At 64.3% G+C, this 56467-nt stretch carries 53 protein-coding genes (1 of these 53 only partly in view); 41 read left to right on the top strand and 12 right to left on the bottom strand.

What is annotated here, in order from left to right; genetic code table 11:
* Window positions 1-671, bottom strand: partial view of an ion transporter gene (locus THSYN_RS31715; RefSeq protein ID WP_100923066.1) — the 5' portion only. The gene continues 184 nt to the left of window position 1, outside the view; only the first 671 of its 855 coding nucleotides appear in the window; the start codon lies at window positions 669-671; its stop codon lies beyond the left edge, outside the window.
* Between the two features lie 381 nt (window positions 672-1052).
* On the opposite strand from THSYN_RS31715, the gene THSYN_RS31710 reads away from it, so the two are divergent.
* Entirely contained in the window at window positions 1053-1778 is a 726-nt protein-coding gene (locus tag THSYN_RS31710; RefSeq protein ID WP_100923065.1) for a Uma2 family endonuclease, read from the top strand.
* A 519-nt stretch (window positions 1779-2297) separates the two neighbouring features.
* Here THSYN_RS31710 and ppsR read toward each other — a convergent pair.
* Window positions 2298-3707 (bottom strand): transcriptional regulator PpsR, encoded by a 1410-nt coding sequence (gene ppsR, locus THSYN_RS31705; RefSeq protein WP_100923064.1) that lies wholly within the window; start codon window positions 3705-3707, stop codon window positions 2298-2300.
* Window positions 3708-4131: 424 nt separating this feature from the next.
* On the opposite strand from ppsR, the gene bchF reads away from it, so the two are divergent.
* The 18 genes from bchF (at window position 4132) to THSYN_RS37090 (ending at window position 23163) form a co-directional block, all read left to right on the top strand.
* Window positions 4132-4638, top strand: a complete 507-nt coding sequence (gene bchF / locus THSYN_RS31700) for a 2-vinyl bacteriochlorophyllide hydratase (protein ID WP_100923063.1) — start codon at window positions 4132-4134, stop codon at window positions 4636-4638.
* Window positions 4635-5918, top strand: coding sequence for a ferredoxin:protochlorophyllide reductase (ATP-dependent) subunit N (locus tag THSYN_RS31695; RefSeq protein WP_236849057.1), 1284 nt, complete (start codon window positions 4635-4637; stop codon window positions 5916-5918). The genes bchF and THSYN_RS31695 overlap by 4 nt, the downstream gene beginning before the upstream one ends.
* Before the next feature lie 2 nt (window positions 5919-5920).
* The gene (bchB, locus tag THSYN_RS31690; RefSeq protein ID WP_100923062.1) at window positions 5921-7531 is read left to right on the top strand and encodes a ferredoxin:protochlorophyllide reductase (ATP-dependent) subunit B; all 1611 of its coding nucleotides are present in this window, start codon (window positions 5921-5923) and stop codon (window positions 7529-7531) included.
* Window positions 7506-11243, top strand: coding sequence for a magnesium chelatase subunit H (locus THSYN_RS31685; RefSeq protein ID WP_100923061.1), 3738 nt, complete (start codon window positions 7506-7508; stop codon window positions 11241-11243). The genes bchB and THSYN_RS31685 overlap by 26 nt, the downstream gene beginning before the upstream one ends.
* Before the next feature lie 87 nt (window positions 11244-11330).
* Complete coding sequence (gene bchL, locus THSYN_RS31680) at window positions 11331-12242, top strand: ferredoxin:protochlorophyllide reductase (ATP-dependent) iron-sulfur ATP-binding protein (RefSeq protein WP_100923060.1); 912 nt, start codon at window positions 11331-11333, stop codon at window positions 12240-12242.
* Window positions 12242-12979 carry a magnesium protoporphyrin IX methyltransferase gene (gene bchM / locus THSYN_RS31675; RefSeq protein ID WP_100923059.1) on the top strand — a complete coding sequence of 246 codons (738 nt, stop codon included), beginning with the start codon at window positions 12242-12244 and terminating at the stop codon, window positions 12977-12979. The genes bchL and bchM overlap by 1 nt, the downstream gene beginning before the upstream one ends.
* The gene (locus THSYN_RS31670; protein WP_100923058.1) at window positions 12976-14409 is read left to right on the top strand and encodes a BCD family MFS transporter; all 1434 of its coding nucleotides are present in this window, start codon (window positions 12976-12978) and stop codon (window positions 14407-14409) included. Before bchM ends, THSYN_RS31670 begins: the two co-directional genes overlap by 4 nt.
* A 23-nt stretch (window positions 14410-14432) precedes the next feature.
* Window positions 14433-15197 carry a photosynthetic reaction center subunit H gene (gene puhA / locus THSYN_RS31665; RefSeq protein ID WP_100923057.1) on the top strand — a complete coding sequence of 255 codons (765 nt, stop codon included), beginning with the start codon at window positions 14433-14435 and terminating at the stop codon, window positions 15195-15197.
* An 8-nt stretch (window positions 15198-15205) separates the two neighbouring features.
* Window positions 15206-15820: a photosynthetic complex putative assembly protein PuhB gene (gene puhB / locus THSYN_RS31660; protein WP_100923056.1), complete on the top strand. Its 615-nt coding sequence runs from the start codon at window positions 15206-15208 to the stop codon at window positions 15818-15820.
* Window positions 15821-15898: 78 nt separating this feature from the next.
* On the top strand, window positions 15899-16399 hold the full coding sequence (gene puhC / locus THSYN_RS31655; protein WP_100923055.1) for a photosynthetic complex assembly protein PuhC: 501 nt from the start codon (window positions 15899-15901) through the stop codon (window positions 16397-16399).
* Window positions 16400-16439: 40 nt separating this feature from the next.
* Entirely contained in the window at window positions 16440-17282 is an 843-nt protein-coding gene (gene puhE / locus THSYN_RS31650; protein ID WP_100923054.1) for a putative photosynthetic complex assembly protein PuhE, read from the top strand.
* Between the two features lie 275 nt (window positions 17283-17557).
* A complete protein-coding gene (bchE, locus tag THSYN_RS31645) occupies window positions 17558-19219 on the top strand; it encodes a magnesium-protoporphyrin IX monomethyl ester anaerobic oxidative cyclase (RefSeq protein WP_100923053.1) in 1662 nt (553 codons plus the stop codon).
* A 13-nt stretch (window positions 19220-19232) separates the two neighbouring features.
* The gene (gene hemN / locus THSYN_RS31640; RefSeq protein ID WP_100923052.1) at window positions 19233-20591 is read left to right on the top strand and encodes an oxygen-independent coproporphyrinogen III oxidase; all 1359 of its coding nucleotides are present in this window, start codon (window positions 19233-19235) and stop codon (window positions 20589-20591) included.
* A gap of 199 nt (window positions 20592-20790) precedes the next feature.
* The gene (gene bchJ, locus THSYN_RS31635; RefSeq protein WP_100923051.1) at window positions 20791-21426 is read left to right on the top strand and encodes a bacteriochlorophyll 4-vinyl reductase; all 636 of its coding nucleotides are present in this window, start codon (window positions 20791-20793) and stop codon (window positions 21424-21426) included.
* A gap of 270 nt (window positions 21427-21696) precedes the next feature.
* On the top strand, window positions 21697-21924 hold the full coding sequence (locus THSYN_RS31630) for a DUF433 domain-containing protein (RefSeq protein WP_100923050.1): 228 nt from the start codon (window positions 21697-21699) through the stop codon (window positions 21922-21924).
* A 213-nt stretch (window positions 21925-22137) separates the two neighbouring features.
* Window positions 22138-22407: a hypothetical protein gene (locus THSYN_RS34620; protein WP_157818082.1), complete on the top strand. Its 270-nt coding sequence runs from the start codon at window positions 22138-22140 to the stop codon at window positions 22405-22407.
* A gap of 167 nt (window positions 22408-22574) precedes the next feature.
* A complete protein-coding gene (locus THSYN_RS31620) occupies window positions 22575-22922 on the top strand; it encodes a DUF433 domain-containing protein (RefSeq protein ID WP_100923048.1) in 348 nt (115 codons plus the stop codon).
* On the top strand, window positions 22834-23163 hold the full coding sequence (locus THSYN_RS37090) for a DUF5615 family PIN-like protein (RefSeq protein WP_335582535.1): 330 nt from the start codon (window positions 22834-22836) through the stop codon (window positions 23161-23163). Before THSYN_RS31620 ends, THSYN_RS37090 begins: the two co-directional genes overlap by 89 nt.
* A 125-nt stretch (window positions 23164-23288) precedes the next feature.
* Here the strand turns inward: THSYN_RS37090 and THSYN_RS31610 are convergent, their stop codons facing one another.
* Both THSYN_RS31610 and THSYN_RS31605 read right to left on the bottom strand, forming a co-directional pair.
* On the bottom strand, window positions 23289-23498 hold the full coding sequence (locus tag THSYN_RS31610; protein WP_100923047.1) for a hypothetical protein: 210 nt from the start codon (window positions 23496-23498) through the stop codon (window positions 23289-23291).
* Window positions 23499-23546: 48 nt separating this feature from the next.
* Window positions 23547-24911 (bottom strand): integron integrase, encoded by a 1365-nt coding sequence (locus tag THSYN_RS31605; protein WP_269467352.1) that lies wholly within the window; start codon window positions 24909-24911, stop codon window positions 23547-23549.
* 178 nt (window positions 24912-25089) lie between these two features.
* Between THSYN_RS31605 and THSYN_RS34615 the strand changes: the two genes are divergently transcribed.
* The 13 genes from THSYN_RS34615 to THSYN_RS34585 all read left to right on the top strand — a co-directional run bounded on the left by THSYN_RS34615 (window position 25090) and on the right by THSYN_RS34585 (window position 35692).
* Window positions 25090-25746, top strand: a complete 657-nt coding sequence (locus THSYN_RS34615; RefSeq protein WP_157818081.1) for a hypothetical protein — start codon at window positions 25090-25092, stop codon at window positions 25744-25746.
* Between the two features lie 343 nt (window positions 25747-26089).
* Window positions 26090-26938 (top strand): tyrosine-type recombinase/integrase, encoded by an 849-nt coding sequence (locus THSYN_RS31600; protein WP_100917453.1) that lies wholly within the window; start codon window positions 26090-26092, stop codon window positions 26936-26938.
* Window positions 26931-28088: an IS91 family transposase gene (locus THSYN_RS31595; protein WP_100917452.1), complete on the top strand. Its 1158-nt coding sequence runs from the start codon at window positions 26931-26933 to the stop codon at window positions 28086-28088. Before THSYN_RS31600 ends, THSYN_RS31595 begins: the two co-directional genes overlap by 8 nt.
* A 656-nt stretch (window positions 28089-28744) precedes the next feature.
* Window positions 28745-29140 carry a hypothetical protein gene (locus tag THSYN_RS34610; RefSeq protein WP_157639661.1) on the top strand — a complete coding sequence of 132 codons (396 nt, stop codon included), beginning with the start codon at window positions 28745-28747 and terminating at the stop codon, window positions 29138-29140.
* 86 nt (window positions 29141-29226) lie between these two features.
* Window positions 29227-29799: a hypothetical protein gene (locus THSYN_RS34605; RefSeq protein WP_157639659.1), complete on the top strand. Its 573-nt coding sequence runs from the start codon at window positions 29227-29229 to the stop codon at window positions 29797-29799.
* 245 nt (window positions 29800-30044) lie between these two features.
* Window positions 30045-30647: a hypothetical protein gene (locus THSYN_RS34600; protein ID WP_157818080.1), complete on the top strand. Its 603-nt coding sequence runs from the start codon at window positions 30045-30047 to the stop codon at window positions 30645-30647.
* Between the two features lie 170 nt (window positions 30648-30817).
* Window positions 30818-31084, top strand: a complete 267-nt coding sequence (locus tag THSYN_RS34595) for a hypothetical protein (protein ID WP_157818079.1) — start codon at window positions 30818-30820, stop codon at window positions 31082-31084.
* Window positions 31085-31412: 328 nt separating this feature from the next.
* A complete protein-coding gene (locus tag THSYN_RS31590; RefSeq protein WP_100923045.1) occupies window positions 31413-31934 on the top strand; it encodes a DarT ssDNA thymidine ADP-ribosyltransferase family protein in 522 nt (173 codons plus the stop codon).
* Entirely contained in the window at window positions 31927-32619 is a 693-nt protein-coding gene (locus tag THSYN_RS31585) for a DarT1-associated NADAR antitoxin family protein (protein WP_100923044.1), read from the top strand. Before THSYN_RS31590 ends, THSYN_RS31585 begins: the two co-directional genes overlap by 8 nt.
* Window positions 32620-33031: 412 nt before the next feature.
* A complete protein-coding gene (locus THSYN_RS31580; protein ID WP_236849056.1) occupies window positions 33032-34243 on the top strand; it encodes an IS110 family RNA-guided transposase in 1212 nt (403 codons plus the stop codon).
* Between the two features lie 247 nt (window positions 34244-34490).
* Window positions 34491-34709, top strand: a complete 219-nt coding sequence (locus THSYN_RS31575) for a DUF433 domain-containing protein (RefSeq protein ID WP_100923043.1) — start codon at window positions 34491-34493, stop codon at window positions 34707-34709.
* On the top strand, window positions 34693-35031 hold the full coding sequence (locus tag THSYN_RS37085) for a DUF5615 family PIN-like protein (RefSeq protein ID WP_100923042.1): 339 nt from the start codon (window positions 34693-34695) through the stop codon (window positions 35029-35031). Before THSYN_RS31575 ends, THSYN_RS37085 begins: the two co-directional genes overlap by 17 nt.
* 148 nt (window positions 35032-35179) lie before the next feature.
* On the top strand, window positions 35180-35692 hold the full coding sequence (locus THSYN_RS34585) for a PEP-CTERM sorting domain-containing protein (protein WP_157818077.1): 513 nt from the start codon (window positions 35180-35182) through the stop codon (window positions 35690-35692).
* A gap of 193 nt (window positions 35693-35885) precedes the next feature.
* Here the strand turns inward: THSYN_RS34585 and THSYN_RS31565 are convergent, their stop codons facing one another.
* A complete protein-coding gene (locus tag THSYN_RS31565; RefSeq protein ID WP_100923041.1) occupies window positions 35886-36335 on the bottom strand; it encodes a group II intron maturase-specific domain-containing protein in 450 nt (149 codons plus the stop codon).
* 654 nt (window positions 36336-36989) lie between these two features.
* On the opposite strand from THSYN_RS31565, the gene THSYN_RS31560 reads away from it, so the two are divergent.
* The 3 genes from THSYN_RS31560 (at window position 36990) to THSYN_RS31550 (ending at window position 38700) form a co-directional block, all read left to right on the top strand.
* Entirely contained in the window at window positions 36990-37226 is a 237-nt protein-coding gene (locus THSYN_RS31560; protein ID WP_100923040.1) for a hypothetical protein, read from the top strand.
* 7 nt (window positions 37227-37233) lie between these two features.
* Window positions 37234-37470 carry a hypothetical protein gene (locus THSYN_RS31555; protein WP_100923039.1) on the top strand — a complete coding sequence of 79 codons (237 nt, stop codon included), beginning with the start codon at window positions 37234-37236 and terminating at the stop codon, window positions 37468-37470.
* A 699-nt stretch (window positions 37471-38169) separates the two neighbouring features.
* On the top strand, window positions 38170-38700 hold the full coding sequence (locus THSYN_RS31550; protein WP_157818076.1) for a hypothetical protein: 531 nt from the start codon (window positions 38170-38172) through the stop codon (window positions 38698-38700).
* Window positions 38701-39493: 793 nt separating this feature from the next.
* Here THSYN_RS31550 and THSYN_RS31540 read toward each other — a convergent pair.
* The gene (locus THSYN_RS31540; RefSeq protein ID WP_100923036.1) at window positions 39494-40222 is read right to left on the bottom strand and encodes an ABC transporter ATP-binding protein; all 729 of its coding nucleotides are present in this window, start codon (window positions 40220-40222) and stop codon (window positions 39494-39496) included.
* Window positions 40222-42270, bottom strand: coding sequence for a vWA domain-containing protein (locus THSYN_RS31535; protein WP_100923035.1), 2049 nt, complete (start codon window positions 42268-42270; stop codon window positions 40222-40224). The genes THSYN_RS31540 and THSYN_RS31535 overlap by 1 nt, the downstream gene beginning before the upstream one ends.
* 126 nt (window positions 42271-42396) lie before the next feature.
* On the opposite strand from THSYN_RS31535, the gene THSYN_RS31530 reads away from it, so the two are divergent.
* Window positions 42397-42870, top strand: a complete 474-nt coding sequence (locus THSYN_RS31530; RefSeq protein WP_100923034.1) for an HdeD family acid-resistance protein — start codon at window positions 42397-42399, stop codon at window positions 42868-42870.
* Between the two features lie 256 nt (window positions 42871-43126).
* Here THSYN_RS31530 and THSYN_RS31525 read toward each other — a convergent pair whose 3' ends face one another.
* The 3 genes from THSYN_RS31525 to THSYN_RS31510 form a co-directional block, all read right to left on the bottom strand.
* Window positions 43127-45748, bottom strand: coding sequence for a plasma-membrane proton-efflux P-type ATPase (locus THSYN_RS31525; RefSeq protein WP_100923033.1), 2622 nt, complete (start codon window positions 45746-45748; stop codon window positions 43127-43129).
* A gap of 1368 nt (window positions 45749-47116) precedes the next feature.
* Window positions 47117-49450, bottom strand: coding sequence for a fatty acid cis/trans isomerase (locus THSYN_RS31515; RefSeq protein ID WP_100923031.1), 2334 nt, complete (start codon window positions 49448-49450; stop codon window positions 47117-47119).
* Window positions 49451-49537: 87 nt separating this feature from the next.
* Window positions 49538-50161, bottom strand: coding sequence for an HdeD family acid-resistance protein (locus THSYN_RS31510; RefSeq protein ID WP_100923030.1), 624 nt, complete (start codon window positions 50159-50161; stop codon window positions 49538-49540).
* Window positions 50162-50913: 752 nt separating this feature from the next.
* On the opposite strand from THSYN_RS31510, the gene THSYN_RS31505 reads away from it, so the two are divergent.
* Entirely contained in the window at window positions 50914-51150 is a 237-nt protein-coding gene (locus tag THSYN_RS31505) for a hypothetical protein (RefSeq protein ID WP_100923029.1), read from the top strand.
* Between the two features lie 223 nt (window positions 51151-51373).
* Here THSYN_RS31505 and THSYN_RS31500 read toward each other — a convergent pair whose 3' ends face one another.
* Window positions 51374-51916, bottom strand: coding sequence for a gamma carbonic anhydrase family protein (locus THSYN_RS31500; protein ID WP_100923028.1), 543 nt, complete (start codon window positions 51914-51916; stop codon window positions 51374-51376).
* Window positions 51917-52285: 369 nt separating this feature from the next.
* On the opposite strand from THSYN_RS31500, the gene THSYN_RS31495 reads away from it, so the two are divergent.
* The 4 genes from THSYN_RS31495 to THSYN_RS31480 all read left to right on the top strand — a co-directional run bounded on the left by THSYN_RS31495 (window position 52286) and on the right by THSYN_RS31480 (window position 54508).
* Window positions 52286-52486 carry a hypothetical protein gene (locus THSYN_RS31495; protein WP_100923027.1) on the top strand — a complete coding sequence of 67 codons (201 nt, stop codon included), beginning with the start codon at window positions 52286-52288 and terminating at the stop codon, window positions 52484-52486.
* A gap of 57 nt (window positions 52487-52543) precedes the next feature.
* Window positions 52544-53407 carry a PPK2 family polyphosphate kinase gene (locus tag THSYN_RS31490; protein ID WP_100923026.1) on the top strand — a complete coding sequence of 288 codons (864 nt, stop codon included), beginning with the start codon at window positions 52544-52546 and terminating at the stop codon, window positions 53405-53407.
* 104 nt (window positions 53408-53511) lie between these two features.
* Entirely contained in the window at window positions 53512-54006 is a 495-nt protein-coding gene (locus THSYN_RS31485) for a glycoside hydrolase family protein (protein WP_100923025.1), read from the top strand.
* A 13-nt stretch (window positions 54007-54019) separates the two neighbouring features.
* A complete protein-coding gene (locus THSYN_RS31480) occupies window positions 54020-54508 on the top strand; it encodes a hypothetical protein (protein WP_157818075.1) in 489 nt (162 codons plus the stop codon).
* A gap of 110 nt (window positions 54509-54618) precedes the next feature.
* Here the strand turns inward: THSYN_RS31480 and THSYN_RS31475 are convergent, their stop codons facing one another.
* Window positions 54619-55851, bottom strand: coding sequence for an ArsB/NhaD family transporter (locus THSYN_RS31475; protein WP_100923023.1), 1233 nt, complete (start codon window positions 55849-55851; stop codon window positions 54619-54621).
* Between the last annotated feature and the right edge of the window lie 616 nt (window positions 55852-56467).

The following is a 56467-nucleotide window of genomic DNA, read 5'->3' as shown; positions in this document are numbered from 1 at the left end:
ATCATCACCGAGGCGATCAATTTTCCAAGGTCCGTGTGGGGCGTCAGGTCCCCATAGCCCACCGTGGTCATGGTCACGATGGCCCAATACACGGCGGTCGGGATGCTGGTATAGCCGTGCTCGGGGCCCTCGACCACGTACATGGTGGTCCCGAGCAGCAGCACTGCCATCAAAACCACCGAGAGAAAGATCAGAATCTTGCGCGCACTGCCGCGCAGTGCCCGTCCCAAGGCACGGTACTCGGTAATGTAGGCACCGAGCTTCAGAATCCGAAAGACACGCAGCAGCCGCAGGACGCGTATCCCCTGGAATGCCACTGCATGGGGAAACAGCAGCACCAGGTAGCTGGGCAGAAACGCGAGCAGGTCGACGATGCCGAAAAAGCTGCGCGCATAGCGGGCCGGTTGCCGAACGCACCACAGGCGGGCGGCATATTCCACCGTGAACAAGAGAGTGAAAAACCACTCCAGCGCCTCGAGCAGGTCACCATAGCGCGCGGCGATGCGCTCGACACTGTCCATGATCACCACCGACACGCTGACCAGGATCGCGACGAGCAGGGCCAGGTCGAACGCCCGGCCGGCGCGCGTGTCGGCCTCGAAGATGATCGTGTGCAGCCGCAGGCGCAACCCCGCCTCCGGCCTTCCGTATCTCTGCTTTGCGGAACTCACCGATCAGTTCTCCACCTTTCGCGGTTGCGGCTTGGACGAAATCCTCGGCATTGCGCAAGACCCTCGCGGCGGGACGGGGCATTCGCCTCGTCCCGGACGTTCATTCCGCCGCGGATGTTTGCCGCGAGTCCCCAGGTCCGGAGAAAACGTCATGGACGGGGCGAATGCCCCGTCCAGCCCGGGCCGCCGGAGCTTAACACAGGCCCGTCGGCCCGGAAAAAACGTCCTGAACGGGGCGAATGCACCGTCGGGCTCGGGTCCGCTGCGCGAACCAACGAATTCGCCTCCTCCCCGGCCCACCGCACACGTCTCGCGGCCCTACCGCGCTCGGATTCAATTCGCTATGCTTCCACTTTGACCTACAAGAGGACGACCCGCCCCATGAATCCTCTCGCCCACTTCGATCCCGACGACCCCTATCCCGAAAGCGACGGCCAGCCGATGGCGGACAATACCGAGCAGTATGACTGGATGGTCAAGATCAAGGAGAACCTGGAGATCCTGTTCGCTCAAGACCCGCAGGTCTTCGTCGCCGCCGACCTGCTGTGGTACCCGGTCCCCGACCGGCGCGTAGCGGGGCCGGTGGCGCCGGACGTGATGGTCGCAATCGGTCGGCCGAAGGGGCGGCGCGGCTGCTACAAACAGTGGGAGGAGGGTGGGATCGCCCCGCAGGTGGTCTTCGAGATCCTCTCGCCCTCCAACAGCGCCAAGGAGATGGCCGATAAGCTCGGCTTCTACGACGGGTTCGGGGTGGAGGAATACTATGTCTACGATCCGCCCGGCAACCTCCTGGAGGTCTGGCTGCGCCAGGACGGTCGGTTGCGCCGGATGGCACACATCAAGGGCTGGACCAGCCCACGGCTGGGTATCCGCTTCGCCTCGAACGGCGAGGGCCTGGAGATCTTCCATCCTCAAGGGCAGCGGTTCTTGAGTTCAGTCGAGCTTGCTGAGCGCATGCGGCAGGAGGCCGCACGGGCAGACCGGGAGCGGGCGCAGGCCGAGGATGAGCGCGTGCGGGCCGACCAGGAGCGGGCGCGGGCCGAGCAGGAGCGCGAGCGCGCAGATCGCCTGGCGGAGCGGCTCCGCGCTTTGGGCATCGAGCCTTAAGGGGGTATCCCGACTGCCGGTTCGTCAAACACTCAACCACCGTACCCAATGAGTATCAAGCCAGGAAAACGAGATAAGAAATGCCTCGTCCTGATTCAGGGCGAGGAATTGTTTGCGCTGAAAGAGGTTGCCTGCCACAGTTGCAATTTCCGGGCACTGCAAGCCGTGCGCTGGCCTCTCGCGGCGGGACGGGGCATTCGCCCCGTCCCGAACGTTTATAGTTGTCCGCAATAAGCTCTACAGGCGAGAAAACGCGACAGCACTTTAACATCAATGTCTTAGCTGCCGCGCGATGAGCTTTCGGCACTGCTGTGTGCTGCTACCAGCATAGAAATCAGAGCAGCGAAAGCAGCGGCAAAAACCGAGACTGTTTTTCGTCTCATCGAGCCCTCGCGAAACCGGTAAAATTTAATCTTTCGCTGTGTTGCTTATTCTTCCAATTCACTTTGTACTTGATGAATTAGGGCCATTGTTTCTCGGCAGAACGCTAGCACTTCCGCCCGATGGCCATACCGCGACTTACTCCGTCTCCGCTACCACCTCCCCCCCAATCCCATATCGCGCAAGTTTGACATAGAGACTCTGCCGACTCAGCCCCAGCAACTCCGCCGCCGAGGCGCGATTGCCGCCGGTGAGTTTCAAGGCGGCCTCGATGCACAGGCGCTCGATGAGGTCGGTGGATTCGCGCACCAGGTCTTTAAGCGGGGCGCTGCCGACCCGGTCGGTGAATTGGGCGACCCACACCGGCAGGCCGGCGGAGGTCTGCTCGCCGCTGCCCAGCCGCCGGCCGACGTCGCGGATGAAGAAGCCGAAGCAGGGCAAGGGCCCCTGTTCGATGGCGGCGCCCGAGATCTCGACATCGGCGGTGGTGCCGTATTGACCGCGCAGGGTGGTCTTGAAGAGCCGCAGGGTGCCGTGCTGGCGCAGTGTGCTCAAGAGGACGTTGAGGTCGATCCCGGCGCGGCCCAGCCAGCGGTCGAGTGATTGGCCGCGCAGCAGGTGCTCATTGGCCAGTTCGACCTGATTCAAAAAGGCGCGATTGGCGGCGAGGATGCGGCCCTCGGCGTCGGTGATCAGGATGGAGTCGGGCGCCGCCGCGACGGCCTTGAGCAGTTTGGCCTCGTTGTCGGGGAGCGCGGCGGCCCCGGGGTCGGTCGGCAGCGGGCAGATCCGGACCACGAACAGGGTCGTGTCGTCCTGGCGCAACAGGGAGGCGGAGACGACGATCTCCCCGGCCGCGTCGCGGCGGCGCACGCTCACGCTGTCCACCTTGCCGCTGGCGAAGACGCTGCCGAGCAGGGCCTCGATGGCGCGGGCGCTCTCGGGGTCGAAGCCCTCGGGGAAGGGCCGCCCGACCACCCGGCTGGCGCTGTCGCCCAGCAGCAGGGCCGCCGCGGGATTCGCCTCCACCACTCGGCGCAGGCCCGCATCGACGATCAGCACCGCCTCGGAGACGCTCTGGAACAGCAGGCGGTAGCGGGTCTCCATCTGGCGGAAGCGCCAGTAGTCGCGTTCCAGGGCCTGCTGGGCGTCGACCAATTGCTGCTGGAGCGAGGCCACCGCCTGCAGCTCCCGCCCGACGGCCAGGATCTGCCCGTGCTTGCCGAAGCGGATGGCGCGATACTGGACCGGCACCTCGCGGCCCGGGCGCCCCAACTGGCTGACCTGGCGCCACTCCCCCGGCCACTCGGCGCGGGCCTCGCGCAGGATGGCCGCGACCCGCGGACGGCTGTCGCTGGTGACGGTGTCCAGCCAGGGGCGGCCCCGCAGGTCGCCGCCCAGTTCTTGCGACAGGGCCTCGTTACCGATGGCGCAGTCGAGGATGGTGCCCTTGGCGTCGAGCACCAGTGAGATATCGCCGACGGTGCGCAGCAGGTCGACCGCGACCTTGCCGTCGATGCGCTCGGCCAGGGCGCCCGGGGCGTTCACAGCCGACCCGCCCGCCCGGCCTCAGGGCGGCACACGGGACGCGCACCGGACGCAACCGGGCCCAAGCGGGACCGCACGAAGCCGGCGAGGGCAACCGGGGGGACAGAGCGCATCACAGTGACTACCCTCGCGCAGACTTGAGATAAGATGACCGGGTCGCACCCGCAGGACCAGTGCCGAAAGGTCCGCATCGGCTCTTAAGGGTATCCCAAGTCTGTCTACTCGGCCGGGAATGTCAAGTTTCCACTACGTCAACTTGCATTGACACTCGCCCACCACAAGGCTAGATTGTGCGCCGTGGCAACGGCTTCGGCCCCGACCGCGCCCCCGTCCCCGGACCCGCCGACCAAACTGCGGTCACGGCCGGTCCGCGCGGCGTAGTTCGCCAAGAAACCAATCATTTGATTTCAGGTACCGCCAGAGCATGCCCCTTTACACGCCGGAGGAGCGCAAGCGCCGCGATGCATCCCCCTGGACCCTGGTCCAGGGCATCCTCGCCCCCCTCCAATTCATTGTATTTCTGATCAGCCTGGGGCTGGTCCTGCGCTATCTCGCCACCGGCGAGGGGGCCCAGGCCGCGACCATCTCCATCGTCGTCAAGACCCTGGTCCTGTACCTGATCATGATCACCGGGTCGATCTGGGAGAAGGTGGTCTTCGGCCGTTACCTGTTCGCCCCCGCCTTTTTCTGGGAAGACGTGTTCAGCATGCTGGTGCTGGCCCTGCACACGGCCTACCTGGTCGCGCTGGCCTTCGACCTGCTGTCCGTCCGCGACCTGATGTGGCTGGCCCTGGCCGCCTATGCGACCTATGTGATCAACGCCACCCAGTTCCTGCTCAAGCTGCGGGCGGCGCGCCTCCAACAGGCCCGCGAATCCGCCGCGGCCCCAGGCGGCCCCGCGCCCATCGGGCAGGCGGAGACGGCCCTGTGAGCGGCGCCGTGCCCACGTCGCCCGGCGCCCGCGGCGCCGCCTTACCGCAGATCCTGCGCGAGTCCGGCCAGTGCGAGGTCTTCTGCGGGCTCAGCAGCATCGTCTGGCTGCACCGCAAGATGCACGACACCTTCTTCCTGGTGGTCGGCTCACGCACCTGCGCCCACCTGCTCCAGTCCGCCGCCGGGGTGATGATCTTCGCCGAGCCGCGCTTCGCGACCGCCATCCTCCAGGAACGCGACCTGGCCGGTATCGCCGACTGTCATGACGAACTGGATCTGGTCGTCAACCGCCTCCTGGAGCGTCGGGCGGACATCCGCACCCTGTTCCTGGTCGGTTCCTGCCCCTCGGAGGTCATCAAGCTCGACCTGCACAAGGCGGCCGAGCGGCTGACCAGTGCCCAGCGGGGGCGGGTCAAGGTGCTCGCCTTCAGCGGCAGCGGCCTGGAGACCACCTTCACCCAGGGCGAGGACCAGTGCGTCGCCGCCCTGCTGCCGGAATTGCCGCGCCTCAAGGCCGGGGAGCGCAACCTGCTGGTGCTCGGGACCCTGGCGGATGTCGTCGAGGACCAGTTCAACCGCCTGTTCGACGCACTCGGCATCGGTCCGGTGCAGTTCCTCCCGGGCACCGACACCCAGTCCTTCCCGCCCCTTGGGGAGGGAACCAGCGTCCTGTTCGCCCAGCCCTTTTTCAACGAGACCGCGGGGCTGCTGGCGGCCCGCGGGGCGCACCTGCTGAGCGCCCCCTTCCCCTTCGGGGTCGAGGGGACCCTGGCCTGGCTCAAGGCCGCCGCCCGGGCCTGGGGGCTCACGGACGCGCAGTTCGAGGGCGCCATTGCCGGCCCCGCCGAGCGGGCGCGCGGGTCGCTGGCACGTTACCGTGAGGTGCTGGCCGGGCGGCGCATGACCTTCCTGCCCGACTCCCAATTGGAGATACCGCTCGCGCGCTTCCTGCACCGCGAGTGCGGGGTCGAGTTACTCGAGGTCGGCACCCCCTATCTGGACCGACGCGCCATGCAGCCCGAACTGGACCTGCTCCCGCCGGACCTGCGGCTGGTGGAGGGTCAGGACGTGGACCGGCAACTGGATCGGGTCGCGGCCGAGCGTCCGGACCTGACCGTCTGCGGCCTGGGGCTGGCCAACCCGCTGGAGGCGCTCGGTCTGCGCACCAAGTGGTCGATCGAACTGGTGTTCACGCCCATCCACGGCTTCGAGCAGGCGGCCGACCTCGCGGAACTGTTCGCCCGCCCCCTGCTGCGCCGCGCCGCCCTGAAGGTCTAGCCATGCAACTGACGGTCTGGACCTACGAAGGACCCCCGCACATCGGTGCCATGCGCATCGCCGCCTCCATGCGCGCGGTGCACTGCGTGCTGCACGCCCCCCAGGGCGACACCTACGCGGACCTGCTGTTCACCATGATCGAGCGCGGCGAGCGCCGCCCGCCGGTCAGCTATACCACCTTCAAGGCGCGCGACCTGGGGACCGACACGGCGGAATTGCTCAAGACCCGGGTCCGTGAGACCTACGAGCGCTTCAAGCCCGACCTGCTGCTGGTCGGCGAGGCCTGCACCGCGGAACTGCTCCAGGACCAAGCCGGGACGCTCGCCGCCTCAATGGGCCTGCCGGTCCCGGTGGTGCCGCTGGAACTCTCCGCCTTCTCCCGCCAGGAGAACTGGGGGGCGAGCGAGACCTTCTACCAGGTGGTGCGCCGCATCCTGCAGCAGCAGGTCCCGGCCCCCGGCGCCGAACCGCGTGCGAGCGTGCGCGAGCGCTGCGCGGGCCGCCGGCCGACGGCCAACCTGCTCGGCCCCACCGCGCTCGGTTTTCGCTGTCGCGACGACGTAGTGGAGGTCACCCGGCTCCTGGACGCGATCGGCGTCGATGTGAACCTGGTCGCCCCCCTGGGCGCCTCCCCCGCCGACATCGCCCGGATTCCCGCGGCCGACTTCAACTGCTGTCTCTATCCGGAGGTCGCCCTGGCGGCCTGCAGTTGGCTGGAGCGGATGTTCAAGCTGCCGACGGTGAAGGCCATCCCCATCGGGGTGGGCGCCACCCGCGACTTCCTGCGCGAGATCGGCGCCCTGACCGGGATTGATGTCGATGCGGCCCTTGAGGCCGGCGCCTCGCGCCTGCCCTGGTACTCCCGCTCGGTGGACTCGACCTACCTCACCGGCAAGCGTGTCTATATCTTCGCCGACGCCACCCACGCGATCGCCGCGGCCCGCATCTGCGCCGAGGAACTGGGGTTCAAGGTCGTGGGGCTCGGCACCTATTCGCGTGAACTGGCCCGCGAGGTCCGGGCCGCCGCCGCGCTCTATGGGATCGAGGCCCTGATCACGGACGACTATCTGGAGGTCGAGACCCAGGTCGCGGGGCTGCACCCGGAACTGGTGTTGGGCACCCAGATGGAGCGCCACATCGCCAAACGGCTCGGCGTCCCCTGCGCCGTCATCGGCGCGCCCCACCATGTGCAGGACTGCCCGGCCCGCTACGCGCCCCAAATGGGCTTCGAGGGCACCAACGTCATCTTCGACACCTGGGTCCACCCACTGATGATGGGCCTGGAAGAACATTTGCTGACCATGTTCCGGGGCGATTTCGAGTTTCATGACGAGGCCGCCCCCTCGCACCTGCCGGCGGCAGTGGGGAAGGGTCCAGTGGGCAGTGGTCAGCAACCAGCAGATACCTCCGCATCCGCGGCCGACCCGCTGGACACCGACCACCAACCACTGACCACTGGCTGGTCCCCCGAGGCCGAGCGGGAGCTGAAGAAGATCCCCTTTTTCGTCCGCGGCAAGGCCCGCCGCAACACCGAATTATTTGCCACTGAACGCGGCATTCAAATGATTACCGTGGAGACGCTCTACGATGCGAAAGCGCACTTCGGACGCTGACCGTTCGACCCCGCGGGATACCCCGATCCGCGTCGTCATCGTGGCCCTGGACGGCCACCTGGCGGGCACCCTGGACCGGGCGCGCCCGGGTCTGCGCCGGGACATTCCCGGACTGGCGCTCAGCCTGCACGCCGCCGCCGAGTGGGCGGGGGACCCGCAGGCGGTCGAGCGCTGTCGCGCCGACGTGGCCACCGCCGACATCGTCATCAACACCATGCTGGTGATGGAAGAGCACATACAGCCGATCCTGCCGGCGCTGCAGGCGCGCCGTGATCACTGCGACGCCATGGTCAGTTGCATGTCGGCCGGCGAGGTCATGCGCCTGACCCGCATGGGCGGCTTCAGCATGGACGGCAAGCAGGGCGGCCCCCTGGCGCTGCTCAAACGCCTGCGCGGCGGCAGCAAGAAGGAGGGGCAGGAGTCCAACGCCGGCTCCCAACAGATGAGCATGTTGCGGCGCATCCCCAAGCTGCTGCGCTTCATCCCCGGCACCGCCCAGGACGTGCGCGCCTATTTCCTGAGCCTGCAATACTGGCTGGCGGGGTCCGAGGAAAACATCGCCAATATGGTCCGCTATCTGGTGGACCGCTATGCCGACGGCGAGCGCCGGGGCCTGCGCGGTACCCTCAAGGTGCCCCCGCCGCTGGAGTATCCGGACGTCGGCATCTATCACCCGCGCCTGCCCGGTCACATCAGTGACGACCTGGGCAAGCTCCCGCCCGCCGGGCGCGACTGCAAGGGCACCGTCGGGCTGCTCCTGATGCGCTCCTATGTCCTGGCCGGCAACGCCAATCACTATGACGGGGTGATCGCGTCCCTGGAGTCGCGCGGGCTGCGCGTGGTCCCGGCCTATGCCAGCGGGCTCGACGCCCGCCCGGCGGTCGAGCGCTTCTTCATGCACCACGGCCGCGCCAGCGTGGACGCGGTGGTCTCGCTCACCGGCTTCTCGCTCGTCGGCGGACCGGCCTACAACGACGCCAAGGCGGCCCAGGAACTGCTGACCAAACTGGACGTGCCCTATCTGTCCACCCTGGCGGTCGAGTTCCAGACCATGGAACAGTGGCAGGACTCCGACCAGGGACTGCTGCCGGTGGAGGCCACCATGATGGTCGCCATCCCGGAACTGGACGGCTCCACCGGACCCATGGTCTTCGGCGGACGCTCCAACGCCGTCGCCGTCGATCAGGCGCGCGACATGCAGTCGCACAATGAGCGCACCGAGATGCTGGCGTCGCGGGTCGCCCGGCTGGTGTCGCTGCGGCGCACGGCGCGGCGCGACCGCAAGGTCGCCATCGTGCTCTTCAACTTCCCGCCCAATGCGGGCAACACCGGCACCGCCGCCTATCTGTCGGTCTTCTCGTCCCTGTTCAATACCTTGACCGCACTCAAGGCGGCCGGCTACGCGGTCGACGTGCCCAAGGACGTCGATGCGCTGCGCGAGGGCATCGTCAACGGCAACGCCTCGCGCTATGGCGCGCACGCCAATGTACACGCCCGGGTCCCGGTCGACCACCATGTGCGCCGCGAGCCCTACCTGAAGCAGATCGAGAAGCAGTGGGGCTCGGCCCCCGGCAAACAGCAGGCGGACGGGCGCTCCATCTTCGTGCTCGGCGAGCGCTACGGTAACGTCTTCGTCGGCGTGCAGCCCGCCTTCGGCTACGAGGGCGACCCCATGCGCCTGCTGTTCGAGAAGGGCTTCACCCCCACCCACGCCTTCACCGCCTTCTATCGCTATCTGAAGGAGGAATTCGGGGCGGACGCGGTGCTGCACTTCGGTACCCACGGCGCCCTGGAGTTCATGCCCGGCAAGCAGTCCGGACTCTCCGCCGAGTGCTGGCCGGACCGCCTGATCGGCGACCTGCCCAACCTCTATCTCTATGCCTCCAACAACCCATCGGAAGGGACCATCGCCAAGCGCCGCGCCGCCGCGACCCTGATCAGCTATCTGACCCCGCCGATCGCCCATGCCGGGCTCTATCGCGGGCTCATCGATCTCAAGGGCTCGATCGAGCGCTGGCGCAGCCTCCCGCCCGACGAGGTCAACGAGCGCCACGGCCTGGCCGAACTCATCCAGGCGCAGGGGGCGGAGCTCGACCTGAACCCGGCCGAGCCGGCCTGGGGCGACGCCTTCGAGGAGCCCATCGCGCGCCTCAACAAGGCGGTCCTTGAGCTGGAATACACCCTGATCCCGGACGGCCTGCACATCGTCGGCCAGGCCCCGACGGTGGATCAGCGCATCGACCTGCTGCTCGCCATCGCCGAGGCCAGTCACGACGCCCGCCCCCCCCGCGAGGCCCTGGCCGCGCTGGTCGGCGGTGCGAACGTCAATCGGTCACTCGCGGCCGGGTCCATGCCGAAGACCGAGGAGAACGTGAGTCTGCTGACGCAACTCGGTGAGACCAATCGGCTGCTGACCGAGCAACACGAGATCCCGTCCATCCTGCACGCACTCGACGGCGGCTATGTGCGCCCCGCCCCCGGCGGCGACCTGCTGCGCACCCCCGAGATCCTGCCCACCGGGCGCAATCTGCACGGCTTCGACCCCTATCGCATCCCCAGCCGTTTCGCCGTAGCCGACGGGGCGCGCCAGACGCAGCGCCTGCTGGAGCGCTACGCCGTCGAGGGCAACCCCCTGCCGGAGTGCGTGGCCCTGGTGCTCTGGGGTACCGACAACCTCAAGACCGAGGGCGGCCCCATCGCCCAGGCCCTGGCCCTGATGGGGACGGTGCCGCGTTTCGACAGCTTCGGCCGCCTGACCGGCGCCACCCTGATCCCGCTGGCCGAACTGGGCCGGCCGCGCATCGACTGCGTCATGACCCTGTCAGGCATCTTCCGCGACCTGCTGCCGCTGCAGACCCGGCTGCTCGCCGATGCCTCCTATCTCGCCGCCACCGCGGACGAGCCGCTGGACCAGAACTTCGTGCGCAAGCACGCCCTGGCCTATCAGGAGGCCAATGGCTGTGATCTCGAAACCGCCGCGCTGCGCGTCTTCAGCAACGCCGACGGGGCCTACGGGGCCAACGTCAACTATCTGGTCGACAGCAGCCGCTGGGACGAGGGCGACGAACTGGCCGAGACCTATACCCGCCGCAAGTGTTTCGCCTACGGGCGCTCCGGCAAGCCCATGCAGAACGCCGATCTGCTGACCAGCGTGCTCGGCAATGTCGAACTCGCCTACCAGAACCTGGACTCGGTGGAACTGGGCGTCACCTCGATCGACCACTATTTCGACACCCTGGGCGGCATCAGCCGTGCCGTGGGCCGCGCCCGCGGCACCGATGTCCCGGTCTTTATCGGCGACCAGACTACCGGTGACGGGGTGGTGCGCACGCTCGCCGAGCAGGTAGCGCTGGAGACCCGCACCCGCATGCTCAATCCCAAGTGGTACGAGGGGATGCTGGCCCACGGCTACGAGGGGGTGCGCCAGATCGAGACCCATGTGACCAACACCATGGGCTGGTCCGCCACCACCGGCCAGGTCGCCCCCTGGGTTTACCAGCGCCTGACCGAGACCTATGTCCTGGATGACGAGATGCGCGAGCGCCTCGCCGCACTCAATCCGACCGCCTCGGCCAAGGTCGCCAGCCGGCTGATCGAGGCCCACGAACGCAATTACTGGACGCCCGACGCCGCCACCCTCGAGGCCCTGCGCCGCGCCGGCGAGGAGTTGGAGGATCGGCTGGAAGGCGTCTTCCAGGAGGCCGCCGCTTGAAAACACAAAGTACGTTAGTACGGAAGTACGTTAGTACGTTAGGAAAGTACGTTAGTACGTTAGTACGTGAGTACGGGGGCCGCAGCGATGTCGCGTGAAGTGGCTCTTCCCGTACTCCCGTACTCACGTACTTCCGTACCTCCCGATGGCGAGGGCAGCGTCCAGTTCCAGGAGGACGAGGCCATCGGCGGGCAGGCCAAGATCTTCGCGGTCTACGGCAAGGGCGGGATCGGCAAGAGCACGACCTCCTCGAACCTGTCGGTCGCCTTCTCCAAGCTCGGCAAACGGGTGCTGCAGATCGGCTGCGACCCCAAGCACGACTCCACCTTCACGCTCACCAAGTGCCTGGTGCCCACCGTGATCGATATCCTGGAGTCGGTCCAGTTCCATCCGGAGGAATTGCGGCCGGAAGACTACTGTTATGAGGGCTATAATGGCGTGATGTGCGTGGAGGCCGGCGGGCCCCCGGCGGGCACCGGCTGCGGCGGCTATGTGGTCGGCCAGACGGTGAAGCTCCTGAAACAACATCACCTCTTTGAGGACACCGATGTGGTGATCTTCGACGTGCTGGGCGACGTGGTCTGCGGCGGCTTCGCCACGCCCCTGCAGCACGCGGAGCGGGCGCTCATCGTCACCGCCAACGACTTCGATTCGATCTTCGCCATGAACCGGATCGCCGCGGCGATCATGGCCAAGGCCAAGAACTACCGGGTCCGCCTGGGCGGGGTCATCGCCAACCGCAGCGCCGAGACCGATCAGATCGACCGCTTCATCGACGCCGTGGGCTTGAAGCGTCTGGCCCACCTCCCGGACCTGGACGTGATCCGGCGCAGTCGGCTCAAGAAGTGCACCCTGTTCGAGATGGACCCGGGACCGGAGGTCGAACTGGCCAGGGCCCAATACATGCAACTCGCCGCCGCCCTCTGGGCCGGTACCGAGCCCCTGACCGCGCAACCGATGCGCGACCGCGATATCTTCGATTTTCTGGGATTCGATTGATGCCGACCAGCTCTTATCAAGAACGCCGCGGCGAGATCGAGACCTACTTCGACCGCACCGCCGCCGATGCCTGGGGCCGCCTCACCTCCGACGCCCCGGTCAGCCGGGTGCGCGCCACGGTGCGCGCCGGCCGGGACCTGATGCGGGCGACGCTGCTCGGTTGGCTGCCCGCGGATCTGACGGGTCGGCGGCTGCTCGATGCGGGTTGCGGCACCGGGGCCCTGGCGGTCGAGGCAGCGCGCCGCGGGGCAACCGTAGTCGCCATCGATGTGGCCCCGACCCTGATCGCCCTGGCGCAGGAGCGCAGCCCCAAGGATCTCGGCGTCGGCAGCCTCGAGTTTCTGGTGGGCGACATGACCGACCCGGCGCTCGGGACCTTCGACCATGTGGTCGCCATGGACTCGGTGATCCACTACCGCAGTGAGGACGTGGTCGTCCTGCTGGCCAAGGTGGCCGCCCGGACCCAGGGCTCCATCCTCTTCACCTATGCCCCGCGCACCCCGCTCCTGGCGGTGATGCACGCCGTGGGGCAGTTCTTCCCGCGCGGCGACCGCTCCCCCGCCATCGTGCCCGTCAGCCCCAAACGGCTGGCGCAACTGATCGCGGCGGAGGCGGGCCTCGCCGGCTGGCACCTGGGGCGCACCCAACGCATCACCCGCGGCTTTTACACCTCGCAGGCCCTGGAGTTGATCCGGGGGCCGAGTGGGGCGCCGATAGGGGGGCCGGCGCACCCATGAGGTCGATCGGCGCCATCGTCACCCACGGGTGGCTGCGGCTGGGGCCGCGCTTCCTGCCCTTCGCGGACGTCGGTACCCGGGAACTGCCCCTGGGCCGGCTGTTGCGCCTCGCCCTCTTTCAGGTCTCGGTCGGCATGGCCGTGGTGCTGCTCAACGGCACCCTGAACCGGGTGGCGGTCGTGGAACTGGGCATCCCGGTCTGGATCATCTCGGTCATGGTCTCGCTGCCGCTGCTGTTCGCGCCGCTGCGTGCCCTGATCGGCTTCCGCTCGGACCACCATGTGTCCGCGCTCGGCTGGCGGCGGGTCCCCTATATCTGGATGGGTACCCTGTTGCAGTTCGGCGGCTTCGCGATCATGCCCTTTGCGCTCCTGGTCCTGGGGGGCGACGCCCATTGGCAGGGTCCGATCGGCCCCATCGGCGCGGCGCTCGCCTTCCTGCTGGTCGGCGCCGGCCTGCACATCACCCAGACGGCCGGGCTCGCACTCGCCACCGACCTGGCCCCGCCGCAGGTCCGGCCGCGCGCCGTCGCCCTGCTCTATGTGATGCTGCTCCTGGGGATGCTGGTCAGTTCCCTGATCTTCGGCCAGATCCTCGCGGACTTCAGCCAGAAGCGCCTGATCCAGGTCCTGCAGGGGGCGGCCCTGGTCACCATGATCCTGAACGTGATCGCGCTGTGGAAACAGGAGGCCCGCAACCCGGCATTGACCCGTGCGGGCCGCGCCACCCCCGCCTTCCGCGACTCCTGGGCCGCCTATCTGCGCGGCGGCCGGGTCACGCGCCTCCTGGTGGCCCTGGGGCTCGGCACCGCCGCCTTCAGCATGCAGGACATCCTGCTGGAACCCTATGGCGGCCAGGTGCTGCACCTCACGGTCGGGGCGACCACCGAGCTCACGGCCCTGCTGGCGGGGGGCACGCTCCTGGCCTTCGGGCTGGCCGCGCGGCACTTAGGCCGCGGCGCCGACCCCTATCGCCTGGCGGGCCTGGGCGCCGTGGTCGGGGTCTTTGCCTTCGCCGCGGTCTTGCTGTCCGCGCCGCTGGGGTCCGCCGTCGTGTTCAGGATCGGCACCTTCCTGATCGGCTTCGGCGGCGGCCTCTTCTCGGTCGGCACCCTGACCGCCGCCATGGGCATGACCCAGGGCGACGAGAGCGGGCTGGCCCTGGGCGCCTGGGGCGCCGTGCAGGCGACCGCCGCCGGGCTCGCGATCGTGCTGGGCGGCACGCTGCGCGATGTCATCGGTGGACTGGCCGCGCAGGACGCACTGGGAGCCGCCCTGACGAGTCCGGCGGTCGGCTACGGGACCGTCTACGCGCTCGAGATTGTTTTACTTTTCATGACGCTGGCCGCCATCGGCCCACTCGCGGGCAGTTCCGCTGCGGGTCGCAAGACCGCGTCAAACAGCTTCGGCTTGGCCGAATTCCCCGGCTAGCCATTTGCCCTCGGGAGGGGAGTATGTTCGCAGCAGCACCTAGCTACATCGATTTCGGCCAGATCGCGATCTGGGCCTTTTGGTTTTTCTTCGCCGGACTGATTATCTACCTCCGGCGTGAGGATAAGCGGGAAGGATACCCGTTGGAGTCGGAGCGCTCCCCGTACATCAGGGTCGTCGGCTGGCCCGATCTGCCCGCACCCAAGACCTTTCTCCTGCCCCATGGCCACGGCACCGTGACCAAGCCGAGCCCGGAGGCCCCCGACCAGGTAAACGCCACCCCGGTCGAGCCCTGGCCCGGCGCCCCCCTGACCCCCACCGGCGACCCCATGCTGGCCCGCGTCGGCCCCGGCTCCTGCCCGACCCGCATGAACGAGGCCGATCTGACCCACGAGGGCCTGGACAAGATAGTCCCGATGCGTATCGCCAAGGAATTCTCGGTCGCCGAGGGCGATGCCGATCCGCGCGGCTTCGCGGTGATCGGCTGCGACGATCAGCAGGCCGGCACCATCTCCGAAATCTGGGTCGACCGCTCCGAGCCGCAGATCCGCTACCTTGAGGTCGATGTCAAGGGCGGCAAGCGCGTCCTGGTGCCCATGGGCTTCGCCCGTATCCTGAAGAGGAAGGGGCAGGTAAAGGTCGCTGCCATTACCGCCGCCCAGTTCGCCAATGTTCCGGTTCAAGCCAGCCCCAGCCGCATCACCCTGCGCGAAGAGGACCTGGTGTCGTCCTATTACGGCGGCGGCAAGCTCTATGCCGTCCCGGAACGCCTCGAGCCCTTCCTCTGAAGCCGTCAATGGCCGAGTACGACCACGAACCCGTACCGGGCCTGCCGGAGCGCCTCCCCCCCGGGGAGGCGCTGCTCTGGCAAGGTGTGCCGCGCTGGCAGTCCATGGCGCGGCACGCCTTCCACGCCCGCAAGGTGGTCTTCTATTTCATCGCACTGCTGATCCTGCTCCTGGCCTGGAACCTCCAGGGGGGCAAGTCGCTGGTCGTGGCCTTGGGCGGGGCCCTGTGGCTCGCGCTGCTGGGCGCCGTCGCGGTCGGCGTGCTGATTCTCCTCGCCTGGGCCATGAGCCGGGCGACGATCTATACGATCACCAGCCGGCGGGTGGTGATGCGCATCGGTGTGGCGATTCAGATCTGCATCAACATCCCATTCGCCCAGATCACCAGCGCCGGGCTGCGCCGCTACCCCGACGGGTCAGGGGACCTGCCGCTCACCCTCACCGGGCCGGTGCGCGCGTCCTATATCGTCCTGTGGCCCCACGCCCGCCCCTGGTATTTCTCGCCCCCCCAGCCCATGCTGCGCGCCGTCCCGGACGCCGCCAAGGTCGCCGAGATCCTGGCCGGCGCCCTGGCAAGCGCCCGCCCCGCCCAGCCTGACCCCGCGCCCGCGCCAACCCCATGAGCCCGATTCCCACTCCACCCGGGCCCGCGCCGCACTCCCTTCATCCTTCATCCCTCATCCTTCATCCTTGCTCCGATCATGGCTGACCCGTCCCCCAACGCCCACTTTCCTCGCAAGGTATTGATCGCGTTCGCCGCGCTGATCGGATTCTTCCTGGTCCTCGTGACCGCGGCGGTCCTGACCGGGTACAATGCCAGTCAAATGCCGCCCTCACCGGCGGTGTACAGCCGGGATCTCCGTTTTTCGGATCGACCCGACGGGACCACGCTGGTCCAGGACGCCACCGACGGCAGTACGGTGGCCGTGCTCCCGGTCGGCGGCGAGGGTTTCGTGCGCGGGTTATTGCGCACCACGTCCCGGGGGCGGCGCAACGCGAGTGTGCCGCCCGAGACGCCGTTCCGGCTGGCCCGGCTCGCCGATGGCCGGCTGAACCTGACCGACCTGGGAACGCAGCGGGTGATCGAATTGCGCTCCTTCGGCCCGGCCAATGACGCGGCATTTGCCGTTTTCCTGGGCAGCAAGGCCGCCTTGGTCACCGCGCCAGGCGCCCCGGCGGTGAAGACCGACGCTACCCATTAGCCCGCCCCCCGGACTCGGCCGGCGGAACCAGGAACCACGCATGCTCTCGTTTGTCGTCCCGGCGCTCTACGCCTTGTTCGTCTGGTGGCTGGGCACCGGCATCATCCTCTACCTGGACGGACTGCCCCAGCGGACCTATCGCTGGAGCCTGACCGGCGCGGCGGCGGCCCTGGTCGCGGGCGTCTATGGCCTGGTCCTGACCTGTACCGGGCTGTCCCTCGCCCATGTCTATTGCGGCTTCACCTGCGGCGTCCTGATCTGGGGGACGCTGGAGATGAGCTATTTCATGGGGCTCGTGAGCGGCCCCCGCAAGGCGCCCTGCCCGCCCGGGTGCGGGCCCTGGAAGCGCTTCGCGCTGGCCGTCGGGACCAGTCTCTACCACGAGGTCTCGGTAGTCGTCACCGGCGTCATCCTGATCGCCCTGTGTTGGGACCAGCCCAATCAGGTCGGGGTCTGGACCTACAGTGTCCTGTGGATCATGCGCTGGAGCGCCAAGCTCAATGTCTTCTTCGGGGTGCCCAACCTGCATACGGACTGGCTTCCCGAACACCTGCGATTCTTACAGACCTACATGGGTCAGCGACACATGAACTATCTGTTCCCGGTGTCGGTGACCCTGGGCACCGTGGGCGTCATACTCCTGGTCGGCCGGGCCCTGGATACCGACATCGCCCCATTCAGCGACACCAGTTACGTACTGACCGCAACACTCCTCGCCCTGGCGGTCCTGGAACATTGGTTCCTGGTGCTGCCGCTGCCGGACGAGGCCCTGTGGTCCTGGGCCTTCCAGCGGCGCGCCGATACCGGCGCAGCGCGGACGCCGGTGTGCCCCGCGTGCGCACAGGATCGGCCCCGAGTCCTGATCTCCCTGCGGGGCATCTGATCCCAGAAAGAGCAGTTTAGCCGCAAATGAACGCAAATTGACGCAAATAATCAGAGACTTGGCTTTTACTGCATATTCATCGTCCGGGTGACGCCGGCGACGATGATAACCAGTAGATTTATTTGCGCTTATTTGCGTTCATTTGCGGCCAAATACTCTTTTTAGGCTGATCGATCGGCCGGGGGGACGGACAAAAGCGCCGTGCGCGGCTCGCGCAAGGCCACTCAAGGGCCACTGAAGGCACCCATTCAGCGACAGTTTTTCGGAGGTGGACAATGCGCATTTTAATGATTCAGCCAAACTATCACGCGGGCGGCGCGGAGATTGCCGGCAACTGGCCCCCCGGCTGGGTCGCCTACATCGCCGGCGCCCTGAAGCAGGCGGGCTATACGGATGTCAGCTTCCTGGACGCGATGTGCGAGCACATGCCGGACGACGTGTTGCGCGAATATATCCGCAAGCACGCCCCGGACGTGGTGCTGGCGACCGCCATCACGCCGATGATCTACAAGGCCCAGACCACCCTCCAGTTGGCCCGCGAGGCGCTGCCCGGCTGCGTCACCATCCTGGGCGGCATTCACCCGACCTTCATGTATACACAGGTCCTGGGCGAGGCCCCCTGGATCGACTACATCGTGCGCGGCGAGGGCGAGGAGATCATCGTCAACCTGCTCCGCTCGGTCGAGAAGGGTACCGACAAAGAGGACCGCGCCCGCATCCAGGGCATCGCCTTCCTGGACGAGGCCGGCCAGGTGGTGGCCACCCCGGCGCACCCGGTGATCCAGGACCTGGACACCCTCACGCCCGACTGGTCCATCCTCAACTGGAACCACTACATCTATATCCCGCTGAACTGCCGGGTGGCGGTGCCGAACTTCGCCCGCGGCTGTCCCTTCACCTGTCGCTTCTGCTCCCAATGGAAGTTCTGGCGCACCTATCGTCATCGCAACCCGAAGAAGTTCGTCGATGAGGTCGAGATCCTGGTGCGCGACTACAACGTCCGGTTCATGATCCTGGCGGACGAGGAACCGACCATCTTCAAGCGTCAGTTCGTCGCCCTGTGCCAGGAACTGATCGACCGCAAGGTGAATATCCACTGGGGTATCAACACCCGCGTGACCGACATCATGCGTGACCGGGATCTCCTGCCCTTCTACCGCAAGGCCGGGCTGGTGCATGTGTCGCTCGGCACCGAGGCGGCCGCCCAGTTGAACCTGGACGTCTTCCGCAAGCAGACTACGGTGGAGCAGAACAAGCTCGCCGTGAAGCTCCTGCGCGATGCCGGCATCGTCGCCGAGGTCCAGTTCATCATGGGCCTGGAGAACGAGACCAAGGAGACCATCGAGGAGACCTACCGGTTGGCGCAGGACTGGAAGCCGGATATGGTCAACTGGAACATGTATACCCCCTGGCCCTTCGCCGAGCTGTTCGAGGACTTGGGCGATCGGGTCGAGGTGCGCGACTACTCCAAGTACAACTTCGTCACGCCCATCATGAAGCCCGAGGCCATGACGCGCGAGGAGGTCCTGAAGGGCGTGTTGCGCAATTACGCCCGCTTCTATGCGCGCAAGAGCTTCTTCGAATACCCCTGGATCAGGGACAAGTTCAAGCGCAGGTACATGCTCGGGTGTCTGAAGGCGTTCCTGAAGACCACCTGGAACAAGACGTTCTATGATCTTGAGCGCGTCAAGTACAAGGGCGGCATGTCGACCGAGATCGATCTGGGCTTCGACCAGTCCAAGGTCCTGACCCAGGAGCAGATCGCTGAACTGAAGATCAGCCGCCCCGACCTGTCGGCGGACGTCAACTTCAAGGGCACGCCGATCAAGATCCTGGCCTGCGGCGGACCCGATCAGCAAATCGACGAGGCCACCGGCCTGCCCCCGGCAGTCAGCGAGAAACCCGCGCCCCAGCGCCCCGTCGTATCGTCCGTATAGGGAGGATGCAGCCATGACCGCGGCCCTCTTCGCCGATATCCCACGGGAACTGATCGAACGCTTCGACCAGGCGACGAGTGACGCGGTCGGCCTCCCGCCGCCCGCGGGCGGGCAGCGGCAGGCGGCGGCGCACTATGCCGCGTCGCTGCGCGCGCTCGGCGGGCGCCCGGAGGAGCCGGTGGCACTCTATGTCCACCTGCCCTTCTGTCCGGTGCGCTGTCTCTATTGCGCCTGCCACACCACCGTCACCCACGACGGGACCAAGATCGACCGTTATCTGGACACCCTGGAGCGGGAACTGGACCTGGTCACCGAGCGGCTCGGCCGCGGCCGGGCCCTGGCCCAACTCCACTTGGGCGGTGGGACGCCCAACTATCTCACCGACTGCCAATTGATCCGCCTGATGGAGATGTTGGCACACCATTTCCGGATCGGCACCGACACCGCGACCAACATCGAATGCAATCCCCGGCGCACCTCGGCCGGGCAACTGGATCTCCTCAAGGGGCTCGGCTTCAAGGGCGTGAGCTTCGGTATCCAGGACCTGGACGCCCGGGTCCAGCACGCCATCGGGCGTGTCAATTCGGTGAGCCTGGTACGCGACGTCTGCGCCACCGCCCGCGACATCGGGTTCGATTGTATCAACCTGGACCTGATCTACGGGCTCCCCAACCAGACCCCCCAGGGCTTCGCCTCGACCCTGGACCGGGTCATCGAGATCAGCCCGGACCGGGTGCGCCTCTTCAGCTACGCCCACCACCCCACCACGCGCCCGCACCAATACGCCATCGACGCCGCCTCCCTGCCCGGCCCCGCCGAAAAGCTCGCCCTGCTCCACGGCGCGGTGCACACCTTCACCGAGTCCGGCTACAGTTGGATCGGGGTGGACTCTTTCGTCAGGAATGGCGACGAACTCGCCGACGCCCAGGCGGCCGGGACCCTGCGCCACACCTGTATCGGCTACACCTGCGGCCCGGCCCGCCACCTGCTGGCCTGCGGCACCAGCAGCCTGGGTGAGGTGGACGGGGTCTATGTGCAGAACGAGCCCAACGCCGACGCCTGGCGCAAGGCGATCGAGGCCGGACGCCTCCCCATCCTGTGGGGCCACCGCCTGAGCGACGACGACCAGCGACGCCATCAGGCCATTCAGCACCTCCTGTGCAACCTGGAGGTACCCCTGAACCTGCTGGCCGGTCTCGCGGCCGACTATGAACGACTGGTGCGCTGCGCCGAGCACGGCCTGGTCGAGGTCGGCACCGACCGCATCAAGGTCACCCCACGCGGGCGCTACTTCCTGCGCGGCCTCTGCACCCAAACCGAGCCCAGCCTCGGCTGGAGCAACAACCACTGGGGCGTGCCCCAACTGCGGTGACCTAAGAAAGAGTAATCAGCCGCAAATGAACGCCAATAAGCGCAAATAAATCCGCGAGTCCCGGTGATCATCCCATGAATCGGGCCGCTTCACGGACAGCACCGTCCAGGTTCTTGGTTATTTGCGTCCTTTTGCGTTCATTTGCGGCTAAATCCTCTTTCCCGGCTAACCCATTTAACAACCCAAGCAGGATCAGCCCATGGGCGCCAACGAGCCACACCATCAGACCGCCGGGGGCCCGGACCAACCCGCCCGGATCGGACCCAACGCCATCCTGCGCGTTATCGAGGCCTTGGGCGCCGGCCCGGATGCCGCGGCCACACCGCGCATCTTCGCGCAGGCCGGACTCTCCCACTACCTTGAAACCCCGCCCACCGAAATGGTGGACGAACGCGAGGTCACCGCGCTACACCAGGCCCTGCGTGACATTCTCGGCATCAAACAGGCGCGCCAGATCGGCGCCGACGCCGGGCGGCGCACCGGCGACTACCTGCTCGCCAACCGCATCCCCCGCCCGGTGCAACGCTTGCTCAAACTCCTGCCGCGCGCACTCGCCGCCCGGGTCCTGCTCAGGGCGATCGAGAAGAACTCCTGGACCTTCGCCGGCGGCGCCCGCTTCAGCACCCAGTCCGGCTGCCCCACCCGCTTCATCCTCGACGGCTCCCGCGTCTGCCGCGGCACCCGCTCCCCGCTGCCCCTGTGCGACTTCTACGGCGCCACCTTCGAGCGCCTCTTCCGGGAACTGGTCGACCCCGAGGTCCGCGTCGTCGAGGTCCAGTGCCAGGCGATGGGCAACCCCACCTGCGTCTTCGAGGTGCGCAGCGACGGCCAGTAGGCCGTCGCTATGGTTTTTTTCTAATGGCAAAGGTCTGCCGCGCGGACCCGGGCGTCGGTCTTGATCATCGGTCCGGCCGCCGTCCGGCAGTCCGCACCGGAGGTCGAGGCTTTAGCCGGACCAGCGCCGCGGATCTGTGATGTCGGCCGGCTGAAGCCTCGACCTCCTGTCTTCTTGCGGCCGGAACGATAATCGAGGCCAGATCCGCCATGGCCCTATCCCCCATAACCCGCTGCTTTCGTGCACAGCAGCCTTTTCCGGAGCCGAGCAATGGACTACCGCGAACGCATCACGATCGAACCCGACAAGCGCGGCGGAAAGCCGTGCATCCGCGGTCTTCGTATCACTGTCTACGACATTCTCGGCTACCTGGCCGCGGGAATGAGCGAAGCCGAGATATTGGATGACTTTCCGGATCTTGAACCGGCGGATATCCGCGCCTCACTGGCCTTTGCCGCCGACTTTGAGCATCGCCTCATGGTGGCACCAAGCCGGTGAAACTGCTACTCGACCACCCGATTTGCCGCTTCATCGAAGAATCGACCGCGGACTTCCTGGTAGTCTCATAGCCAGGCACCGGCGCAACGGGCTAGCAAGCGCGCCCGTAGGGTCCGCTGTGCGGACCACCGGCCGCGCAGTCCCGTAGGATGGGTAGAGCGCAGCGAAACCCATCGTTGCGCTGCTTCAATCAATTCCGTCAAGGCCATCACCATGAAAACACTTGAGACTGACGTGGAGATCAACCCCGACGGCAGTATCAAATTGCTGTCGCCTTTGCCCGGCTGGTTGACACCGGGACGCCGACGACTCTTGCTTGTGGTAGACGAACCTCTGAGCACAAGTGCCGCCCTACCGGCCGCGGAAACCCTGCTCGATGCCTTGAGACGCGTGCGAGAGCTCGCCACCTTCAGCAAGATCGATGATCCCGTCGCCTGGCAACGAAAAATACGAAGAGACCGCCCGCTCCCCGGAAGGGATTGAGATGGTTCTCGAACCTGCGCCAGCGCCGCAAGATCAGGCTCGCGGACGCGATTATCGCCGCCACTGCCTTAGTCTACGCCCTTCCGCTGGTCACAAGGAACGTCGATGATTACAAGCATATTACTGCTCTGACCCTCATCAATCCCTTCGCGCCGAGCGCATCATGAATGGAACTTGCCCTGAAAAGTGAACCCCCGCCCTTACAGGAAGACGCCCACGGCGTCATCCGCATCGGTCAGACCCGGGTGGCCTTAGAGAGCGTCATCGGCCTCTTCGAGCAGGGCGCATCGGCAGAAGAGATCGCCCTGCGCTTCGATGCTTTAGACCTCCACACCGTCTACGCAACCCTGACCTACTACCTCAGCCACCGGCAAGAGGTACAGGATTACATGCACCGTCAGCGCCAGTCCTCCGCCCGCGCCCGGCATGAGGCGGCCCTGCGATCACCGCCGGATCAGGTACGTGCCCGCATCGCGCAACGGGAGAAAACGACCGATGTTGCGCCTGCTCGCTGACGAAAACCTGGACAGCAACATCGCTCGCGGAGTCGTGCGCCGCCTCCCCGGTATCGACTTGGTGCGGGTGCAGGCTGTCGGGCTCTGTGGGGACGATGACCCGACCGTTCTGGGGTGGGCCGCGGAGCAGGGACGCGTTCTTATCACCCACGACGTAGCAACCGTGAGGCACTTTGCCTATGAGCGGCGTCGTTGTCGTAATCGTGGTCGGATTATTCGATTACGACAACGACAACGATAGCGTACATCAGGCGGGACGGGGTATTCACCCCGTCCCGAACGTTTTAGGTGCCGCCGACAAGAGCCGCGGCTATTGGACGCCGCCTACCCGGGGGCCGGAACTGTACCAAAAGACCTGCGCGCGCTTCACTCAAAGTCCCGCGAGCCCTCCGCGTCCCAGGCCAGCGGCTCCTCGTCGGTCGCAAACTCATCGCGGGCGGGCGGTACTGACCGATACACAGCAGCATCCCCACCCGGCCGCGCGGTCATCAGCCGCAGCAGACGCCCGCGCTCGCGCGGCGTCAGGCACGCGACGATCGGAAGAACATCTTCAGCGGTCAGCGCTTTGGACATCATTGGAGTGTAGCATCCCGCGGCCGTCCCGCGCGCGCCCAGACCCGGCCCCTACCACGCATCCAGCGGACTACGCACCGGCACCACCCCCGGCCGATTGAGCACATGGGTATAGATCATCGTCGTCGACACGTCCGCATGTCCCAGCAGTTCCTGCACCGTGCGGATATCGTAGCCCGCCTCCAGCAGATGGGTCGCGAACGAATGCCGCAACGCATGGCTGTTGACCCGCTTCGGCAGCCCGGCGCGTTGCCCGGCCGCCTTGATCTCCATCTGCAATGACGACTCGTGCAGATGATGGCGGCGCACCTCCCCCGACTTGGGGTCCTGCGACAACCGGCTGCTCGGAAACACGTACTGCCAGATCCACTCGCGCGCCGCGTTCGGGTACTTACGCCCCAAGGCATCCGGCAGATACACTGAGCCCGCCCCCGCCGCCAGGTCCCGCTCGTGCAGGGTCCTCACCCGCGCAAGATGCGCCTCCACCGGCTCCCGCAGGCGCTCCGGCAAGGGCACGATCCGATCCTTCCCGCCCTTCCCGTTGCGCACCACGATTGAGCGATTCCCAAAGTCCACGTCGGCCGCCCGCAGCCGCACACACTCCATCAGCCGCATCCCGGTCCCGTACATCAGCCGCGCCATCAGGCCAAAGGTCCCGTCCATCGCCTCACACAACCGGCGCACCTCCTCCCGGGTCAGCACCACCGGCAGCCTCTGCTGGCGCTTCGGCCGGGAGAAACGCACGTCCTCCAAGGGCCGTTCCAACACCTGCTTGAACAGGAAGGCCACCGCGCTGTAGGCTAGGCCCTGGGTCTTGGCCGACACCGACCGGTCCACCGCCAGGTGCGTAAGGAACCGCTGCACGTCCTCAACCCCGAGGGCCTCCGTCGGCTTGTCCCCGCAGAACGCCAGGAACCGGTGACACCAATCCACATAGGCCTGCTCGGTGCGGATCGAGTACTGCATCGCGCGGATGGTCCGCGCCAGGGTCTCCAGGAGCGGGAAGGCCGCCGCCGCACCGGCGAACCGCGGACCCGCACCCGGCGCCTGCGACTTCCCAAGGGTCGGATGGTCCGGCGCCAACGTCTTGCCGCCGGCCTTCCACCAGTCCCAATCGATACCCTTTCCGACCGGGGCTTGACTTAGGTCAACTAAAAGCAGTTGCAAAGCATCGACGATTTGGCGAAACTGCCACCCGGTCACTTGCCCTTGGCTCGACACCTCCTGGAGGTAGCCGGTGACCTGCTCGGCCGTCAGGCTGGACAAGGACACCGGGCGTAGCGCCTTCAGGAACGCCTCGACCCGGCGCACGTACCAGGGACGCATCTTCTCCGGCACGCCGCGGTGGATCAGGAGATCCAGGTAGCGGTCCCAGTTGGAGGGGGTGCCGTCTTCGCGGCGGGGCGGGGTTGGCATGGTTGGCATGGTTGGTTTAGGATACTAGTGGTCTAGACTGGATTCAGTCTAGACTACTAGTATCCTAGTACAAGCTAGTCCACAAGCGGCCCGCGCCAGCCTAGTCCGGCGTCGGCCCGTCTCGAGCTAGCACACGTTAGGCAACCAAACTATGTCGACTCGTCAATAGGAGAAACCCATGCGCACTGCTTTTTTGCCCTTTGCCGTCTTATCCTTGCTTCCACTCGCCCTATTTCCCATGATTGGGGCATCTGAACCAATCTCTGGGCCTTCAGGAAGCGTAACCGAACAGCAGAATCCGCAACTGCGACCAAGTTCTGGCGGTGCCGAAGGGTCCGAAATTCCAAAACCTGCCGACAACCCTTCGCCGAAGAGCCCCGGCGCCAAAGAAACAGTGGGTCAGTCAAGCCCGGCGACATCTGAAAAACCAACCAAGGAACCAACCAAGCAAGAAACGGATGCGGCGATTGGCCTAGCGCAAACGCTCCAGCGAATGAGGCCTGAGTTCTCCAAGAGTTATAAGGAAGGGAAAGGTGGAGAACTGATCCTAGTCCACGAAGGAGTGAGCCGACCGGCGTCATACACGAAAGACCTGAAAAAACTGCGCTTGCAGTTGAAAAAAGGAGCTAACCCCGCGCTGGTCTCCATTCAGGGGTTTACGCCGGACTCAAATACATTGATAGGACGTAGTACTGATGGTCGCGATGTACATATGTTCAAACCCGGAAGCCCCGGAAAAATTGTTCCAGCGAAAGAGGGAGGCATGTCTCTTATCGACTATTGTATTGCAATTGATCTAGGGGACGATTGCAAACTTCTAAACGGCGGCAAATAGGTGATACGGTAGGGAATATGGGGCTAAGCTTGAGCAAAGGGGCCAGCCTCAATTACGTAATCCAAGAATGCCTAACCTAAGAGCCTAACCTTTGTCTCAAAAGCGAGCGCGCGCCACAGGCGTCGCGCTAAATGGCTAGCTCATCAGGGGCGCGCGCCGCTTTAGACTTCACGTTGAACTAATCCGCTCCGCGGGGCCTTCCGCGGCCATCCCGCAGCGCCATTGAATAGCGAATGAAGCGCGGATAAGCCCAGCCGTCCCACGGTTACCCGCGGCCCCGCCCCGTCCCCCATCGTCCACACTCGTAACGGCCCACTCCGGGTCGTTGACCGAGAACCAGACGATGACACCCCTGCGTCAGCAGATGATCACGGCCATGCAGATGCATGGCTTCTCGCCGCGCACCCACGAAAGCTATCTCGACGCGGTGCGTGACCTCGCCAAATTCACCCGGCGCTCCCCGGACACCCTGGAGCACGCCGATCTCACGCGCTACTTCGAGCATCTGGTGGTGCAGCGCAGTTTGGCCCCGGCCAGCGTGCGGCTGATGTACAACGGCATCCGCTTCTTCTATCTGCGGGTGCTCGGCTGGCCGACGGTCGACCTGGAGGTCACCTTACCCAAGCGCCCGCAGCGCATCCCGGAGCTGCTCACCCGCGGCGCGGTCGCCGCCATCCTGGCCGCCTGCGACAATCCGCGTTACCGCATGATGTTGACGGTCTGCTATGGCTGCGGACTGCGCCTGAGCGAAGTCCTGGCCCTGCGGGTGCAGGACATCGACGGCGAGCGCCGACTGCTGCGGATCACCCAGGGCAAGGGGGCGAAGGACCGCCTGGTCCCACTCTCACCGACCCTGCTGGAGGCGTTGCGGGACTATTGGCGCCTCTATCGGCCAGCGGATTGGCTGTTCGCCGGGCGCGCCGGGACGCCGCTGTCGCCGACCGGCTTGCAGAAGGCCTTCACCGACGCCAAGCGCCAGGCCGGCGTAACCACGGTCGGCGGGATCCATGGGCTGCGCCACGCCTACGCCACCCATCAATTGGCGGGCGGGTTGTCGGTGGAGCGCCTGCAACGGTTGATGGGCCACCGCAGCATCCAGACCACCCTGCGCTATGTGCATTGGCTGCCCAGTGCCAGCGAGGGCGAAGGGACCCTGGACCTGCTTGCCCAATTGGAGGCCGGCCATGGCTAATACCTCCCTGCAAGCGGTCATGGCGGCGTGCCTGTCCGGTTATGCCGAACATCACCCGTTGAGCCCGCACCAATGGCAGGTCTGTCATCACATCCTGGACTGTCGTACCGCCGCGCTGGGCGGCTTCGCCCTGGAATGCGACCAGTGTGGGGATTGCCCCTTCCTCTATCACGCCTGCCGTGATCGCCATTGCCCGCGCTGCCAACGCCGGGCCTCCGAGGAATGGGTCGAACGCCAGCGTGCGGCGGTGCTGCCGGTGACCTATCACCATCTGGTCTTCACGCTACCCGACACCCTCAACGGCTGGGTCGAGGTCCACCCCGAGGTGATCTACGCCTTGCTGTTCGAGACGGTGTGGGCGACCCTGTCCGCCTTCGCTGAGGACCCCAAGCGCCTGGACGGGCAGTTGGGGATGACGGCGATGCTGCACACCTGGGGGCAGACGCTGGTACGCCATGTCCACCTGCACTGTCTGGTGCCGGGCGGGGCCTTTGGCGCCGACGGGACCTGGCATCCGGCCAAGAGTACCTATCTGTTCCCGGTGCGGGCGCTGTCGCGGCACTTCCGCGGCGGTTTGGTCAGCCGGTTGCGCCGGGCCTTCAAAGACGGGCGACTGTCGCGCCTCACGGCCGCGGAGGTTGACCGCGTCCTCAACGCCCTGATGCAGCCCGAGTGGGTGGTCTATTCCAAGCCTTGTCTGGCGCGCACCGACACCGTGATCGAGTACTTGGGCCGCTACAGCCATCGCATCGCCCTGTCGGACCGGCGGCTGCTGGCCTTCGATGAAGAGGACGACACGGTGGACGTCCGCTACAAGGACTACCGCGACGGCAGTCGCAACAAGGTCATGACCCTGACCGGCGAGGAACTGATCCGGCGCTTCCTGCTGCACGTCTTACCCAAAGGGTTCATGCGCGTTCGTCATTTCGGTTTCCTGGCCAACCGCTGCCGGGCGCGCTGTCTGGCGCTGATCCGTGCGGCGCTGGCGGCCCCGCCGCCGACGCCGGAACCCGCCACGGCACCGGCGGCGACGGCGCCCTTTGACGGCTATCCCTGTCCCAAGTGCCGCACTGGGCGCTTGCACGTCACCGCGCACCTGGCCCCGCTACGGCGTGGTCAGGGGGTTTCGCTGATGCCCGCCACCTGCTAAGCCTCAGCGCCCGCCGGCCGTCCGGGACAGGCCGCCCGCGGCCTGCGTTCGCGCTCGCCCAACATCCGGGAAATGGGCTACACTTCGTCCTCAATAGCCCGTTGTCCAGCCCCGCGGAGCCCTGCGGAGGCCCGCTTGGTGCCGCACCGAGCGGCATCCGGGTGCTGCAACGTGGTCCGGGACCGACCGGCGCCCCGGCCTCAGGGATACAATTCCCTCTCTTAAAGAGGACCGCGGCCGCAGCAGGCGTCGTGCCAGGAGCGGATTAGTCCAACAAACGTTTATCCGTCGTGCGCGCGCGGCGTCGCGCTCCGACTCGGGGTCAGTTGGGCGCGCACGACGGATAAACGCTTATTCGTTAGGCCAAAGAACACACCGTAGGAGTATTGTATGGAATATCAATTGAGCGCCTTCCTCATGCATTGGGGACAGTTGATAGAAATTCTGCTTTTGGCTGTGATCGCTTTTGCGACGATTACCAAGTAGATATTTCGGGCGAAAAAGGGGGAAAAAGGGGCAAGGCGAATTTGAAACAGCAAATAGCTTTTGGCTTAAGAGCGAGCGCGCTTTACGGGCGTCGTGCTAATTCGCAGGCTCCGTGCGGGCGTGCGTCGCTTTCGGCTTCACGTGTTAGGCTTTAACTAGAGGTTACTCGTATGCAGCAAATCGTTGTGCAACCGGTTCAATGGGCAAAGATCCCCGACATGGAAACGATGTCGCACGATCTAGACGCAAGCGATGCAGCCTGTTTCGCAGAGCTTAGAAAAGTTCTCGAAGAACACGGTAAACTTGATCGCTTTGGCGTGACACTAATTCATAGGCATTTTCATTTAGATGAAGATGAGTGTCTTATCGAGTCGGTCGACGTTGACGAGCGCGTTTTGACTGTTCGCCCGATAAGGAAAGATTCGCTTCCTACTGCCGTTCAAACACAATGGAGTCTTGCCAATCGAGACCCGCTTCAATGGTGCGAACAGTATTGTCATTACTCAGGAGGAACGCACCACTCCGGGCATCAACCTCACATAACCCAGGATGCTCAGCCGAACTAAAGCGTTGGCTCTTATCCTGTAAGAGTGCCGGGCGCTGCCCGGCCTCCACATCTTTGATTATTGGCGCAGTACATCGAGGAACCAGGATGCTTACGCAAGTAAGGTTAGTGCGCAGCGCATTTCTCGTTTTGTCTATCGCGCCTGCACTAGCAATGGCACAGCCGCCGAGCGGGAAGATTGCGGAAAAAATTGTTCGCGTTGTAAACGCCTATGGAAGTTCAATTTCTTGTGCAGACGTTAATGTTGGTCCAGAGAACATAGCAACCTTAGTGCCGCTGGATAGAGGGAGGTCGGCTAGAAAGGCTACGTACGCCGTCCTATGGGACTTGAAGTATTGCCTTGACGGAGTTCCAGGCGGGTCAGGCACCCCTACGGGAAGTCAAGAAATTGCCATTGTCACTGTCGGCGATGGAAACAGGTTTATGATTGATACAGATAAATCATATCCAGCGGTCACGTTCGACAACGGCATACACTCCAGAGCGAATGTCGGGAAGCTTGTGCAGAATACGGAAACGTCCATAGTAGTCGAGGGATTCGAGTATGGAAAAGAAGATGCTATGTGCTGTCCGTCAGTTCCCGTTAGGGTCACCTTGCGAGCCGATGACAAGGGAAATTGGGCTCCTTCTGAAAAAACGGTTTTAACATCCAGGAAGTAGCCTCAAAATCGAAAAAGAAGTCAGGGCCGTAGTTTGGGGTGAGTAACGAACCCCAACATTCCCAAGCTCAGACCTCGTTGCGGATTGAATGCAAGAAAGAGCCTAACCTTTGTCTCAAAAGCGAGCGCGCGCCACAGACGTCGTGCTAGTTGGCTAGCTCATCCGGGGCGCGCGCCGCTTTAGACTTGACGTTAGGCGTCTCTGCGATAATTCAGAACCAAATCGTCAAGACTAGGAGCGAGGCAATGAGTGAAAAACAATATCTCCAAGACTATTTGTCATATATTGCCAACAATCCCGACATTAAACCGCTCAAGCATTTTGTCGCACTTGGCGCGATGGCGGAATCTCCTCCTGCTCTTTTCAACACGCTACCAATTGGCGATGTGTTTGTTTATCCTCGATTCGTGGTCTTTCTGACCCTTGACCAAAGTCCAGCAGGGGCAGGTCTAATTTTTGACAAGATAGTCAAGGAACTCGAGCCCCTATTCAAGCTTCGCGAATGGGCGACCAGCCCAGAAACCATAATTTTGGATGCAGCGAAATGGCTTTCAAAAAAATATCAAAAGGAAGATACGCTAGCGAAGGCGTTGGCGAATCCAAATTCCATTCTTGTCCCGGTCGACAGCATCAACAGCGTAGATGCGGGAAAATATCTTTCGCAAGGGAATTATATACGAATTCGCACCATAGACCGAGTGATCGTCATTTGCCAAAGCATGAATCACGAAAACGCCTTTTCTGCTATGGCGAGTTGGCTAACCGGCAACTGGCAAGCCGACACTATAGCAATGTTGCGTGGAAACTCGGGGTCGGCACCAGCTTCCGGTGCACCAAAGAACGCCTAACCTTCACCTAAAAGGCGAGCGCGCGCCACAGGCGTCGTGCCAATTCGCAAGCTCATCAGGGGCGCGCGCCGCTTTAGGCTGCACGTTAGGCTTTAGCATCGGACTTCGACACACGCTTTGGTATATCCGGTGAAAATTCGCTACGGACCGTCATAGGCAGGCACATTACGATGAGCGATCTAGTCGAGCTGATGATTGGATTCGGAGTAGCACTAAGTCTCTTTGGCGCAGCTTTTTTTTGGATAACAATTTCGAACGCAAGGAAGGATCGTCGTAACTTTCCCAGTTTCTACAGATGGCGGGATGGATTAGCGCCGCCCCCAGAAAGTTACTGGGGATACCACAAGTACCTAAATTGGCACTTCAATGCTTTAGCAAAGCCACGGGCAGGTAAGATTGAGGAAGCTGCAATGCAGAAATGGATTGATTTGGATTGATTTTCTTAAGGCCGAATTTGAAAGCGAAAGATTGAGAACTAACGTGGCACTGATTCAACTCTTTGAGGAAATTGCCGACGGCTATAGCTACGAACTAAAGCACGCAGCCCGGGATCGTTGGGTGGCATTAGAAGAGAGCAAGTATGACCGTAGCACTTAGCAGCAGCGGATGGGTTCCGGTGGAAAAAGCAGGCCAGGCTCAATTATGAAGCCCAGCAACAGCCTAACTTGCGGCTAAACCGCGAGCGCGCGCCACAGGCGTCTTGCTAACTGGCAAGCTCATAATGGGCGCGCGCCGCGTTAGCCTTCACGTTAGCCTCGGAAACCCATGCAACAGATCGTCAACAAATTCAACATTGAGGGCATTTGGCATTTCACAGACCGAGCCAATATAGACCTCATAAAGCAACACGGTGGCTTGCTTTCACATGCAGAGTTGCTCCGTCGCAACGTCGTCATACCTGCTCCAGGCGGAAACGACTGGAGCCATGATGCGGACCACTGCAAAGGTCTTGACGAATACGTGCATCTTGCGTTTGTAGACGATCACCCAATGCTGTATGCGGCGAAACAGGATGGTCGTATCCAAAACCCAATCTGGTTGAAGATCAAGATCGCCGTTTTGCAGATTCCCGGCGTTCTGTATTCTGCGGATGTGTCAAACAAGTCGGGTATACCCGCATTGAACGCCGAAGAAGCCGCGACGCAGATCGACTTTGAAGTCCTGTTTACCTGGCTCGACTGGCGAGATTCCTTGATCCAACAGAGGTTACGTGCGGCAAGAAAATCGGAGATTCTTGTGCCAGACTTCGTTCCTATTGACTATATAATGGGCTGGAAAAATGGCTAAGCGGCCGGTGTTTCTTCCTGTAGGCCAAAAAGACCATCTTGTCGATGAAATACTATGTGAGTTTCAATGGAACCCTGGGTTTTCGGCCAGTCAAAAGAAAAAAAACGTTGTGGCCCTTCATGAATCGGCACGGCGTAAAGGTCTGTCTCCCATTCTTGAGGTTTCCACAAAATCGGAAGATAAGTTGGGCCAACGTCTTAGCGCCTTCAGCCTTAGGATCGACACGCCGGAGGGTGAGATCAGCATTGAGTCTGCCTATCAGGGAAGTAAAATGTTTCAAGCTGGCGGGCCTTACATTGACTTGTATGGAAAAGACAGCCGAAGTGCAAAGCAGGATGAACGACTGAGAGCATCAGGTCAGCTCTTGGGATTTCGCTTCTTCGGGCAGGACTGGCCGCTTATTCCCAAGACGGCATTCTATGATTGGCTCTATCTTACCGCGTTGCAACCGCACCAAGTGTTTTTGGCGCGACTATTTCAGTACAAGGGTTTCACTGATATAGAATTCAACCCTGAGAAGTCGATAAATTGCCAGGCCCGGACCTGCGCGATCCTTGTATCATTGTTAAAGCTAAACTTGCTCGACGAAGCGCTTTCTTCCCAAGAGCACTTTATTAATGTCGTCATGCGGGATTCCCTAAGACAACCGCATTCGGTGGAGCTCAGGCAGGCATCTTTGCTGTGAGGAAGCGGCTAACATACGCCTCAAAAGCGAGCGCGCGCCACAGGCGTCGTGCTAACTCGCAAGGCTATTAGGGGCGCGCGCCGCTTTAGGCTTCACGTTACTCCGACTGGAGCACTGTATTCATAATGTGTTGTTGCGGGTCGGCGCCGTTCGTCGGCGCCCCGCCCCGAGTTTGCCCGGCGTGCTACACCATACACGACGGGCTGACGACGCCGCCGGGCTACGAATATTTGGCTGCTAGCGTGTGACGCTTGTAACGTTTCGTTCGAGTCCGGAGGTGTGTGTCGTTTCGCTAACGAACTCTCAGAGGTCGTCGCCGACGGCTATCTATATGGCATTCGCAGAAACGACTCGCATTGTAGCGTCTGCTCCCGTCGCTATCGGAATTGAAACCTTTCGGTTGGAGGGTGACATGACACGCGAAATGGCGGATTACGCGGCGCTGGTCGGAATCGACTGGGCAGACCGCAAGCACGATCTTTGCCTGCAGGCGGCGGGAAGCGAGAAGCGCGAGCGCCTGGTGCTGGAGCATCGCCCGGAGGCCATTGACGAGTGGGCCTGTGCCCTGCGGGTGCGTTTCAGCGGGCAGCCAGTGGCGATTTGCCTGGAGCAGCACAAGGGGCCGTTGATGGCGGCCCTCTCCAAGTATGACCATCTGGTACTCTATCCGATCAACCCGCTGCTGGTCGCCACCCGTCGGCGGGGATTGAAACCGAGCGGCGCCAAGAGCGATATCGCCGATGCCGAGATCATTCTCGATCTGCTGACCGACAACAGCGCGAAGCTGCGTCCGTGGCATCCGGACAACGCCCGCACACGCCAGCTCCAGGCGCTGGTCGAAGCGCGCCGGACCTTGGTCGAAAGCCGCGTGCGCACCACGAACGCGCTCACCGCCAACCTGAAGCTGTACTTTCCGCAAGCCCTTGACTGTTTTGACGATATCGCATCGGGGCTGGCCTGCGATTTCCTGACGCAATGGCCCTCGCTGGGGCAGGCGCAACGCGCTCGTGAAGCCACGCTGACGACCTTTTTCCATCAGCATGGGGTCCGCGGCGAGGACCTGATTGCGGGGCGCATCGCGGCGCTGCGCGCGGCTATGGCGCTCACCACCGACAGCGGGATCCTGATCCCGGCGCTGTTGCGCACCAAGACCCTGGTGGCCGTGCTGCGTGCCCAGCTCGACGGCATCAGCGACTACGACGCGGCGATCACCAAGGCGTTCGCGGCGCATCCCGACGCGGCCGTTTTCGCGAGCTTCCCCGGCGCCGGACCCACCTTCGCACCGCGGCTGCTCGCGGCCTTCGGCAGCGACCGCGAGCGCTTCGCCTCGGCCCGTGCCATCCAAGAATACGCGGGGGTTGCGCCGGTCACCGAAGCTAGCGGACAATCGCACTGGGTGCATTGGCGCTTCGCCTGTCCGCGGTTCGTTAGGCAGAGCATCGTCGAGTGGGCCGGCATGTCCATCCGCTACTCGTTTTGGGCGCGCACCTACTACCAGGAGTTACGCGAGCGTGGCAAGGCCCACACAATGCGGCGGTGCGCGCGCTGGCGTTCAAGTGGCTGCGTATCCTCTTTCGCTGTTGGCAGAACCGCAAGCCCTACGATGAGGCAAAGTATCTCTTGAGCTTGCAGCAGCGGCAATCGCCGCTCCTGCAAGCCGCGGCGAAACCCCTCGGCCAACCCGCCTGAGGGCCGTCGCTGACCGCCCGCGACGCGCTCGTGGGTTGTGGATAACCTGTGGGCGACCTGTTGGCGCCCGGTGGGTCCTTTCGTCGGATTTTCTTGACAGATGGACTCAGGGCGTTACGTTAGGCCTCGCAATCCGCAGCTTTCGGTACACTGCCGCTTCAGTCATTCATCGAGGCGCCTCCATGAACGCACATCTCATCACCGTCGACCCCGAGATTCACAGCGGAACTCCTGTGTTCTTCGGTACCCGCGTACCTATCAGGACCCTGTTTGACCACTTGGAGGCCGGCGATGCGCTTGAGGTCTTTCTCGACGACTTCCCATCGGTAAGTCGCGATCTAGCCGTTGCCGTACTGGAAGAAGCTCGAACAGGACTGGTAGCAGATGCGCATCCTGCTTGACGAAGATTTGCCTCGTAGCCTTGGCAAGCTACTTACAGGTCACGAGCCCGAAACAGTCCCCAGGTGCGGATGGTCAGGCGTAAAGAACGGGAAGCTACTCGCGCTTGCTGCCACGAGGTTCGATGTCTTCTTGACAATGGACCAAAATATCGAGTTTCAGCAGAATCTCGCTACGCTGCCAATTGCGATTCTCGTAGTAGAAGCCGTGAGTAACCGTATCGAGCACCTTCACCCGCTGGTTCCAGAGATTCTCAGAGAACTGAATCACATACCACCGAAGAGTTTGCGGCGGGTCAAGCGGCGTCCGCCGGGCGATGCCTAACAAGCCGCTCCAGCCGACCCCGCGCGGCTGGCGTCGTTGTAAGTTTCAAACGTAGTGCCGCGCGCGGGTCGGCTGAGCTTGGTCGTTAGGCACATCTATACTGTGCGGATAGACTTTACTGTGGATGTCGTCGGAAGCGACGGCAAGTGTGATCACTTCCCCCGCATTGAGCAATAATGAGAATCGTTGGAGTTATGCAGGAATCGGGTTTCAAGCGAATCTCAACACGTTGCTGACATCCTTCACTTATTTTAACCAAGGCTTTTCCGATACTGTTTATCTTTATGATGAAAATGGAGTAGTCCTGCATTCGATCAGCATCCCGACTGGTGCAACTGCCTATGTTGCGTCAATCGATTGGTCACTCACTGCGGGAACACAATATTACCTGCTAAAGAGCGAGGAAAGCAATGCCTTATATTCCGATTTTAACAGCATATTGCCATCAAATCCCGACATATCGTTGACGGATACCGGGATATTTTCTGGTAATCCGCCTCCACCCAGTAATTTCGGGTATTCTGGAAACGAGTATTGGGTAGCATTTGGAGACATTACCACTGTAACCACCGCCCAGGTTCCGGAGACTGCCACTGTCGCCCTAATCAGTCTTGGACTTGTTGGCATGGGATTCGGCAAACGCCTCAACAGAGGGCAATAGGGGACAGACCAAGGGCAATAGGGGACAGCCCACGGTTTCCCCCTGAAAGCCCTGAGCCGGCAGCAAAGAAGACAAAGAATTGCCTCCGGCGTAGGGACTCCGGTTGCCCGGAGCCCCCGCCACAGACCCGGACGTGCAGTTTTCCCGCATCCGGTTCCTCGGTCGTACTCGCTCATCAAGCGAGCGCGAGGTTTTACGCAAACACCAGTTCGTATTGCAAGCAGCGCGACTCGGTGATGCGGGGTTTGGCGATACCAAGCTTTTCGATGGCGCGACCGAAGGCCGCCCAGGTGAAACTCTTACGCTTGCCCCCGCGCCGGTTCAGCCACTTGAACGCAGAGACGACGGCCGCATTGTAGAAGCGCCACAGGTCCGCCGAGTTGCCCCGTAGACCATAGTAATTGTAATGCCCTACCAGCCGCCGATTGAGTCCTTTGATAAACTCCATGCCCGGCAGGTGCCGGTGGCTCTTGATCCATTCCTTCACGCGCCGAATCGCCCCTTGCAGTCGCTTGCGGGCCGTGCGACGCTTCACCCGTGGAATGCCTTCGCGGTCGAGAAACCAGAACAGCTCGAAACCCAGCGCATAGTGCAGCGCGAGTTGCCTGTACGGGCTGCGTACTTCCGTCGGGTCCTTCGCCATGTGGCTGGCTTTCCCAACCTCCGACTACTATGCCCGATAAGACACCCCAAGGGCATGCGGCCGTCTCCGGCCTGCCCGGACGCTCCATGCTCCACGCCTCCACCCGTGCCCACGCTGTTTCAGGGCTCATCGCCTTCTCGTGTCCCAACACTGACGGTTTCATCGTTTCACCTCGTCCGGGAGCCCCCGGGGCTTCCCGGTTCTCCAGCGTCTCTGTTCCTTCATGCCAGGACTTAAGGACTCCGGCGGATCTCCCAACCCTTGCCATTGCGGGTGGTTCGTGTTGCCTTCCAGGAAGTTAAGACTGTCGGCTTCCGCATCTTGGCCTGTCGAAGCTGCCCCGATCTGAACCAGGTCACTTCAGGGAGCGCGACCTCCCCTGCGGCCTACAGGATTCTCTGTGTACGCTTGCCCCGTCTGTTGTTCGCAGGTTACCCTACTCCGCAACGGGACCAACACGCGATACGGGCGGGCGGCTAACCCTTACCCGACCGGGACTTTCACCCGGCAAGAGACGCCGAGCTTTGCTCGGCGCTATAACCTGCGCCTTAAGAGCGAGCGCGCGCCACGGGCGTCGTGATAACTTGCAAGGTCATCAGAGGCGCGCGCTGCTTTAGCCCGGACGTTGGGCAAGAAACAGATCGCATCCTTATCATGGATTTTGAGATCGTCGGAAGCATTTCCAGCATTGAGCCTGTAGCTGTCGGCCCGGGCATACGCGATTTGCCGCGGTTGCAAAAGCAATACGGCAAAGGAAGCTGGAAAAAGTTGAAAGGATTCGCAAACGTTCGGCTTATTGACGGTACAGTTCATATTGCCGAATTGCACTGGTATGAAGCGCATGGCATCGGCAAGAAAGAATTCAAGATAAAGTTCCCGCTACTTGACTGACTGAATCATGGCCACAAACGAAAAAAAGCAATTGCCTTTCGCTGTTTGTATCAGCAATGAAGACTACCCGGCATCTCTAGAAGTCGGCAAGTTGTATCAAATTATACCCGACGAGACCGCGGAATCACACGGTTACATTCGCGTAATTGATGAAAGCGGAGAAGACTATGGCTACAGTAGAGATCGCTTTTTCCCCATCCAGATCCCCGCTGCTTTGCAGGACGCTTTACTGAAAGCGGCCTAAGAAACGGAAAAGTGAAAAGGGGCGAGGCTTGATTTATTTTCACGCAAACCAAGAAGCCTCCGGCGTAGGGACTCCGGTCGCCCGGAGGCCCCGCCACAGACCCGAACGTGCAGTTTTCCTGCATCCGGTTCCCCGGTCGTACTCGCTCATCAAGCGAGCGCGAGCTTTCATGCAAACACCAGTTCGTATTGCAAGCAGCGCGACTCGGTGATACGGGGTTTGGCGATACCAGGCTTTTCGATGGTGCGACCGAAGGCCGCCCATGTGAAGCTCTTACGCTTACCCCCGCGCCTTCAGGGAGCGCGACCTCCCCTGCGGCCTACAGGATTCTCTGTGTACGCTTGCCCCGTCTGTTGTTCGCAGGTTACCCTACCTCCGCAACGGGACCAACACTCGATACGGGCGGGCGGCTAACCTTTACCCGACCGGGACATTCACCCGGCAAGAGACGCCGAGCTTTGCTCGGGGCTATAACCTTCGGCCAAAGAGCGGGCACGCGCCACCGGCGTTGTGTCGTTTTGCGGGTTCTCAGGTGGCGCGCGCCGCCTTGGCCCAAACGTCAGCATACGGAAGCACCCGATGATATTTCGGATAAGCGCAGCCATTTTCGGTTTTGTTTTAATCACTGTTTTATTGGCTGGCTGCACGCCGTCGCAAGTCCTCTCGGAAAGTGACAGGCAGGCAATCCGGCGAGTTCGCGTGAGCCCCGAACTGAAGTTCTCCGAGACTTTCACCGTTTATCATGCTCTTCCTAGCGGCATTTCATTGATCGCGAAGACCGACGGAGCTATTGGCGGAGGTTTACACGGCGAAAAGCGCGGCCAGGCTGAAATAGAAGCAGCAATGCGAGAAAGAAGCATTGATGTAGGCGCGATATTTTACCAGGAGTTCCAGGCGCAATTGGAAGCTTCCGGGGCTTTTGAAGTCGCAAATAGAGGGGAAGAATATGACGCCACTATCGCTTTGGAGATCGATGCTTATGGCCTCATGATCGGACTCACATTCGCTCCTCCGCTATATCCCATCCTCAGCGTCAAGGCGACGATGACCTCTCGCGATGGGCGCGTCATATGGCGACAAAGCGCGGGGGTTCGCCCAAATACGGGAAAGAACAAGACCGGTTACCGCATTGACGAATATATCGCCGATCCGGAACGCCTTCGGGAAGTTTTCCAGAATGCCCTCAGGCTTGCGGCACAATCATTGGTAGAGAAGCTCCCGGCGAAATGAGGATAAGGGCATGGGGTCCGGTCTCGCGGGGGGGATGGGGTCAGGTCTCGCATTGTAGCACTCCGAGGAATGAGAAATGGCCTCCGAGGCAGGGACTGCGGTTGCCATGAGCCCCCGGGAGTTCCGGGGACAGTCTATTTAACTCAACCTCGCGCCAACGTAGATTAGCCTGGCGCGGGCAGTTGTTCACGCCAAGGCGCCAAGCTCGCCAAGATCGCCAGAAATCAGAGCGGCAACTCCCCCTACTCTACCCGCGGGGAGCGATTCGTCGTCTTTATCGTCGCGCGGGTGCCCACGCTTCTTGAGTTCGCGCCGCTGGGCAGTCGCTGCTTCGCTCTGGTCGTAGGAGCATTGATTGCCAATGGGCCGATTCCGGTTCAACGCCATCCGCAGTTCGTTAGACACAGGATGGTAAGCGATGTCACAAGCGCTGACACCTGCTGGACTCCTCACGGTCAGTGATCAGTTCGTCCAGGTGCGAATGATGCCGGGTGTTTTGGTCGGACTCAGCATTGCCCGCCTGCTGACCGGGCTGGCGCGCTTCGTACAGCATCCATCCCGGGAACAGGTCTACGGGCCGCACTTGGCCCCGGCCCTATTCATGCTCCTGACGGTGATTCACTATTGGTGGGCGGAGTTCAATCTCGCCCAGATCCATACCTGGTCTTCGCGCACTAGCTGCTGCTCATCGTCTACTTCATGCGGATTGCGGTTCTCTCAGTGGGAGGAGAATAGGGGGGACAGATTGCCTTTATTCGGCTAACGCCGGGATCATGATCAAGGCCGCGCCGCCTCAGCCCCAGAAGAGCGAGCGCGTGACATCCCCATCCCGTTCGATGCGGTGGTCTAGGACGCGCACGTCAGGGGTCGCCGCGGGCTGCCAGTCGTGGCTCGCGATGACCGCACAGGCCCCGGATTGACGCACCAGGTCCAGGAACAGCGCGGTGATCCGGGCGGCGTTCAAGGGGTCGACGGAGGCCGTCGGCTCGTCCGCCAACACCACGCCGGGGCGGTGGGCCAGGGCCCGGGCGATGGCGACCCGCTGGCGCTCCCCCACCGAGAGTTGGCCCGGGTGCTTGTCGAGTTGGGCGCTGATGTCGAGCCGCTCCGCCAGCCGCTCGACCCCGCCGTGCGGGTCCCGTCCCAGGAGCCGGCAGGAAAGGGCGATGTTCTCCCGGGCGGTCAGGAAGGACAGGAGCCCGCCGGTCTGCAGCACATAGCCGATGTGGGTCCCGCGCAGTTGCCCCAAGCCGTCCAGGTCCTCGCGCTGCCACAGGCGCCACAGGTCGGACGCCCCGCGATGCTCGGGGCGGAAGCTGAAGCACTGGGCCTCATCCGGGCGCAGGGCCAGGGCCAGCAGGTCCAGGAGCGTGCTCTTGCCGCAGCCGCTCGCCCCGCGCAGCACCACCAGCTCCCCCGGGGCGATGCGCAACTCCGGCACCCGCAACTCGAAGGCGGTCCCGCCCCCCACGCGGCGCTTCACCAGGTCCCGGCACAGATAGACGGGCGCTGAGGCCGCCATCAGGGCAGCGCGTCCAGGGGGACCGTGGTGACCGATTCCCCGGGCGGGGCGCGCGGGTTCAGGCTGATCCAGCGGTCGGTGTCGTCGTGGATCTTGCGGTACAGGGCGATCTTCTCCTCGATCACGTCCAGCACCTCCTGCTGCTCGGCATAGGAGCGCGCGACCCAGCGCTCCTGGGTGAGGTTCATGACCTGGCTGGTATAGGGCAGGCCGTCCAGCCAGGCCCCCACCAGGCCCAGGTCCCCCAGGCGCTTGACCTGCAGCGGACCGACCTGGTCCGGGTCGCGCGCCAGGGCCGCCGCCGCCCCCCGTAACTGGTCGAAGAAGTCCTTGGTGCTCAACTGGGTGCGCTCACCGGCGGCGAAGATCGCCTGCAGGGTCTCCTGCAGGTTGCTCAACTGATTCTTGCTGATCATCACCCGGACCTCCAGCGTCTTCTGGGAGGGGTCCAGGAGGTCCCGATCAGCGACCCAGGCCTCGATCAGCCGCGGCGCCCGGCTGCCGGTCTCCCGGCCCAGATAGGCGAGCTGCATGGCGCGGCCCACGAGCGCGGTCTTGCGGGCCACCGGATCGGCCTTGGGACCCTCCGGCACCTCGATCGGGCGGTCGGCGGCGGCGCTCTCCAACTGGCGCAGCAGGGCGTCGCCCAGGGTGTCCACCTGGATGCCGAAGGCGTCCACGGCGCCGCCCGCCACGGGGAAGTAGAGGTCGCCCGCGTCCCCCCAACGGCTCAGCTCGCGATACTGCCGGGCCGCCTTGTCGTGGTTTTGCAGGCCCGCCCGGGTGAGCAGGTGCAGCACGGCGATGGCGACCTTGCCGCCGCCGGACTGGTCCTTCTCCTGGGCCAGGAGGCGCAGGCGCGCGGCGGAGAGCCCGGTGCGTCCCAATGGGTTCTTGGCATCCAGGGCGCCGGCATCCGTGATCAGGACGATGTAGCGGGCGTCGAAACCGGTCCAGTCGATCCGCTCCAGGGCGTCCTGGACGCCGGCGAAGGCGTCCTCGTCGAAGCCCTTGCTGGAGACCTTGGCCTCCTCCACGCCCGCCACCTTGGCCTGGAAGGTCGCCGGGTCGCGCCCGTCCTCCAGGGTCGCCACGACCCGGCTGACATAGTCGAGCCCGGGGGCCGCTTCCACATTGCTGCGAAAGGCGACCAGACCGAAGCTCAGGCGTGCACCCAGGGGGGAGCCCCGGAGCCGGTCATAGATGCGGCGCACCGCAGCGCGCGTGCGTTCAATGTATGGCCCCATGGAGATGCTGGTGTCGATCACGAAGACCACGCCGGCCCGGTAACCGACGGGGCGGTTCGCCGCCGGCCCCGGGGTCGGCCGGGCCGCGTCCTGCGGCCCCGGCTTGGGCGCAGACCCGGCCTCACCCACGCCCGGTGCCGGCAGCCCCGGCTCCCCCGCCTGGAGGGTGACGGCGGCCACCTTCAGCAGCATGGTCTCGTGGCCGCTCGCCAGATAGACCGACTCGAAGGAGAGGATGGGCAGCAGATAGAACTGCCGGTTGGGGTCGATGTAGGTATCCGGCTCCTTGGCGATGACCGGGAAGTCCGCGGGCAGCGGGTCGGACGTGAGCGCGGCGCGCAGGCGCGCGACGCCCGGCCCCAGGTCCGCGGCCTCCAGCAGACCGGCGAGCCGGTCGTGATCGCGAAAGAACAGGGCCGGATCACGCCTGGAGGTCCGGGTAAAGGCGAGCGTGAGCGTCTGGTGCCAATCGATCGCCTGCCCGGCCTCGATCCACCCCTGGGCGGGGCCCGCCGCGGCGGCGCCGACCTCCACCCAGTCCTGGCCCTGGGCGCCCTGCCGCCCGAAGACGTAGAGGACCGACAGGGGCGGCAACGGCGGCCCCGGCAGGACGGCGCCGCCCGGGGCGGCGCGCAGGCGCGCCGCCGGCCGCGTCAGCACCCGCTGGTAGAGCCCTGGTTTGTCGGGGACGGACAGGGCAGCGCGCGGCGGCGGTGCCGGCGCGGCCGTGACCATCGCCAGCCCGAGCAAGAGGGCGGGCGCCAGCAGTGCCGACAGGACCCGGGGCAGGAAAGACCTCATGGCATCATCGCTCGGTTTGATACGGCAGAATATGGCTATCCGCTGCCACGGGAACAAGGGCCGCGAACCAGCGCGGGGCATTGATCCGCCGCGGCGGCGCCACCATTTCAATGCGCCGAACGATGGTTGGGGGCCGGCACCAAGCCGCCGCCCCGTTCGCTTACCCTGATCACGGTCCTGTTCTTCGGCTGGCTGCTGATCCTCGGCGGCGGCTTCCAGTTGATCGACGCCTTCTACTGCAAGGGCTGGAAGGGCACGCTGGCGCATGTGGCGACGGCGCTGCTCTATCTGCTGGCAGGCTATCTGATCATCCAGGACCCGCGGCTCGCCTCCACCACCTTCACGCTGATCATCGCGGCGGTCCTGATCGCCGTCGGGCTGCTGCGCGGCCTGACCGCCTTCCAACACCGGGGCTCGCCGGGGTGGATTTGGGCCCTGCTGGGCGGTCTTATCTCGATCCTGCTGGGCGCTGTCATCATCGCCCACTGGCCGGTGTCCGGACTCTGGGTCATCGGCCTCTTCGTGGCGATCGAGCTGCTTATGAACGGCTGGGCCTCGATCTTCATCGCGCTGGCGGCGCGGCGCGCGGCGCAGGCCTGAAGGTCGCGGGCGCGGGGGGGCTTGGTCATCATCCCGGCCACTGCGCGCATCGCGAGGTCGCTGGTCCGCACAGCGGACCCTACGGGTTGCACCCCGTAGGGTCCGCTGCGCGGACCGCCCGCCGCTAGCACAGTCCAAGCTCGAGAGTGACATCCGTCGCGGCCTGGGGGCCGCTCCTACGGCGTAGGAGCGGCCCCCAGGCCGCGACGGGTGGCCGCAAGGGCGCGGTGGCCGGAACTATTGGCCGCCCTCTCACTCACTGCGCCGGCAGTGCGGCAATCGGCTGGCTCAACCGGGTCTGAGTCGCGTCGCGCCGGTCGAGGACCCGATAGTAGATCAGCTTCACCCCATCGATCACGACCATCCAGGCCAGACAATAGACCCACACGATACCGATCAGGTCCCAGGGCAGTTGCGGCACCAGGACGCCAAAGGCGCACATCAGGGCCGCCACGGCCTGGGTCGCCACGATGGCCAGGAAGAGCGGCAGGCTCGGATAGGGCGGCACAAACATTGACCGCCTGGTGCGCACCACGAACAGCAGCAGGTGGCCGCCGGCCGCGAGTTGCAGGAACAGCATCGTCTGCAAGTGCTGATGGTCGAGGGCGAAGCGTGCCATCAGGGCCGGGTCGCTCATCCATTCCATCCCGGCCAGGACCAGGCCGAAGCTCTGTGCGATGGCGAAGAGGCCCATCAACGAGGAAAAGACCAGGATGCGCTGCATCTGCCAGCGCACCGGCCGCGGCGCGGTCTCCACATTGTCATAGGCAATGGTCATGATCGGGATGTCGTCGAGCAGGGCGAGCACCACGATCATGATGGCGGTCAGGGGCTGGAAGCCGAAAAAGACATAGGCCATCACCACCACGAACATGATGTCGAGCGTCATGGCGATGCGGTAATAGACATAGCTCCTGATCCGCTCGAAGATCTTGCGCGCCTCGACGATCGCATTGACGATGGTCGAGAGCCCCGGTGCCGTCAGGATCAGGGCGGCGGCGCTGCGGGCGGCATCGGTGGCGCCGCTCACCGCCACACCGCAATCGGCCTCCTTCAGGGCCGGGGCGTCGTTCACCCCGTCGCCGGTCATCGCGACCAGGTGGCCCAACTGCTGGAGGGCCTTGACGATCTGGTATTTGTGCTGCGGGAAGACGCGCCCGAAGCCGTCGGCCCGCTCCACCGCCCGGGCGGCGGACAGGGGGATCTGGTCCGGGTCGGTGCCCTCCTTGAACACGTCGCCCGCCACCAGCAGGTGTCCGCCCATCCCCAGTTGCTTGGCGATCTCGCTGCCGATGGCCACATCGTCGCCGGTGACCATCTTGACCGCCAGGCCGAGCCTCTGGGTCTCGGCGATGGTCGACTTGGCGTCGGGCCGCGGCGGGTCCATCAGTGAGAGCAGGCCCACCAGGGTCCAGGTCTTGCCGTCGTCCCCGGAGCTGGCGACCCCCAGTGCCCGGTAGCCGCGGCCGGCCAGGTCGTTGACCTGGCCGTCATACTTGCCGCGGGTCACCGGGTCCAGGTGGCACAGGTCGGCGATCGCCTGCGGCGCCCCCTTGGCATACTGGAAGCTGCGGCCCTGGGCGTCCGTGACCGTCGCCTCCGTCTTCTTGTTCACCGGATCGAAGGGGACGAATCTGGTCTGGGTGACCGTATCCAGGGCCTTGGGGTCGGCCAGGGCGTGCAGGACCGCCTGGTCGATGGCGTCTTCGCTGTTGCGTTGGCTCGCCAGCGCGGCGGCGAACACCACGTCCTGCGGCTGGGCCCGGCCGTAGGGGATGGGTTCATCCAGCTTGAGCTGATTCATGGTCAGGGTGCCGGTCTTGTCGCTGCACAACACATCGACCCCGGCCAGTTCCTCGATCGCCGAGAGGCGCGAGACGATCGCCTTTTCCTTCGACAGCGCGAGCGCCCCGAGCGCCATGGTCACGGACATCACCGCCGGCATGGCGACCGGTACCGAGGCGATCAGCAGCACCAGCACGAACTGGGCGATGGCGCCCAGGGTGTCCCAACCCCAGACATCGGCGACCACGACATCACGATAGACCTGGAAGCCCACCAGGATGACCGCCAGCGCCGCGGCAAGCAGGATCAGGAAGTCGCCGATCTGCAGCACCGCCTGTTCCGAATGCGACTTGGAGCCGGCGGCGGCGACCAGCTTCGCGGTGCGCCCGAAGAAGGTCTGGTTGCCGGTGGCGGTAACCGCCGCGGTCATGGTCCCCTGCTTGGCGATGCTGCCCGAATAGGCGCTGTCGCCGACCCGCTTGGACACTGGCAGTGATTCGCCGGTCAGGGCCGACTGGTCGACGCTGAGATATTCACCCTCGAGCAGCAGACAGTCGGCCGGCAGGATCTCACCCGCGGCCACCGTGACCAGATCCCCCGGCACCAGGTCGGCGGCATCCACCGACAGCCACTGGCCGCCGCGCAGCGCCCGCGCCTTGAGCGCCAGGCCCTTCTTGAGTGCGGCGAGGGCATTGGCCGCCTTGTTGTCCTGCCAGAAGCCGACCCCGGCGTTGTAGAGCAAGAGTCCCGTCACCACGGCAAAATCCGGCCAGTCGGCGCGGGCCAGCGAGATCAGGGCCGCGGCCTCGATCATCCAGGGGATGGGTCCCCAGAAGTAACCGATGAGCTTGGTCCAGCGGCTCTCCTCGTGGGCGACGATGGCGTTGGGTCCGAACTTCTCAAGCCGGCTGCGGGCCTCGTCCGCGGTGAGGCCCTTGGGCGAGGTCCCGAGTTTGGCCAGTTCCGCCGTGATGGCGGCGGGACCCAGGGTGGTCGGGGCCGCGGTGCCCGTCGGGGCCGCGGCGGCGGCCGTTACCGGTGCCGCACTGGTGTCATCCGCGGCGCCCGGGCCCGCGGCAAGTTGCGTGGTCATAGCATCTCCTCTCCTCTTGTCATTGGACGCGAACCTAACGCGCGGTGGGGATCGCCCGCAAGTCGCGAAATACCCAATATGGGCCGCTCTCCCGGCCCACCCTCGCCCACCGCCCCCAAGCCAGGGCGGGTCATACGCAAACCCTATGTTACGCCAGGCGGCGCCCGTCTGCCGCCGAGGATGCGGCCCACTTTGGGTATTCACCGGATTGAGCAGGTCTGCCGCACCGGCTAGAGTCGCGCTGCGGGATCGGGGGTATTGCCGACCGCGGGGATGAACGCACGCGCACGTCTCGTTGCCCACGACAGAAAAGGGTGTCAGTACCGAACGGCACTGACTAAAGCCGAAAGCATCTCAGAAACCATCGGTTGCGATGAGGTTGTGCGAGCGAAAAACCGTTGCGGACCTGATAGAAGCCAGGAAACACCCCGGAAAATGCCGCTTCAACTCAAGTGGCCGCTTATCGAGGCGCATGTAAGTCGCTGATTTATTGACGCCTAAGCTTAAGTCAGTGCGATTCGAGTCAATACCCTTTACAGTGAAAGTCGATGAAAGGACAAAAATGCCATATCGGTACCGACTCCTTTACCCCTAACCCCTTTACCCTGAAATCATAAACTGGAGGTTCATTCTTGGCTCAAGTTACCGACCCCAGCTTATTGGCGGAAAAAGGACCACATCGGACAGTGGTACTGGATTTACTACGCAATGATTGGGGAAGCCATTTCCCGCAGCAGGGAAAGTTACGTTGACCGCTCAGACTGCATTCGGTCGATTGAGATCATGCGAACCTTATCGGAATCTCCTGTTTTCTACGACAACTGAGAGGCTGATAAGCCGCCTTAAGAGCGAGCCTCGCCACGGGCCTTTTCTCCGGTCTGCAAGTCGATGCCAAGCGGGGCCGCGTGAGGGCCGTAGGGCGGAACGCCGCAGGCGGTTGCGCCGGCCTTGGTCATTATTCCGGCGATCTCGAGGGGGACATCCGTCGCGGCCTGGGGGCCGCTCCTACGGCGTAGGAGCGGCCCCCAGGCCGCGACGGGTTGCCGCAAGGGCGTGTGGCCGGAGTTATGATCAAGGCCGGTTGCTGCCTTGATCATCGTTCCGGCTCTCACCGAGGACTAACGTCTTCAAACTCGGCGTCCACGACCTAGTCGTCGCCCCCGCGGTGGGTCCGAGCGGTGCCGCCCGTCCCGGCAGCGGCGCGCGCGGCCGCGAAGAGCCTGCTCGTCTGCGTCCCCCATCGTCTCGGTCTTGGCGGCAATGGACTTGGCATCGCTGCCCTTCGTGGCAGGAAGCGGCGCCGAGGAAGACACTGCTGCCGAACGCATCGCCGGAATCGCCGACGGCGGCACGGTCGACCGGGCGCCCTCACTGCGGTACGTCGTAATAGCTCAGGTCCAGATACCCGGCCTCCGCCTTGCGCTGTTTGAAATTCCACGCGGTGATCCAGTCGTAGAAGGGCCACAGCCGGGCGCTGTTGCGCAGAATGCCGTAGTGCCCCACGAACGCGTCCCAATCGGCGGGGCTCGCGACGCCGCGCAGTGCGCTGAGAAAGGGCGCCGCCTGCTCCAGGTCCAGTTCGATGAACAGATTGGGGAAGCCGTTGATGACCGTCGGGTAGACGCTGAGCGAATAGAGCGCCGGCATGGCCTCCCCGTCCTGGAAGATCAGGGCGTATTGCGAGGCATAGACGCGGTTGACGACCAGTGAATAGACGCGCGATTCATGCCCGCGGTTGAGCCGCAGCAGGATGACGCTCGGCAGGTAGCGGGTAAAGGGTTGGCCCTGGAGAACGGTGAGGGTGGCGATCGCCCGCTCCCAGTCGTCGTAGGTGGCGAGCGGGGTCTTGAGATCGACCACGGGCTTGAGGTCAGGGTTGAGCCGGTCCGGGGGACCCGCGATGGTGGGTCCCAGGTGCCGTGCGATCTGCGCGACCAGCGCGGTCAGTGGCCGTGCGGGATCGGTCTTGACCTCGCTCGGTTGGTCCGCGCCGGCGAAGGGGATCAGGTCCAGCGCGAGTGAGCCGATGCCCTGGGTCCAGGTATCGCGGACCGCCCGGCGGTCGGCCGGGGGCAGGAGCAGCAGGAAGTTGTCCTCGAATTCCTGGCGCAGATAATTGAAGAAGAGCAGGGTCTCGAGCTTGCCCAGATCGCCGCCCCAGAATTTGAACCCGGCGACGGTGTCGTAGTACATGCGCTCCAACCCGCTGTAGCTCATCAACCAATAGGTGCGCGGGGTGCCGCCTTGGGCGCCCGGGACCACGGAGACGTTGGTGCCGTGGCGCATCACCGTGAGCCAGGCGTTGCGGTCCGTGCCGCCGCCGTTCCAGACGGCGTCGACCGACCAGCCCTGGGGCCGCAACTGGGCCAAGGCCTTGCCGTAGGCATCCACATAGTCGGCGTTGCCGAAGATCGAGCGGTCCATGAAGGTGTTCCAGGTGGCGAGTCCGAGCGCCGGGTCCTGCACCGAGACATCGGCCTTGGGGTCGAGGAAGAAGACCCAGAAGTGATCCTTGACCGCGTAGGTGGCGGTCTGGCCCAGGCAGACCGGGCCATAGATGACGCCGGAGGAGACCGTCTGCGCGTGCTCCAGCAGGAAGCGGGCACGCGCGGATGCCGGGATGGCACGAAAGACGCTGAAGGGGTTGCCGATGCCCCAAGGCGGGTCGAGCGGGGCCTGGGCGTCCCAATGCGCACCTGGTCCGTCCGGACCCAGGAAGAGGTCGGTCAGGTGGGCGATGTCGGCGCGCTTGAGACGCCACAGGAAGAGGTTCTTCTGCATCGGCGCCCCGATGTCCTTTTGCAGGCGATACCAGAAGCGCTTCACCCCGGCATAGGCATAGGGGTCGTCATAGGGCAGACCGGTACCGATGATCGCCACCGGTTCCCCCGGCGGGGTGGAGGAGCGCACGAGTCGGAAGTGCGCCTCGGGCTCCTCCTCGAGGACCAGGCTGGCCAGATAGACATGCTCAAAGATATAGCGCGAGACGAGTTGCCGGCGCGGGTCCGGGTCGTTGAAGAAGGTCTCCCAGCGTGCCACGGCCTCCGGGTGGGTGACCCGGGCGGCTGCTTCCTGCGCTCGCGGGGTCGGGCCCGGGGCACCCGCGCCGATCCAGCGCGTGAGGGTGTCGAAATCCTGGGGATCGATGGCGGGCAGCCCGAAGGGCATCCCCTGGGCCGGGTTCTGCGCCAGTTGGGCCTCGAGCGCGGCGGGGGTGGCGGGGCAGGCGTAGGCATAGCGCCTGGCGTAGGCCGGGGTCAGGGCCTCGCGTGAGAACCCCGGCCGATTGTTGGCGCTGCCCGCGGCCAGCATCCGGTACATGAGCGACCCGTCGAGATTCTCCCGGGCGCCGCCGTCCTGGGCCAGTACCGGGTAAAAACCGATCTTGCGCCACTCTTCGAGGGTCGAGGCCGCGTCCATGTCGGTGCGGGGATAGGCACCGAGGTGGCTCGCATAGGGGTTGAGGGCGAAGGCGCCGCGCTGCACGCCCGCGAAGGTGTCCAGTTTCAAATTGCAGGGCGAGCCCAGACAGCCGTGGCAGGCGATGCAGCGACGATTGAAGATCGGTTGGACATCACGATCGTAGTCGATGGCCGCCGCCTGGTCCGCCACGGGGACGGGCGGGGGCTTGGGTCCCAGTGCGGCCGGTGCGGGAGCGCCCATGAGGGCGGCTATCAGGAGAAACGCAAGTCGGCGGATCATGGCTCGCTCCGATCGGCACCAGCGGGCCTGGGCTGTCGGTCCCGCCGGTTGGGTGAGTTGCCGGCCCGTCGCCGGGCCGGTCGGGGATCAGGTCGCCGCGGTTCCCCGGGCGGCACCCGCAACGTCCGCCTTGGCCGCGCGGCGCGCGGCAAGCGCGACGAAGATGGACGCCCAGCCGTTCAGGAGCAGTTCGATGGCCACGAAGAGCCCGATCACCCAGAGCCCCGACACCGGCCAATGGGCGATGATGATACCGCCGAGCAGGATGGAGATGAGACCGCCGAGCAGGGCCCAGATCCATCCCGGTGAACCCCGGTGTTGAATGGCCATCAGGATGCGCAGCACCCCGACGGCGATCAGGACGGCGGCGATGATCAACGTGAAGGTGGCGGAGGCGAGCACCGGGTCCTGGACGATCAGGTACCCGGCCAGGATATAGAGAAGAGCGGTCAGCACATGCACCAGCACACCCTTCCAACCCTTGCAGTAGAAGGCATCGACCAACTGGAAGGCGCCGCCGACGATCAGCAGCCAGCCGAAGAACAGCACCGTAATCAGGGTCAGGCCCTCGCTCGCGGTCCAGCCCAGCCCGATGGTCCCAAGGACGGTGGACAGGATGCCAAAGGCGAGCAGCCAGCCCCAGTTCCTTTTCAAGTCGCCGAACAGGGCGACCTCTTCGGCGGGCAGCGGGGAAATTGCAAATTCGGACATGGTGGTCGACTCCGGGATAACCTCAGGTAAGCAACAAAGGGAGGCGCTTCGCAGCCGCCCCCAACATCGATCGGCACCCCCAAGCGGTGGTGGCGCCGCGGCAGATCAACCCAATGCGGCGGACTGCGCTTGCGCCTGCACGCGCTCAGGTCGAGTGATGCGTCGCCGCCGGGCTTGGAGGGTTCGGACGGGCCGATCGGATGATCGGATCGGTGCCCATAGCATCGGCTGCCGGCCCAGAGGAGGTGGGGCAGGTCCGTCGCCGCAATAATCCTCTTTGGATGCGGCCGGCACAAGCAGGCCGACCCAGGCGTCGCCTTGCACTGGCCGCGTGACCCGCGGGCAGACGGGCAGGAGACTGAATTTAAGGTGCATAGGCCCTCAGTGACCAGGCGCAAAATACCCATTTTGGGCCGCCCAAGCCGCGTGAGTGACTTCCGGACTTAGGCTGATCCGGCCCGCCTTGGCGCCCACCAAGGCAGGTGGCGGCGCTCGACCCCGAAGAAGAACTGGGGTTGGGTGCCGACCTACGGTATTCTGTCCATCCGGCCGACTGCGAGATACGGCCCGGTAGCCTGGTCGGTCCGGGCTCGATCGCGCACCGGCGCGAGGGCGTAAGGGGGCGATCTACGTAACCCCGGCGCCGCGACGGGCACGCCCGGCGGTCGGCAAGTGGCCCTGAGCCTGCCGCCCAAGACGCCGGATCGGCGACGATCCGATCAGACAACGAAAGAGATGCAGCGGAGCGAGCGATGCCGGGTGAAGCGATACTGGACCTGACCGGGACCATGGAAGGTCTCATCAATGAGCAACAGGAGCCCCAGGCGATCATGCGCAAACTCTTTGACCTCGCGCGGGCACTGCACCAGAGTGAACACGTGGACCGCTTCGCCATCGGCGACGGTTGTTATACGCTGCAGGAATTGAAGCGCATTCAGGACCAGGAGGAGCATGACGCCTTCCTCGCACGGCATCGGCCGGGGCGCTAGGCCAACGACCGGTCCCCCGACGGCCGGGTGCCGAGGTCCTGGGTAGGGCAATGACTTCGCCGCGCAACGGGGCCTTGAGCGCCGTTGCGACCACTGGAGGTCGAGGCTTTAGCCGGTCCGGCGTGCAGGCACCACTGATTTCTCTTGGATATGTCGGCAACCGCCACCGGCTAAAGCCTCGACCTCCGGTTGCGGACGGAGCGCTCGCGGCCGGCAACGATGATCAAGGCCCGCGGCACTCGAGCGGGGTCAACGACCGGGCAAATCGTCGCCAGTTTGCGACATAGTGCGCGGCGGTCTTTTTGATTCCCGCGATCTCCGTGTCATCGAGCCCCCGCACACGCCGCGCCGGACTGCCGAAGACGAGTGAGCCGGCGGGAAAGGTTTGGCCTGCCGTCACCAGGGCCTGGGCGCCGACCAGACAATGGCGGCCGAGGGTGGCCCCGTTCAGCAGGGTCGCACCCATGCCGATCAGGCAATCGTCGGCGATGGTGCAGCCGTGCAGGATCGCGCGGTGACCGATGGTGCAGCCGGCGCCGATGGTGATTGCAAAGCCGGGGTCAGTATGCAGGACGGTCCCGTCCTGGACGTTGGAGCCGGCACCCACCAGGATTTCCTCATTATCACCGCGCGCGACGACGCCGAACCACAGGGAGGCATCCTCGAGCAGTGTGACCTTGCCGATCACCTGGGCGTCCGGGGCGATCCAGTACCGCTCCGGGGCCGGAAGCGAGGGTGCAACACCGTCGAGGGCATAGAGCGGCATCGATTGGCTCCAAGATGAGGATTGATTCGACTGTCGGGCGGCCCATGGGGTCCTTGGCGGACGGCCGCAGGACGCTCCAGGCCGGTTGCAGCCCATGGCCAGCCCAGTCTAGGTGGGCTGCGCAGCGCGAGTCAACGCGCGCGGCCCCGCCAGGCCGCCGGCACCCGGGGTCGTCGCAAAGGCCCATTTTGGGTATCCTCCGACTTGCGGGCGCAGCAACCGCGGCGCTAAGTTCACCGGGACCGGTCGCGGGGTCACTTGCAACACCTGGCCCTCCGCCCCATGGTCGGCGGCAGGGCCGGCCCCGGACACCGTCAGGTAATGACCGGCATCCGCTCCCACCGTTTGGCCACCACGAGGATCATACCCATGGGCGACAGCGACAACAGTGAGAAGATCGAGATCGCGCGCTATCACCGCGAGATCGTTGAGGACTTCCAGCACATGCTGAAGAAATATGTCCGCATCATGGAGTGGGACGTGCCCGATGTCGATGAACAGGAGGCGCGCAACCTCGTCATGCAAGCGCTCAAGTCCGCGCTTGCCGAGATCGAGGCGGGCCAGGGCTAGCCCAGGGTGACACCACACAGGGCGGCCGCGTCGGCCGATCATCGGGGGACAGGCGTCATGAATTACACCAAGAAACTGATCGTCGCGCCGGGCAGCAAGGTCCGGCTCCGGGAGTTCGATCCGGCCTTTCACGGCAAAGGCGCGGCCGAGCAGAATGCGGACGAGGAACTGGCGGCGGCCAAGGCCCGGCTCGGCGAACTCCAGCGCAAGATGTATGGCGACAACCAGCACTCGCTCCTGATCGTGCTGCAGGGCCTGGACGCCGCCGGCAAGGACGGGGTCTGCTGGCACGTCATCGGCGGCATGGACCCCCAGGGGTGCAAGGTCCAGGGGTTCAAGGTGCCCACCGCCGCGGAGGCGGCGCACGACTTCCTGTGGCGCATTCACCAACACGCGCCGGCCAAGGGGGAGGTGGCCGTGTTCAACCGCTCGCACTATGAGGACGTACTGGTCGCCCGGGTCCATAAACTGGTCCCGCGCAAGGTCTGGGAACGGCGCTACGACCTGATCAATGAGTGGGAGCGCCTGCTCCAGGTCGAAAACGGCACGACTATCCTCAAGTTCTGCCTGGTCGTCTCGAAAGAAGAACAACTCAGGCGCTTCGCCGAGCGGTTGGACGACCCCCATCGGCAGTGGAAGATCAGCGACGCCGATTATAAGGAGCGCGAATTCTTCAGCGACTACCTGGACGCCTTCGACGAGGCCCTGGAGCGCACCTCGACCGCGCAGGCCCCCTGGTTCACCATCCCCTGCGACCACAAATGGTTCCGCAACCTGGCCGTCGCCAACATCGTCGCCGAGGCCCTGGAGGCGATGGACCTGCAATATCCCAAGCCCACGGTCAACCTCGAGCAAGTCCGGCGCGAGTACCACTCGGCGGTAGGCGAGGAGAAGGCGGGAGGGAAGCGCAAGAAGGACTGAGAGCGGCGCCTAAGCTGCGGGGGCTTCCTGCATCCCGGGCCATCCGTCACCCGTGTTTCGCCATCACCACAGGCCTCGTCGCCATCATAACAAGGGGATCCGCAATGAAGTCATCAGCCGCCGGTGCCACATTGGTCCTGGTCACGTCCCTGTATTCGGCAGCCGTGCTCAGCCAGTCACCCGCCTCACTGTTCTCCGGTCCTGTCAGCGTTCAGGGCAAGGCCTTCCAGGACGCGCGCGGCCAACGCTTCATCGTGCGCGGCGTCGCGCTGGCCTCCAATACCCAAGGTAAGGATTTCCTGGCGGATACCAACTACGACTATATGTCGACGCAAATCCTGCCGCGACTTCAGGATCTCAATGTCAACACCATCCGGGTGTACAGCGTCGATGCGGGCGCCAACCATGACCGCGTCATGGCCCTGCTGCAGGACGCCGGCATCTATGTCATGGTGGGCATGGCGACCTCGCAAATCAATATCAACCGGGTCAACCCCACCTATACCCCGGAGCTGCGCAACCGGGTCTTCAACGTCATCGACGCCTTCTCAAAATACCCGAACACGCTGGCCTTTTCCGTCGGTGGGACAGAGCTATAGCAGGCCGCTGTTGGTGGATAACCTGTCCGGGCAGGTCGCGTTTGAGTTCTTCAATGAACCCAATGGCTTCGGGCTCTATAACGAGGACGCCGTACCGACCGAAACCGCCAAGGGCGGGGCGGCGGCATTGAGTGCCCAGTTCGCGCAGGTGAGCACCCTTTCGACCCCCATGCCGAGCGTCAACCCGACATCAGTGGAGTGTCCAGCCGATTTCAACCCGGCCCTCCTGACCCCGGGCTCCGTCATCGGCATCAGGGCCATGAACTATGCGTCCCAGGAACTGCTGCTGTCTCAAAGTAACGAAATCATCACCCGGCTGCCGCAGGCCAATACGAACGGCGACCCCTCGGTCACGGCCGCCAAGATCGACGCTGGTCAGGAGCTCTGGATTCTCGACCTCTCCTACAATTCCGTCTGCACCGTGCAGGCCGGACAGATCAGCGAGGGAGCGACGGTGCGCAATAACGTTGCATGGGGCCAACCGTGTAATACGTCCCAGTAAGATCACCGGCTTGGGGTTGCACGCCGGCGGCGCAACCTCAAGCCTGCAATGTGCCTGACGCGATCTGAGAATGGCGCCCGGACCTCGACCTGAAGCGAAGCGCGGGCCCGCTACATCAGGTATCTGACCCAGACCCAGGCGACCAGCAGGGTCGTCAAGGCGACCGGCACGCCGACCTTGGCGAACTCCCAAAATGAGATGTTGAGCCCCCTGGCATTGGCCGCATCGACCACGATGATATTGGCCAGGCTGCCGATGACAATAAGATTGCTCGACAGCCCGCTGGCCAGTGCCATCAGGGGCCCGGCCGCGGGGTCACTGGCATAGGGCAGGAGCAGCATGACGGTGGGTACATTCGAGGTGATGTCGCTCAGGATGGCGCTCGCGGCGAAGAGTACGCCACTATGCTGGAGGTCGAAACCGGCCGTCTTCAGGTCCGCGACCAATTGCTGGGGCATCCCCGTATCCTGGAAGGCGCCGTTGACGATGAAGAGCCCGACGAAGAGGATCAGCAGGCCCCAGTCCATCCGGTGCAGCATGCTGCGCGACATAAAGCGGGCGTTGAACAGCATGAAGGCCCCGGCACTGGTCGCCACCAGGCCCCGGTTCCAGTCGGTGAAGATGAAGGCATAGAGGACGAAACCCAGGACCAGCACGCCTTTGCCGGTTTCCCAGCGGTCGAATCGGGGCGCATCCGGGGCCGCCGCCGGGGCGACGCCAAGCGGCGCGGCTGAGCGTTCCAGCCGCCAGCGGTCGCGGTAGAAGAACATCAGGGCGAGCCACACGACGGCCAATGACAGCAGGGCGGGCACCGCGGTGTAGGCCATGAAGCCCGCAAACGAGAGGTGCAGTTGCTCGCCGATCAGCATGTTCTGGGGGCTGCCGATGATGGTCGCCACCGAACCGGCATTGGTGGCAAAGGCGATGGCCAGGAGAAAGGGCACCGGATTCAGGCCGCGGCTCAGACTGATGGCGAGCACCACCGGGGTCATGGCAACCGCCACCACGTCGTTGGTGAGAAAGGCGGACATGGCACCCGCGAGCGCAATGAGCAGGGCGAGCAGGACCGGCGGCGGCGTCCGGACCCGGGCGACGGCCGCCGACACCGCGGCATAGAGTCCGGACATCTCGAATTGGATCGAGATCAGCATGAGCCCAAAGAGCATCCCGATGGTACTGAAGTCGATGCTGGCCAGGGCCTGGGTCTCGGTCAACCTGGAGGCGGCCAGGAGGGCGACGGCACCGCCCAAGGCGATGGCTGCGCGGTCCACCTTGAGCCACGGCAGGTGGCCGAGCATCATGCCCAGATAGACCACGACAAAGACGATCAGGACCATGGACATGGAACCGCCCCCAGAAAGAGTTCAGTCGCAAATGCACGCGAATGAACGCGCGAGCAGGGTTGTTTGACGCGATCCCGCGGCCGTCGGCGGCCTGAGGGGCCCGGAGGCTGGGACTGCGGTGGTGCGCCAGAGGATATCAGGTCCCGCCGCGGCCGACACCCAGGCGCACGCGGCGCTCTTCGGCCAGTCGCGGGCGGTGGTGTCGGTCGAGGATATCGCGACCCGGGTCGACGGACGGGCCTTGATCATGATTTCGGCCCGTCAGCGAACGTCGATGTCTGGTCCGCACAGCGGACCCTACGGCCCTGCGTCCGTAGGGTCCGCTGCGCGGACCAGCGACCTCTCGCGCGGCAGGGTAGCGGGCGTTTTCGATCAAGCCGGCGAACGCGCCATGGGCTCGCCAAGGCCCCACGCACCCACCCGTCATCTAGGGGTCCAGCGCCAGAGGTATGGAATGGATTCCATAGCAAATGGGCGCGGAACCCTTCGACAGGCTGGCGGAAAGGCCCCAGATAGCACTATAACCGATTGTTTTTGCTACGCCCAACCAGAGCGACCAGTAGCGATCACTTCTGGCACGCCGGATGCTTATTACTAATCAAGCGACCGAGTCGGC

Origin of the sequence: Candidatus Thiodictyon syntrophicum (assembly GCF_002813775.1) — a bacterium.
Taxonomy (GTDB): Bacteria; Pseudomonadota; Gammaproteobacteria; order Chromatiales; family Chromatiaceae; genus Thiodictyon; species Thiodictyon syntrophicum.
Note: the sequence above shows the minus strand (reverse complement) of the source record. Positions and strands in the feature narration are given on the sequence as shown.

What these genes read in the sequence shown, in the direction of transcription:
- THSYN_RS31710 (WP_100923065.1), top strand. Translation starts at nt 1,053, where the DNA reads ATGAATCCTCTCGCCCACTTCGATCCCGACGACCCCTATCCCGAAAGC.
- bchF (WP_100923063.1), top strand. Translation starts at nt 4,132, where the DNA reads ATGCCCCTTTACACGCCGGAGGAGCGCAAGCGCCGCGATGCATCCCCC.
- bchB (WP_100923062.1), top strand. Translation starts at nt 5,921, where the DNA reads ATGCAACTGACGGTCTGGACCTACGAAGGACCCCCGCACATCGGTGCC.
- THSYN_RS31685 (WP_100923061.1), top strand. Translation starts at nt 7,506, where the DNA reads ATGCGAAAGCGCACTTCGGACGCTGACCGTTCGACCCCGCGGGATACC.
- bchL (WP_100923060.1), top strand. Translation starts at nt 11,331, where the DNA reads ATGTCGCGTGAAGTGGCTCTTCCCGTACTCCCGTACTCACGTACTTCC.
- bchM (WP_100923059.1), top strand. Translation starts at nt 12,242, where the DNA reads ATGCCGACCAGCTCTTATCAAGAACGCCGCGGCGAGATCGAGACCTAC.
- THSYN_RS31670 (WP_100923058.1), top strand. Translation starts at nt 12,976, where the DNA reads ATGAGGTCGATCGGCGCCATCGTCACCCACGGGTGGCTGCGGCTGGGG.
- puhA (WP_100923057.1), top strand. Translation starts at nt 14,433, where the DNA reads ATGTTCGCAGCAGCACCTAGCTACATCGATTTCGGCCAGATCGCGATC.
- puhB (WP_100923056.1), top strand. Translation starts at nt 15,206, where the DNA reads ATGGCCGAGTACGACCACGAACCCGTACCGGGCCTGCCGGAGCGCCTC.
- puhC (WP_100923055.1), top strand. Translation starts at nt 15,899, where the DNA reads ATGGCTGACCCGTCCCCCAACGCCCACTTTCCTCGCAAGGTATTGATC.
- puhE (WP_100923054.1), top strand. Translation starts at nt 16,440, where the DNA reads ATGCTCTCGTTTGTCGTCCCGGCGCTCTACGCCTTGTTCGTCTGGTGG.
- bchE (WP_100923053.1), top strand. Translation starts at nt 17,558, where the DNA reads ATGCGCATTTTAATGATTCAGCCAAACTATCACGCGGGCGGCGCGGAG.
- hemN (WP_100923052.1), top strand. Translation starts at nt 19,233, where the DNA reads ATGACCGCGGCCCTCTTCGCCGATATCCCACGGGAACTGATCGAACGC.
- bchJ (WP_100923051.1), top strand. Translation starts at nt 20,791, where the DNA reads ATGGGCGCCAACGAGCCACACCATCAGACCGCCGGGGGCCCGGACCAA.
- THSYN_RS31630 (WP_100923050.1), top strand. Translation starts at nt 21,697, where the DNA reads ATGGACTACCGCGAACGCATCACGATCGAACCCGACAAGCGCGGCGGA.
- THSYN_RS34620 (WP_157818082.1), top strand. Translation starts at nt 22,138, where the DNA reads ATGAAAACACTTGAGACTGACGTGGAGATCAACCCCGACGGCAGTATC.
- THSYN_RS31620 (WP_100923048.1), top strand. Translation starts at nt 22,575, where the DNA reads ATGGAACTTGCCCTGAAAAGTGAACCCCCGCCCTTACAGGAAGACGCC.
- THSYN_RS37090 (WP_335582535.1), top strand. Translation starts at nt 22,834, where the DNA reads ATGAGGCGGCCCTGCGATCACCGCCGGATCAGGTACGTGCCCGCATCG.
- THSYN_RS31610 (WP_100923047.1), bottom strand. Translation starts at nt 23,498, where the DNA reads ATGATGTCCAAAGCGCTGACCGCTGAAGATGTTCTTCCGATCGTCGCG.
- THSYN_RS31605 (WP_269467352.1), bottom strand. Translation starts at nt 24,911, where the DNA reads ATGCCAACCCCGCCCCGCCGCGAAGACGGCACCCCCTCCAACTGGGAC.
- THSYN_RS34615 (WP_157818081.1), top strand. Translation starts at nt 25,090, where the DNA reads ATGCGCACTGCTTTTTTGCCCTTTGCCGTCTTATCCTTGCTTCCACTC.
- THSYN_RS31600 (WP_100917453.1), top strand. Translation starts at nt 26,090, where the DNA reads ATGACACCCCTGCGTCAGCAGATGATCACGGCCATGCAGATGCATGGC.
- THSYN_RS31595 (WP_100917452.1), top strand. Translation starts at nt 26,931, where the DNA reads ATGGCTAATACCTCCCTGCAAGCGGTCATGGCGGCGTGCCTGTCCGGT.
- THSYN_RS34610 (WP_157639661.1), top strand. Translation starts at nt 28,745, where the DNA reads ATGCAGCAAATCGTTGTGCAACCGGTTCAATGGGCAAAGATCCCCGAC.
- THSYN_RS34605 (WP_157639659.1), top strand. Translation starts at nt 29,227, where the DNA reads ATGCTTACGCAAGTAAGGTTAGTGCGCAGCGCATTTCTCGTTTTGTCT.
- THSYN_RS34600 (WP_157818080.1), top strand. Translation starts at nt 30,045, where the DNA reads ATGAGTGAAAAACAATATCTCCAAGACTATTTGTCATATATTGCCAAC.
- THSYN_RS34595 (WP_157818079.1), top strand. Translation starts at nt 30,818, where the DNA reads ATGAGCGATCTAGTCGAGCTGATGATTGGATTCGGAGTAGCACTAAGT.
- THSYN_RS31590 (WP_100923045.1), top strand. Translation starts at nt 31,413, where the DNA reads ATGCAACAGATCGTCAACAAATTCAACATTGAGGGCATTTGGCATTTC.
- THSYN_RS31585 (WP_100923044.1), top strand. Translation starts at nt 31,927, where the DNA reads ATGGCTAAGCGGCCGGTGTTTCTTCCTGTAGGCCAAAAAGACCATCTT.
- THSYN_RS31580 (WP_236849056.1), top strand. Translation starts at nt 33,032, where the DNA reads ATGACACGCGAAATGGCGGATTACGCGGCGCTGGTCGGAATCGACTGG.
- THSYN_RS31575 (WP_100923043.1), top strand. Translation starts at nt 34,491, where the DNA reads ATGAACGCACATCTCATCACCGTCGACCCCGAGATTCACAGCGGAACT.
- THSYN_RS37085 (WP_100923042.1), top strand. Translation starts at nt 34,693, where the DNA reads ATGCGCATCCTGCTTGACGAAGATTTGCCTCGTAGCCTTGGCAAGCTA.
- THSYN_RS31565 (WP_100923041.1), bottom strand. Translation starts at nt 36,335, where the DNA reads ATGGCGAAGGACCCGACGGAAGTACGCAGCCCGTACAGGCAACTCGCG.
- THSYN_RS31560 (WP_100923040.1), top strand. Translation starts at nt 36,990, where the DNA reads ATGGATTTTGAGATCGTCGGAAGCATTTCCAGCATTGAGCCTGTAGCT.
- THSYN_RS31555 (WP_100923039.1), top strand. Translation starts at nt 37,234, where the DNA reads ATGGCCACAAACGAAAAAAAGCAATTGCCTTTCGCTGTTTGTATCAGC.
- THSYN_RS31540 (WP_100923036.1), bottom strand. Translation starts at nt 40,222, where the DNA reads ATGGCGGCCTCAGCGCCCGTCTATCTGTGCCGGGACCTGGTGAAGCGC.
- THSYN_RS31535 (WP_100923035.1), bottom strand. Translation starts at nt 42,270, where the DNA reads ATGAGGTCTTTCCTGCCCCGGGTCCTGTCGGCACTGCTGGCGCCCGCC.
- THSYN_RS31525 (WP_100923033.1), bottom strand. Translation starts at nt 45,748, where the DNA reads ATGACCACGCAACTTGCCGCGGGCCCGGGCGCCGCGGATGACACCAGT.
- THSYN_RS31515 (WP_100923031.1), bottom strand. Translation starts at nt 49,450, where the DNA reads ATGATCCGCCGACTTGCGTTTCTCCTGATAGCCGCCCTCATGGGCGCT.
- THSYN_RS31510 (WP_100923030.1), bottom strand. Translation starts at nt 50,161, where the DNA reads ATGTCCGAATTTGCAATTTCCCCGCTGCCCGCCGAAGAGGTCGCCCTG.
- THSYN_RS31505 (WP_100923029.1), top strand. Translation starts at nt 50,914, where the DNA reads ATGCCGGGTGAAGCGATACTGGACCTGACCGGGACCATGGAAGGTCTC.
- THSYN_RS31500 (WP_100923028.1), bottom strand. Translation starts at nt 51,916, where the DNA reads ATGCCGCTCTATGCCCTCGACGGTGTTGCACCCTCGCTTCCGGCCCCG.
- THSYN_RS31495 (WP_100923027.1), top strand. Translation starts at nt 52,286, where the DNA reads ATGGGCGACAGCGACAACAGTGAGAAGATCGAGATCGCGCGCTATCAC.
- THSYN_RS31490 (WP_100923026.1), top strand. Translation starts at nt 52,544, where the DNA reads ATGAATTACACCAAGAAACTGATCGTCGCGCCGGGCAGCAAGGTCCGG.
- THSYN_RS31485 (WP_100923025.1), top strand. Translation starts at nt 53,512, where the DNA reads ATGAAGTCATCAGCCGCCGGTGCCACATTGGTCCTGGTCACGTCCCTG.
- THSYN_RS31475 (WP_100923023.1), bottom strand. Translation starts at nt 55,851, where the DNA reads ATGTCCATGGTCCTGATCGTCTTTGTCGTGGTCTATCTGGGCATGATG.